Genomic DNA, 54,468 nt, shown 5'->3' on the forward strand with positions numbered 1-54,468 from the left:
ACCACGGTGCCGCCGTTCTCCACCAGCACCTGCGTCTGCACGTGCTTGGTGTCGATGGCGAAGCCGTTGGTGGTCTGGATACCCACGCTGTCCTTGTTCACGTCCACATCCAGCAGCACGTTGCCTTCCGGCGTGATCTGCGGCGTGACCTCGAGCTTCAGGTTGGCCTTGCGGAACTGCACCGAGGTGGCACCGCTCGACGTGGCGGATTGGTACGGCAACTCCGTGCCCTGCTCGATCAGCGCCTTGATGTTGTTGGCAGTGACCACGCGCGGGCTGGAGATGATCTTGCCCTTGCCGTCGGCTTCCAGCGCCGACAGTTCGAGCGCCAGGAAGCGGCCCGCACCGGCGTTGAAGATGCTGAACGCCACCGATGCCGGGTTCGTGCCGTTGATCGCGGCGGCCGGCAGGCTCAGGGCCGGGCCGTTATCCCACGTGGCGTCCTGCGTGATCGGGCTCACCACGTTGGTGTACGAGTTGCCGTAGCCAGCTCCCGACCGCTGCGAGGCAAAGCCCAGCTTCACACCGAGGTTCCGGCTGAAGGTGTCGCTGGCCTCGACGATACGTGCCTCAATGATCACCTGGCGCACCGGGATGTCGATCTTCGTCAGGAAGTTCTGCACTTCCTCGAGCTTGCTCGCCACGTCCGACACGAACAGCTGGTTGGTACGCGGGTCAGCCGTCAGCGAGCCGCGCTTGGACAGCATGCGCGTCGCGCCCATCGTGCCGGCCGCGCCGCCCGCGGCCACGCCGCCCGAGCTGGCACCCGAACCGCCGGTGCTCTGGCCCAGCAGCATGCGGCGCACATCGTCCGCCCGCTGGTAGTTGAGCTGGTAGACCTGGCTGCGGATCGGCTCAAGCTCGGTGATCTGCTGCGCCGCCTCGAGTTCCAGCTTCTCCTTGGTCGCCAGTTCCGCCTTGGGTGCCACCCACAGCACGTTGCCGTTGCGGCGGGAGGCCAGACCCTTCGAATCCATCACGATCTGGAGCGCCTGGTCCCACGGCACATCCTTGAGACGCAGCGTCAGGTTGCCCTGCACCGTGTCGCTCGTGATGATGTTCAGGTTCGTGAAGTCGGCGAACACCTGGAGCAGCGAGCGGATGTCGATGTTCTGGAAGTTCAGCGACAGGCGCTCGCCCCGGTAGCCTTGGCCGGCGATCAGCTTGTTCGGATCATCCTTGACCGGACGCACTTCCACCACGAACTGGTTGTCGGTCTGGTACGAGCTGTACTCCCAGTTACCGCGCGGCTCGATGGTCAGGCGGGCGTTGCCGTTGGCGTCGCTGGCGCGCATGCCCTGTACCGGCGTGCCGAAGTCCGTCACGTCGAAGCGGCGGCGCAGGTCCTGCGGTAGCGCGGTGCCCATGAAGTCCACCACCAGGTTCTGGCCCTGTTGCTGGATATTGATGCCCGAGTCGCGCGAGGACAGGTCCACGACCACCCGCCCTGCACCGTCGGTGCCGCGCCGGAAGTCGATATTGCGCAGCGCCGGGCGGTTGGCCGCCTGGGCCGGCGCCGGGCTGGCCGCGAACGTCGGTGCCGACGTCGTGCTGGTCTGCGCCACGTTGTCCAGCAACACCACGAACTGGTTGCCGCGCACTTCCGTGCGATACGTGGCCGAGCGGCTCAGGTTCAGCACCACGCGGGTGCGGTCGCCGATCTGCATCACATTGGCGCTCTTGAGCACCTTGCCGGCGTACTCGTACTGCGCACGGCCGGCAGGGAAGCCCGTGTCGAAGAAGTCGATCGCGATCTTCGCCGGATTCTGCGTGGTGAAGTCCGCAGGCTTCTGCGTGAGCGGCCCTTGCAGGTCGACCGTGAACACGGTCTGCTCGCCAACGACGTTGGCTTCCACCTGCTTGAGCTGGTTAGTCTGAGCGTGTGCGGCCGGAGAGGCCAGCACCAATGCCATCGCTGCTGCGCCCGCAAGCGCCCGGTACCATCGTGCCGTGATCATGCGGATGCCTCCAGCTTCAGGCTGGTCATTTTCTCTTTCCAATCTGAGACCCCTTCCCGAACCAATTCGCGCAACACGATCTCTTGATCGTTGATGCGGACCACCCGGCCATAACTCTGGCCGAGATACTGACCCACTTTGACGTGGTGGATCTTGTTATCTACGCGTACGACACCGTAGGTCTCGCCGTTTTTTTTCAGCATGCCGAGCATCTTGAAGTTTTCCAGCGGGAATTCCTCAAGCGGCTCGCGTCGCCGTCCGGCCTCCGGCGACTCAGACATCGTCTTGTTCAGCTCACCAATCTTGGTCTGCGCGAACGGTTCCGGCGACGTGCGGCCGCCGTATTCGCGCGGCACGTACGGCTTGACCTCGGGCAGCGGCTCCGGCGGCGGCGCCTTGGCGGCGCGCGTCTGGCTCATCCACTGCTGCAGCCCTTCGTCCTCGCTGGCGCCGCAGGCGGTCAGCGTGGTGGCGGCCAGCATCGCAACAGCGGCGGCTGCCAGCCGGCGCGGCGTGCGGGACGTGCGTGACATCATGGCAATGCGATGCGGGGGGCGATGTGTCAACCGGCTCACTTGGCACCTCCCTTGGCCTTCTTGGCGGCAGCGTCCGCGGCGGCGCGGCGTTGGGCCGCCTGCTCGTCCGGATCCAGGGCGCGGTAGGCCATGGCCTGCGCTTCCATCGACAACGTGCCGTCCTTGGCCACCGCCATGTTCAGGTTGCGCATCGAAACGATCCGGGAGAGCGCCGCCACGTCCGCGTTGAACAGCGCGACGTCGTGGTAGCGGCCGGTGACCTTCAGGTTCACCGGAATTTCGGCGAAATACGACTTGACCACGGCGGCCTGCGGCTTGAACAGCTCGAACTGGAGGCCGCGCGCCACGCCGGCGTGGTTCACGTCAGCCAGCAGCGCATCCATCTCGGTGCTGTTCGGCAACTGGCGCTCGGCCAGCGCCACGCGCTTTTCCACCTCCGTCTTCTGGGCGCGCAGCGCGTCCAGATTGGCCACCTGCGCCACCTTGGTCTTGAACGACTGCTTCAGCGTCTCGTGCTCCGCATGCTTGCGTTCGAGTTCGGTGTTCTTGTCGCTCCAGTAGAACTGCCAGCCGACCACCAGCACGATCACGGCGGCCAGCGCCGAGAACAGCAGGCGCGGCGCGGCCGGCCAGGTCTCGGGTTCGTTCAGGTTCAGGCCGCGGAACTGCGCGGTCAGGTCATTGAGGGAAATATCCGAATTGAGTGCCATGATCAGACCTTCCCCGCTGCAGGTTTGGCCGCGGCATCGGAGGCGGCGCCCTTCTTCTTGTCGCCAGGCACTTCCGGCGCGCGATAGGAGAACCGCATCGAGAAATCAAACAGCCGGCGCTGCTCGCGCAGGTTGTTGGTCATCGTCACGGCCTTCGATTCCACCAGTTCGGCGCGGTCGAGCCACGTCACCTGGTCGATATTGCGCAGCAGTTCGGACACGCGTTCGTTGGACTGCGCCACGCCAGCCATGACAAAGCTGTCGCCGGTCTGCTTCAGGCTGGTCAGGTAGACGCCTTCCGGCACCTGGCGCACCAGCTCTTCGAGCAGCTGCACGGGCAGGTTGCGCTCCGCCTGCAGGCTCTCGATGGCGCGCTGGCGGTCCAGCAGGGCCTCGATATCCTTCTTGAGCGTGTTGACCTCGCGGATCTGGCCATCCATCTGCGTGTTGGCCTGCTGCAGCACGGCGTTGCGCGCCGTCACGGCCTCGATCTGCGAGTCGATATAGAACCCGCCGATCAGCACGATGACCGCCCCGGCGGCGGCCGCGCCGCCCAGGAGCGAATAGACCTTCTTGCGCCGCGCGGCTTTGCGGGCCTCGTGATACGGCAGCAGGTTGACCGACGGGATGGTGTTCGTCGTCGTGGACATGCTTCTCCCCCCGTGGGTTATTGCAGCCCGCGCAATGCCAGTCCCGCACTGACGATGTAGGCCGGCAAGTCGCGCTGGAGATAGCGCTCGTTGACGTTGCCTGCGGTCATCATGTTGGCGAAAGGATTGGCCAGCGTGGTAGTGATCTGCGTCTGCTGCTGGATGGCGGCCTGCACCCCCAGCAGCGAGGCATGTCCGCCCGAGAGCAGGATCTCGTCGACCCGGCCCAGGCTGGAACTGGCTACGAAGTTGCCGATGGCGCCCTGCACTTCCATCGCCAGGGCTTCCAGCGACGGCTTGAGCAATTGCGCGCGCCACGCTTCAGGCAGCGTGTTCTTGCGCTTCTTGATCTCGGCCTTGAGGGCATCCAGCGTGAACATGCGCGCGGCGCTCTGCGTGAGCTGGTCGCCGTAGCTGTTCAGTGGCTGTTCGTAGAGTTCCTTCCAGCCCTGGTAGAAGATCGCCTTGGAGCGACTGCCACCGAGGTGGATGACGGCGACCACGGGGAGATCCTTGGCATCGGTCTCGGTCAGGGAGGACGGCACGCCGAGCATCTGTACGACCGAGCGCTGCACGGCGTACTCCTCGACATCCATCACCTGCGGCTTCAGGCCAGCCATTTCGGCCGCCGTCACCCGCTCCTGCACGCGATCGCTGTTGGCGGCCGTCACGCGCACGCCAATCCCGCCTTCGGTCTCGTTGGGGCCAATCACCGCGAAGTCGAAATTCACCGCCTGGGAAGGCGGATAGAGGCGATGCGCCTCCGATTCGACCTGCGAATAGAGTTCGTCCTCGGACAGGTTGTCCGGAAGACTGACAGTCTGAGATTCCGTCAGCATGGACGGCACGCCAAGGACAACGTCCTTGGTACGAATACCGGCCTTGCCAAGGGCTCGCTTCAGCGCGATGCCCACGGCCTCGATGTTGACGACGTTGCCATCGGCAACGGCGTTGCGGTCCAGCAGTTCGCTGGCGCATTTTTCCAGCCTGAAGTCGTGTTTGCCCGCCCCAACGGACAGCTCCACGACCTTGACGCTGGACGACCCGATATCTACGCCGACCGTAGTCCGGCGCAGAAGACCCGACAAGATGCCCCGTCGCAAGGTGACCCCCTGACATTTGAACTCGCCCACGGCATGACTGCTCTAATGGGGCGAGCCAGATTAGTTTCTTGGATGAAACGTTTGCTCTTTTATGTTCGTGGATTCTCACAAAAAGCAGAGGCGCGCGCAATGTGCCGATCTGACCACGCTTTCTTTTTCAGACGGGCCGCACGAAAGCGTTGCCAAAATCCCACGGTCCACCTCAAGCCCGTTACAGAGCGTCGCGCCACCGCATCGGTCACCCTCGATCCGGTCTCCCGGCCAACACGCCTTCGCGACACCCGCCAACCCGCCCTGCGCCGAAGACCTGCGCGCCGTGACAACCTGATCTCAACAGGATTACATCTTGTAACAGGGCGATAGCGCCTTTTGCGGCACGGCGCACCGGGGACGCCCCATCCCCGACGATATAATCCGGGCACTCTGATTAGGTAAACCCTTATGGCCACAGCACAACAGAAGCCGTCCCTTCCCGTCCGCCGTCCGCTCTGGGCGCGGATCATGTTCGGGCTGATTGGACTGCTTGTCGCCGGGCTGGTCGCCGTGGCGCTGCTGGTGGGCTACGCGCTGGTCGTGGCCGCGCCCAACCTGCCATCGCTGGACACCATCACCGACTACCGGCCGAAGATCCCGCTGCGGATCTACACGGCGGACAACGTGCTGATCGGCGAGTTCGGCGAGGAGCGCCGCAACTTCGTGCCGATCACCGAGATCCCGGACGTCATGAAGAAGGCCGTGCTCGCGATCGAGGACGACCGTTTCTACGAGCACGGCGGCGTCGACTTCGTGGGCGTGCTGCGCGCCGGGCTGGCCAACCTGCGTGGCGGGCTGTCGCAGGGCGCCTCCACCATCACCATGCAGGTGGCGCGCAACTTCTTCCTCTCGAGCGAGAAGACCTACACGCGCAAGATCTACGAGATGCTGCTGGCGTACAAGATCGAGGCGAACCTGACCAAGGACCAGATCCTCGAGCTGTACATGAACCAGATCTACCTGGGGCAGCGCGCCTACGGCTTCGCCAGCGCCGCGCGGGTCTACTTCGGCAAGTCGATCAAGGACGTGACGCCGGCCGAGGCCGCCATGCTGGCTGGCCTGCCGAAGGCGCCGTCGGCCTACAACCCCGTGGTGAACCCGCGCCGCGCCAAGGTGCGCCAGGAATACATCCTCCAGCGCATGCGCGACCTCGGCTACATCACGCCGGCGCAGTACGACCAGGCCGTGCGCGAGGAGCTGAAGGTGCGCGGCGAGGGTAACGAGTTCTCCACCCATGCCGAATACGTCGCGGAAATCGTGCGCCAGCTCATGTACGCACAATATCGCGAGGAGACCTATACACGCGGCCTCAACGTCTACACGACGCTGAACAAGGCCGACCAGGACGCCGCGTACGACGCGGTGCGCGGCGGCATCATGACCTACGAGCGCAAGCACGGCTATCGCGGCCCGGAGGCGTTCGTCGACCTGCCGTCGAATCTGTCCGAACGCGAGCAGGCCATCGACGACGCCCTGGTGGAGCACCCGGGCAGCGACGACCTGCGCTCGGCCGTGGTCACCAGCGTGACGCCGAAGCAGGTACGCGCCACGCTGCTCTCGGGCGAGGTGGCGACGATCGAGGGCGCGGCGCTGCGCTTCATCTCGCCGTCGCTGTCGGCCAATGCCCAGCCCAAGGTCAAGATCCGCCCCGGCGCGATCATCCGCGTCACGCAGGACGCCAAGGACAACACGTGGTCCGTCACCCAGCTGCCTGAGGTGGCGGCCGCCTTCGTCTCGTTGAATCCTGAAGATGGCGAGATCCGCGCGATGGTCGGCGGCTTCGACTTCAACCGCAACAAGTTCAACCACGTGACGCAGGCGTGGCGCCAGCCGGGCTCGAGCTTCAAGCCGTTCATCTACACAGCCGCGCTGGAGAAGGGCTTCTCGCCCGCCACGGTGATCAACGACGCCCCGCTGACGATCGGCCCCGACACCGGCGGCCAGGTCTGGGAGCCGAAGAACTACGACGGCAAGTTCGAAGGCCCGATGACGATGCGCCGCGCGCTGGCCAAGTCGAAGAACCTCGTATCCGTACGAATTCTTCGCGCGATCGGCACGCAGTACGCGCAGGACTACATCACGCGGTTCGGCTTCGAGGCCGACAAGCACCCGGCCTACCTGCCGATGGCGCTGGGCTCCGGCGCGGTGACGCCGCTCCAGATGGCCGGCGCCTACTCGGTGTTCGCCAACGGCGGCTATCGCGTCAATCCGTACCTCATCCAGCGCGTGGTGGATTCGCGCGGCAACGTGATCTCCGAGACCCGTCCGCAGAAGGCTGGCCAGGACGCCGTGCGCGTGCTGGATGCGCGCACCGCGTTCATCGCCGACAGCATGCTGCGCGAGGTGGTACGTAGCGGCACGGCCAACCCGGCCAAGCAGCGCCTGGGCCGCAACGACCTGGCCGGCAAGACCGGTACCACGAACGATGCCGTGGATGCCTGGTTCGCCGGCTACACGCCGAAGCTCGTGGCGATTGCGTGGATGGGCTACGACCAGCCCAAGAGCCTGGGCGTGCGCGAGACCGGTGGCGGCCTGGCGCTGCCGATCTGGGTCAGCTATATGAGCAAGGCGCTCAAGGGCGTGCCCGAGAGCCCGGACCGGCAGGCGCCGGAAGGCGTGGTGATGGTGGCCGGCGACTGGACGCTCGAGGAGAACGCGGCGGGTGCCGGCGTGGCATCGGTGGGACTGGGCGATCCGTGGCCCGGCAAACCCGACGAGAGCGCGCGTCCGGCGCAGGATACGGAAGCCGAGAAGCGCAAGATCCTGGAGATGTTCGGCGGCGCTTGAACGCCTGATCGGCATCCGGACGGTAATTTTCGCCCCAACAAAAAACCGGCCCACTCGGCCGGTTTTTTGTTGGCTGGGGCCGGCGCTGCCTTAGCCGAGCGTCACCGTGACGCCCGCTTGCTGGCTCATATAGGTGGAGAGCGCCGCGTACAGTTCGGCGCCGCTGCGCGTATCCATCCACTTGGCGCCGTCGTGGCGGAAGTGGAAACCGCCGGCCTTCGCTGCCACCCACAGCTCCTGCATCGGCGCCTGGCTATTGACGATGATCTTCGAGCCATCCTCGAATTCCAGCTCCATGACATTGCCGGTGCGGTTGATCTCGACATCAGCGTCGGCCGCGTCGGCGGCGGTTTCGATGTCGGCTTCCAGCCGGTCCAGGGCCTTGCCGGCCAGTACCAGGAACTCGCTTTCGGTGAGGGGGGGCATGCTACACTCCAAGGCCGCCGGCAGCGCGCCCGGACAGACGTCCCGGGTCGCGATCCGGCTGGCGGAAAAATGGAAAATTGTCGGGACTTGCCGCGGATTCCTGCGCATTCCGGGCCGTTTCGCCAGCCATCCAGAAAGTCACCCCAAGCCATCCAAGGCATTCAGACAATGAAGGACTCCCCGAAGCTGCGTCGTGGTGCGATTGTATCGGCGTTTGCCGCCGTACTCGCGATGACCCTGACCGGATGCGGCGTTCGCGGCCCGCTGACCATGCCCCGGGTACCGCCCGCCCCGACCCCGCCCACGGTGCCCGATCCGGGCCTGGGCCAGGCGGGCGCGGTGGCACCGGCACGGCCGATGGGCGAACCCGCCACCAGCGCGCCGGTTCCTGCCGAGCCGGCCACGAACACGAATTCGACGAAGTAACCTGGGCGCCTCGCCCCTCCGCACGCAGAACATGACTGATTTCTTTACCCGCCGCGACGGCGTCCTGGCCGTCGAACAAGTGTCGCTGGCCCGTATCGCGGCCGAGTTCGGCACGCCGACCTACGTCTACTCGCGCGCCGCGCTGACCACGGCCTACCAGGCCTACGCCGCCGCCTGCAAGGGCCGCAACGCGCATGTGCAGTTCGCCGTGAAGGCGAATTCGAACCTGGCCGTGCTGCAGGTGTTCGCCCAGCTGGGCGCCGGTTTCGACATTGTGTCCGGTGGCGAACTGCTCCGCGTGCTGGCCGCCGGCGGCGATCCGCGCAAGGTGGTGTTCTCGGGCGTGGCCAAGAGCGAGGCCGACATGGCGCTGGCGCTGGCGCACGACGTACGCGGCTTCAACGTCGAATCGATCCCCGAACTGGACCGGCTGAACGCCGTGGCCGGCCGGCTGGGCAAGCGCGCGCGCGTGTCGCTGCGGATCAATCCGGACGTGGATGCCAAGACGCACCCCTATATCTCAACCGGTCTCAAGGGCAACAAGTTCGGCGTGGCGTTCGAGGACGTACTGCCGACCTACCGTGCCGCCGCCGCGCTGCCGCACCTCGAAGTGGTCGGCATCGACTGCCATATCGGCTCGCAGATCACGGAAGTGGCGCCCTATCTGGAGGCGCTCGACAAGGTGCTCGACGTGGTGGAAGCGCTTGAGCGCGAAGGTATCCGTCTGGACCACATCGACGTTGGCGGCGGCCTGGGCATCACCTATGCCGATGAAACCCCGCCCGACATCACCGGCTTCGCCACCACCCTGCTGGACCGCGTAGCAGCACGTGGCCATGGCCACCGCGAGGTGCTGTTCGAGCCGGGCCGCTCGCTGGTAGGCAACGCCGGCGCGCTGCTGACGCAGGTGGAATTCCTGAAGCCCGGCGCGGCCAAGAACTTCTGCATCGTCGATGCGGCGATGAACGATCTGGCGCGCCCGGCGATGTACGAGGCCTACCACCGGATCGAGCCCGTGGCGCCGCGCGCCGACGCGCCCGTGACCTATGACGTAGTGGGCCCGGTGTGTGAATCGGGCGACTGGCTCGGCCGCGACCGCGCGCTGGCCGTGCAGCCGGGCGACCTGCTGGCGGTGATGTCCGCCGGCGCTTATGGTTTCGTGATGAGTTCCAACTACAACACCCGCGGCCGCGCCGCCGAGGTGATGGTCGATGGCGACACCGTGCACCTGGTGCGCGAGCGCGAACTGCCGGCCGACCTGTTCAAGGGCGAGCACCTGCTCAAGGGCTGACCCGGCGGCGCCCCTCTCCCCACGGCGGGGGGCGCGCCATCCTCGCTACGCGGCGCGCTTGCGCGCCCACCACCACATCCGCAGGCCCAGCAGCACGAACACCACGGCGGCGTAGATCGACACTTCGCTGAAGTCGTTCTTGCCCGCCTTGTGCCACCAGAAATGCAGGATGCCGAGCACGGCGATCGCATAGATCGCCTTGTGCAGCGCCTGCCACCGCTTGCCGCCCAGCCGCTTGACCATGCCATTGGTCGACGTAGCCGCCAACGGCACCAACAGCACGAACGCAGCAAACCCCACCGTGATAAATGGACGTTTTGCGATGTCCTTGATCATGTACGCGACGTCGAACCCGCGGTCCACGCCCAGCCACAACAGGAAGTGCTGCACGGCGTAGAAGAACGCAAACAACCCGAGCATGCGCCGCAGCTTGATCAGCCAGTTCCACCCGGTGAAGCGGCGCAGCGGCGTGATGGCCAGCGTGACGCAGAGCATGACCAGCGTCCAGGTTCCGGTGGATCGCGTGACGAATTCAAGCGGATTGGCGCCGAACTGCGCCGTGGCGCCGAGATAGAGCAATCGGGCGAACGGCAGCAGCGCCAGGATCCACACCAGTACCTTGACGGCGCGCACGCCCGACGGCGACAGCGTCGCCAACCCGCCAGCGCGCGGGGCGGGCGCGGCGGCGGCCGACGCACGCGGCGCCGTGGCTTGATTCGCGATCATGTCCGGCTCCGCCATCAGAAGTTCTTCTTCAGATCCATGCCCTGATACAGCGACGCCACCTGCGCGCCGTAGCCGTTGAACGGCAGCGTCTTGCGCTTGGGCGCGAACAGCGCGGAGAACCCGCCGCCGCCCTTCTCTTCGCCGATGCGCCGCTCGGTAGCCTGGCTCCAGCGCGGGTGATCGACGTCTGGATTCACATTCGAATAGAAGCCATATTCATTCGAGGCGGCCAGGTTCCAGCTGGTGGGCGGCTGCTTGTCCACGAAGCGGATCTTGACGATCGACTTGGCGCTCTTGAAGCCGTATTTCCACGGCAGCACCATGCGCACCGGCGCGCCGTTCTGGTTCGGCAGCACCTCGCCATACAGGCCGAAGGTGAGCAACGCCAGCGGGTGCATCGCCTCATCCATGCGCAGCCCTTCGCTATACGGCCAGTCGAGCACGGAACTGCTGATGCCAGGCATCTGCTTCTTGTCGGCCAGCGTGATGAACTGGACGAACTTCGCGCCGGGGAGCGGTTCCACGCGGCGGATCAGCTCGGCGAGCGGGTAGCCGATCCACGGAATCACCATCGACCAGCCCTCCACGCAGCGCAACCTGTAGACGCGCTCCTCCTGCGGGGCGAGCTTCACGAGTTCGTCGATGTCGTAGACCTTCGGCTGCTTGACCAGTCCTTCCACCGACACCTGCCACGGCCGGGGCCGCAGCGTGCCGGCGTTGCGGGCCGGGTCCGACTTGTCCGTGCCGAACTCGTAGAAATTGTTATACGTGGTCACGTCCTCGTAAGGCGTGCGCTTCTCGGTGATCACGTAGGTGTTGTTCGGCGTGGCCGCCAGGCGCTGGCCCTTGCCCGGGTTGCCCTGTGCAAACGCCTCACGGGCGAACCACGGCGTCAGCACACTGCCCGCGGCGCCGGCGGCGGCCATCGCGAGCAGCTGGCGGCGCGACTCGAAAATATGGCGCGGGGTGATTTCGGACGTGGCGATCTCGTCACCACGAAGCCATTTGGGGGAAGGGATCAACATGATGGGAGCGTTCCTGATGGCCGCATGTTCTGTTGGACATGGGGCTTGGTCGGATGGTGCGGGGAAACCTGACAACTATTTCCCCGCCGTTTGCCGTCCGACATCTCCCCGGACGTGGCCCGGGGAGCAATGCGCAGACGGTCAGGGCTTGGCAACGTGCCAGACGTTATTGAGGTTGTCGCCGGCGCGGTCGCCAGCCTTGGCATCCTTGGCGAAGCGATACAGCGGCATGCCCTTGTAGGCCCACTGGCGAGTGCCGTCGTCACGCGTGATGATGGTGTAGCTGCCCGTGCCGCTGGTGCCCGGTTCCGCCAGCAGTGGCGGCCAGTTGGTCGCGCAAGTGGCGTTACAGACACTCTTGCCGCCATTCGCCGGGTCGCGGTCGAACGTGTACAGCGTCAGGCCCTGCGGATCGGTCAGCGCGCCGTTCGTCACCTTGACGGTCGGAGGCATGTTGCCGCCGCCCATGCCCATGCTGGAACACGCGCCCAGCAGCACGACGGACGCGGAAGCCACGGCCAGCAGGGCGGGACGCAGCAGCGATGCAGCGGTGTGACGATGAGTGGTCATCATTGGGTCTCCTTTTCTCCAGGGCGGCGCCGCCAGTCGACGCCGTACTTCCTCAGTAAACACCTGATGTGATCCGTTTATTCCCGAAAAGTTAAAAAAATGTGGTGCAGGCGCCAATAAACGCCCAATGCAGCACTTTCTACCGGGTAGCCACAAAGAAAAAGGCCCGCTTGAGCAAAGCGGGCCTTCGTCGATCAAGCGGGAGACCTCAGCGTCAGAGTTCGCCGTAGCTATGCAGCCCCGACAGGAACATGTTGACGCCCAGGAACGCGAACGTCGTGACCAGCAGGCCGACCAGCGCCCACCACGCCGCCATCGTGCCGCGCAGGCCCTTCATCAGACGCATGTGCAGCCACGCCGCGTAGTTGAGCCAGACGATCAGCGCCCAGGTTTCCTTCGGGTCCCAGCTCCAGTACCCGCCCCAGGCCTCTGCGGCCCAGAGCGCGCCCAGGATGGTGGCGATGGTGAAGAACGCGAAGCCGACCGCGATGGCCTTGTACATGACGTCGTCGAGCAGCTCCAGCGACGGCAGCCGTTCGGCCAGGATCCCGCGCTCCTTGAGCAGGTACGCCACCGACACCATCGCCGCCAGCGCGAACGTGCCGTAGCCGATGAAGTTCGCCGGTACGTGGATCTTCATCCACCAGCTTTGCAGCGCCGGCACCAGCGGCTGGATCTCCTGCGCGTTGCGGGTGACCGTGTACCAGAGCAGGAAACCCACCGCCGCCGACACCACCAGCAGCACGAACGGCCCCATCGCGCGCGTGGCGTAGCGGCGTTCGTAATAGAGGTAGAACAGCGAGGTGATCAGCGTGAACAGGACGAAGACTTCGTACAGGTTCGAGATGGGAATATGGCCGATGTCCGCGCCGATCAGGTACGACTCGTACCAGCGCACCAGCAGGCCCGTGAAGCCGAGCACCACGGCCGCCCACAGCAGCTTGCTGCCGATGCTCGAGCCGGTATCGGACCGCGCGAGGAAGCCAACCCAGTAGAACAGCGTGGACAGGTAGACCAGCGCGCTCATCCACAGGATGGCCGACTGGCTCGACAGGAAGTACTTGAGGAAGAAGGCCTGCTCGGCGCGAGCGAGGTCGCCCTGGTAGAGCTGGATCGCGAACAGCGCCAGCACGGCCATGCCGACCATCAGCGGCCGCACCGCCTTCCAGTGCCAGCCCAGCAGCGCGAAGGTGGGCACGGCGGCCACCAGCACGGCCTTGTCGTAGACATTCATCCAGGCGCCGTAGCGCGTGAGCGCAAACCCGGCGCCCACCACCAGCAACAGCGCGAAGGCCCAGTCGAGCCAGCCCAGCCGGCGCAGGAACGAGGGTTCGAGGTAGGCCTCCGATGCATCCGCCATCGAGGCGTTGGCGGCATTGGAAGCGTTGGCGCGCGACGGGTTCAGGCCCGGGTTGGCGTGGTTGACATTGGACGACATGACATTCCTGCTCTATTTCCTGCGCTTTTGGGAGTTATGCATATGTACTATATCGATCGCACCCGCATATCACCGGGCATTGATGCCGTGAATCCCGGTGATCGGTGCGCATCAATGTGCCGACGAATCGGCTGAGGGGTGCGACGGGTGCGTCCCCGGCGATGGCCCCGCGCCGGCTGCGCGTCCGATATCGTCGCGCAGTGCCGTGAACTCCTTCTCGAAATCCATCGTCCGGCGCTGCGTCGACATGGCCATCAGCACATGGCTGCCGGCCCGCTGCGCCGCATTGTCCGGCCCCTGCGCGGCACTGTCCTTGATCCAGATCCACACGCGCCGCTCGCGGATGTAGAACATCGAAAAAACGCCAAGAACGAGCAGCAAACAGCCAAGATACACGATGTTTTTGCCCGGCGCACGCGTCATCTGGAACACGCTGGCCTTGATCTGCTGGAAGTCATCGAGCTGCAGGAAAACCGGCGCGCCGTAGAAGAAACTGTCCGACAGCGTGTTGATGGCCTGCTGCAGGAAAGCGCCGCTTTTCGCATCGTTCGCGATGGCCGGCAGGTCGTCGCGCTCACGCGACAGTTGCCACAATTCCCACATCGAGCCATTGAGAATCCTCAGCAGCACATCGGCCGCCTTCTGTTGCTCGGCGGGCGGCACGGACTTTTCGAGGAACGCGGCGATGGCGGTGAAGCCGCCCGGCGGCGCATCGGGCGCGCTGCGCGTGGCGCCGGCGAACAGGTCCATCGCGCGCTGGGCGCTCTCGGCGAGTTGCTTGCGCAGCGTGTCCTTATCGGCGCCGGGCATCGAGATGGCCGCAAAACGGCGCGCGGCTTCGCCACGCATCGCGCTGTCCTGCAGCGCCGCGCGCAGGCGCATCCAGTCGCCCACGCCGTTCTGGTCGTCGGCCGGAATGCGCAGGTAGCGGAACGCCTCGCTCGGCGACTCCCGCATGCCGGCCAGGAACACCGACTGGCCCTCCAGCTGCACCGGCACCATGTAGTTGTTGTATTCGCGCGCCTGGCCGGTGCGGTCGCGCAGCTTGTATTGCACCGACGGGCCGACGTTGCGCAGCGTCTTCTCCTTGTCCGTGCTGGCCGCCGCGCCCAGGTGCTGCTCGAGCGTCTGGTTCAGCGACTTGCGCGCCACGCCCCGAGCGTCGGGCTTGCCCGAGGCATCGGTGACGTTCTCGATATTCATCAGTCGAAAATCACTGAATTCGACGGTCAAATCCTCCTGATCCGCCCCGGTACCGGTGCCAGCCAGCTTGGCGTTGCCGCCGACCGTGCCAGCCAGCGCGAAGGTGCGGTGCGCCGCGCCCGACATCGGATAGCCCACGAACTTGAGCTTGGAGCCGCCATCCTCGAAGCTCGACTGGTAAATTGCCACGCCATCGACGATCAGCGGCTCATTGACCTTGATCGTTGCCTCGGTCTGCTTGCCCGTGGCGCGGTCCGTCACCACCACATCCGAGGCGAACAGCTTCGGCATGCCCGTGGTGTAGTAATCCACCGAAAATTTCTTGAGCGTGATCGTGAACGGCAAGTCCTGGACCAGCGCGCCATCGGCAATGTTCAGGATGGCCGTGGACACCGTGGCGCCCTCGGGCACGAAGGCATTACCCCGGAACCCGGGGTTGCTGGCCGACAGGCGGTGCTTGGCCGGAATCTCGCTGATGATGGCGTTGCCGTCGATTGGGCTCTTGCCGCCGAACCACATCTGGGCGCGGATCAGCATGTCGCCATCGAGCAGGCCGCCGATGCAGATCACCACGATGGACGTGTGCGCCAGGATATAGCCGAGCTTGTTCGCCGCCCCGGCCTTGGCCGCCAGCAGCGTGGCCCCCTCGTGCGCCACCGGCTTCACGCGGTAGCCACGGTTGCGCAGCAGCGCGGTCAGCCTGCCCACCGCCTCCTCGCGGCCGCGCGGGGCCTCGTACTCGGCACGATGGTGGAACGCGCGCAGGCTGCGTTCGCGCACATGGTCTTTCCACGAGCGCATGTCGGCAATCATCCGCGGACCGTTGCGGGTGATGCACAGGGACGTGGAAATCACGAGGAACGCCAGGATCAGCAGGAACCACCAGGAACTGTAGACCTTCTGGAGCGACAGCGCGTGGAACAGGTCCGCCCAGAACGGCCCGAACTGGTTGACGTAGTTTGGATACGGCTCGTTCTGCTTGAGCACCGTACCGATGATGCTGGCGATGGCGATCACCGTCAGCAGCGTGATGGCGAAGCGCATCGAGGACAGCAGTTCCACGCCGTCGCGCAGCACGCGGTGGGGGGTCTTCAGGTGCAGCCCTGAAGTGGATGGGGTGGACATGGGCGGTGACAGGTTTCTGGGTAATGCCGGTGCAGCATGCGGCTGACGTCGCAAAAACATGAAAAAAGGGTGGTCCCGCTTGCAGGCAGGGCCACCCTCTTCGATTGTTGCCCGCGCGTCCGGTTCACCGCTGGAGGTGCCGTGGCGCGTGGGCCGGTACGACTTTAACGGACGCCAGCGACGTAATCCGCCACGGCCTTGATCTCGGCATCCGACATCCTGGCTGTGATCGTGCTCATGACCGAATTATTCTTACGGGTGCCCTGGCGGAACGCCACCAGTTGCGCTTCGGTGTATTCAGAATACTGGCCGCCGATGCGCGGGTACTGGGCCGGAATGCCGGCGCCGGTCGGGCCATGGCAGGCCGCGCACGCGGGCACGCCCTTGGCCGCGATACCGCCGCGGTAGATCTTCTGCCCGGCCTCGATCGTATCCTTGTTCTTCGCCGTGGCCGGCTTCAGCTGCTGCTTGGCCAGGTACGCACCGACGTCCTTCATTTCCTGATCGCTCAGGGCGGAGGCATACGGCGTCATGATGGCGTTAGTACGCGTCTTGGCCTTGAAATCGGAGAGTTGCTTGTGGGTGTACTCAGCCTGCTGGCCTGCCAGCTTGGGATTGGCGGCCGCGCCGCTATTGCCGGCGGCGCCGTGGCAGGAGAGACATGCGGGAACATTGCGATCGGGCGCGCCCTGGGTGTACAGCGTTTCGCCCTTGGCGGGATCAGCCTTGGCGGCGGCCTGCTCTGCGGCAGATGCCAGCCCTGTCATCGCGGCGGCCGGAACAGCCAGCGCCATGACTCCCAGAAGTTTCGCAATGCGGTTCATTCGCACACACCTTGTCAGAATTGTTATGAACACCGTAATGCATGCCGATCTGCCCCTGCTGGCGGTGAGGACGCGCCTTATTGCAAGGGCCTGAGCATCGTGCATCCGATCAGGATGGAACGGGATACACGAAGGTGCCCCGGACCGGACAGGACACCCTGCACTACAACCCGCAAGGATGCCACACGTCACCCGCTCAGGAGACCGTAAACCGGGTTATTGTACAATAAATCGCTTTCCGGATTGACTTGGCTCAGGTCTTGGTCCTGCCCGTGTGGCACCGGCGCACCAGCCGTCCCGGCTCCCCTTCCCGCGGCGCGAGCATTCCGCCCGCGCGCCCACGGCGCGCGCGCTCGTCCGCCTCAACGCCTCACCGTGCTTCAACGCACCACCCGCATGTCGCTCCTACACCAGGCTCGCTTCTTTATTACCGTCAACCACCTCCGCGACCTGCCCGCCACGGCCGTCCCCGAGGTGGCCTTCGCCGGCCGCTCCAACGCCGGCAAGTCGACGGCCATCAACATCCTGTGCAACCAGAAGCGGCTCGCGTTCTCCTCGCGCACGCCCGGGCGCACGCAGCACATCAACTATTTCTCGGTGGCGCCGGTGAAGGTACCGGACCCGCAGGCCTTCCTCGTCGACCTGCCCGGCTACGGCTACGCCGAGGTGTCCGGTTCGGCCAAGTTCCACTGGCAGGGCCTGCTGTCCGACTACGTCCAGACGCGCCAGCAACTGGCCGGCCTGGTGCTGATGATGGACGCGCGGCGCCCCTTCACGGATCTCGACTGCCAGATGGTGGAGTGGTTCCTGCCCACGCGGCGGCCGATCCATGTGCTGCTGACCAAGGCCGACAAGCTCACGAACAATGAAAACGCCAACGCCCTGCGCGAGACGCGTCGTATCCTGGCCGAGTACTCGACCCAGATGGACAATCCCCCGCCGATGAGCGCCCAGCTGTTCTCGAGCCTCAAGCGTCGCGGCATCGAGGAAGCCCAGCGCGTAGTGGCCGGATGGTTGTCCTTGCCCGAGGCCCAGCCGCCCGTGGCCCCGGAGGCGCCCGCCGCCTGAGCCGGCGGGCCTCCATCGAACCGGCAAAAAAAAGCCCCGTTGCAAGCAACGGGGACGAACTTTCCCACCGGTTCAGGGCGGGTACCCGCTCAGGGAGGAGTAGCGGGGGACACCCGCGCTGCGCGAAGCAACACAAGGTGTCCGCGAGTATGATAGCGGGCAGGCACAAAAGTTTAGTTTTTCTTTCGGCGCGCGATCGAGATGGCTGGCCGCGGGGTTTCGCGGTGACGCGCGCCCCGCATTCGTCCCGCTTCCGTTCAGAAATCTGCCTCGATCCCGACATGTCCACTTTCCCCGAGTACCGCCCCCGCCGCATGCGTCGCGACGACTTTTCGCGCCGTCTGATGCGTGAAAATCGTCTCTCGCCCGACAACCTGATCTACCCGGTCTTCATCCTGGAAGGCCAGAACCAGCGCCAGCAAGTGGCGTCGATGCCCGGCGTGGAGCGCGTGTCGGTGGACTTGCTGCTGCCCATCGCCGAAGACTGCGTGAAGCTCGGCATTCCGGTGATCGCGCTGTTCCCTGTGATCGATCCGTCGATCAAGACGCCTGATGGCATCGAGGCCACGCGCCTCGAAGGCCTGGTGCCGCGTGCGGTGCGCGCGCTGAAGGACCGCTTCCCCGAACTGGGCGTGCTGACCGACGTGGCGCTGGACCCGTACACCAGCCACGGCCAGGACGGCGTGCTCGATGACAACGGGTATGTGATCAACGACATTACGGTCGAGATCCTGGTCAAGCAGGCACTCGTGCAGGCTGAGGCCGGCGTGGATATCGTCGCGCCGTCCGACATGATGGATGGCCGCATCGGCGCCGTGCGCGCGGCGCTGGAAGACGCCGGGCACATCCACACGCGCATCATGGCGTACTCGGCCAAGTATGCGTCGGCGTTCTACGGCCCGTTCCGCGACGCGGTGGGCTCGGCGGCCAATCTGGGCAAGGGCAACAAGATGACCTACCAGATGGACCCCGCCAACACGGACGAGGCGCTGCGCGAAGTGGCCCAGGACATCCTGGAGGGCGCCGACATGGTCATGGTGAAGCCCGGCATGCCCTACCTGGACATCGTGCGGCGCGTGAAGGACGAGTTCCGCTTCCCGACTTACGTCTATCAGGTGAGCGGCGAGTACGCCATGCTCAAGGCGGCGGCGCAGAACGGCTGGCTGGACCACGACAAGGTCATGATGGAGTCGCTGCTGGCGTTCCGTCGGGCCGGCGCCGATGGCATCCTGACCTATTTCGCGCGCGACGCCGCGCGGCTGCTGGCCCCCTGACCCCCACGCATGCAACTGCTTGGCTTCTCGGCCAGCCAGGTCCATCCGCTGACCACGCTGGACGAGGCCCGCGACTTCCTGGCGGGCAACGCCGCCGCGCGCTTTGTCTGGGCCGACTTCCTCTTCGACGAGGTGAGCCCGGCGCCGGCCGCGTGGCGCGACAGCCTGGCGGGCCTGACCGGCTCGCCGATCCACGACCTGCATCTGGTCGACGCCATCAATCCCGCGCATCCGTCGTTCTTCGACACGACCAATGCGTACGACATGGTGATCTTCCGCAAGCTCACATTTGAAACGAGCCGGCTCTTCGCGGAAGCCGACGCTGCGCACGCTGGCGCCGGCGGGGTTGCATTGGGCGCAGCAGTGAGTACGCCCGGAGCCTCGGTTATGCCGGCGGCGGGGATGGCTGCCGTGGCGGGCTCGCCTGCGGCAACCGTGCCAGTGGCGCCTGCTGCGCCACCCGCCGCCGCGCCGCAGAAGCCCGCGCGCAAGTATCCGGCCGGCTTCCTGCCGGCGCTGGCCCGCATCGACACCCAGCCCGTCACCTTCTTCGTCTTCGACAGCGTGCTGGTAACGGTACGCCCGGGGCCCTCCCGCACCGTCGACCAGGTCCGGCAGCGGCTGCTCGAGCTATGCGGCGCGCCCCGCCCCGCCTCCGCGCGCCCCAATGGGCAGACATCGCTCGTGCACGGCGTGCGGCCGCCCACGCGCCCCGAGGACCTGATGCTGCGGCTGCTCAATGCGATGGTGGACCGCTACCTCGACCTGCGCGCGCCACTCACTCGCCAACTGGACCGCTGGCAGCGCGCCCTGCTCAGCACGCAGAAGAATTTCTCGAGTTGGGAAGGTCTGCTCGACGCCCGAATCCAATTGCGGCGGCTCGAGCACCTGAGCGAGGAGCAACGCGATGCGCTCCAGGAATTCCGCGACAGCCTGCTCGACAATCGCTACAGCAGTAACGATCCTGCCGTCGGCGACGGCGGCGAAGGCACGGTGGTGGCGGGCCGCGATGAGGTCCTGCTGGTCCGTATCGCAGACCTGATGGAGCACATCCTGCGCGTACTGGCCCACGCCCGGCGACTGGAGGACTCGATCGAGTCGGCAGTGCAGATCCACTTCTCGGCAGTGGCCCATCGGACCAATCGCACCATGCGCACGCTGACCGTCATCACCGCGCTGTTCATGCCGCTGACCCTGATTACCGGCGTCTTCGGCATGAATTTCGATCGAATGCCGTGGCTGCGGGAGGCGAACGGGTTCTGGTGGTCGATCGGCCTGATGGGCGGCGTGGTGGCCACCATCGGCACGATCTGGGCCATTGGCCGCTGGCTGGACCGCTGACGCTGGTTCAGGTACGCGTCTTGGGGCCGAGCGCGCGCTCGAGGCTGTCCAGGAAGCGCGTAGCCGTCTGATAGCCGATCACGCGGACCGGGCGCTCGCGCCCATCAGGGCCGAACAGGATGATCCCAGGGGGCCCGAATAGCCCGAAACGCTTCAGCAGCGCGCGGTCGTCGGCATTGTTGGCGGTGACGTCCGCCTGCAACAGAACGACGTCGGTAAGCCTGGCGCGCACCTTCGCATCCGGAAAAGTCAGTTTCTCCATTTCCTTGCAACTCACGCACCAGTCGGCATAGAAGTCGAGCAACACCGGCCGACCACTGGCGGCTGCCTGCGCCACGCGGGCGTCGAGTTCTGCCACCGAACGGACGCGCTCGAATCGAATGTGATCCGCACGCGCCTGCGGTGCGGTACCCGAAGTCACCACCCCGAGGTGGGACAGCGGCTGCAACGGATCCCGTCCGCCCGAGGCGAGCCCCACCAGCTGGATCGCACCCGCCAGCGCGGCCAGCAGGCCCAGGCCCTTGCCCAGCCGCATCAGTCCGCGCGGGTCGGGGCCAAGCGCATCGAAAGCTCCCAGATAGACCGCCGCCACGATTAGCAGCGCGGCCCAGGCAACCATCACGGCCCACACCGGCGCCACGGGCGTCACCATCCAGAGCGCGACGCCAAGTAGCAGAAATCCGAAAAAGCGCTTGGTAGCCTCCATCCACTTGCCCGCACGGGGCAGCAGGTTGCCAGCACCCACGCCCACCAGCACGAGGGGCACCCCCATGCCAATGGCCATTGCGAACAGCGCCGCACCGCCGGTGAACGCATCGCCAGTCTGGGCGATATAGGCCAGCGCACCGGCCAGTGGCGCGGTCACGCACGGGCCGACGATCAGTGCCGAAATCGCCCCCATGGCCGCCGCGCCGAAAATCTGGCCGCTCTGGCGCTGGTTTGAGGATGCCGTGAGCCGTGTCTGCCAGCGCTGGGGCAGTTGCAATTCATAGAGGCCGAACATCGACAGCGCGAGCGCCACCATCAGCGCGGCGAATGCGCCTAGCACCCACGGGTTCTGCAGCGCGGCGGAAAGCCCTTCGCCGGCGAGGCCGGCCGCCACGCCCACGGCGGTGTAGACCACCGCCATCCCCAGCACGTAGGCCAGAGAGACTAGCAGCGCCCGACCGCGCGTCACATGCTCGCCCACAACGATCGACGACAGGATAGGCACCATCGGCAACACGCACGGCGTGAAGGTCAGCAGGAGCCCCAGTCCGAAGAACAGCGCGGCGATGAGGCCCAGATTGCGGCTTGCCAGCGCCCCGGCAATGCGATCGTTGTCATCCCGCAATGCGACGGCCCCGGATGTGACCGGCGGCGCCTTAGCGGATGCAGCAGGCTGGTCGGGCGTTGCCGGCGCCTGCGTGGAAGGTGCGGGTGTCGTACGGTCGCCGAACAGGTTGCCGAGCACCGACCCACCCACCTTGTAAATGCTCTCCATCGGCGGATAGCAGAGCCCCTTGTCCGCGCAGCCCTGCGAGGTCACGACCAGCGACCAGCGGCCATCGGCGGGGGCCTGGACCACAGGCACGCGCACCACCACGCTGCCGCGATAGGTCTCCATGTCCTTGCCGAAGGTCTCGTCGAAATGAACCTGGCCCTGCGGCAACACCGGCGGCCCGAGCTTGATCGTGGCCGGCTGGGTGGCGAACGCAAACCGCTCGCGGTACATGTAGTAGCCATCGGCCACATCGAAGCGGACTTCGATGGTCTGCGGGTCCACCTGCTTCGCCGCGAACCGGAATGCCTTCTCGGGCGGCAGGAAATCCTCCTCGGTCGCGGCATGGGCCACGCGCCCGAGCATCAGGCAGGCGCACAGCATCAGCAGCATTGCGACGATTTGCCGCACCCGCCGACCCTGCATTTGCCATTCCGCAACGGCGTTCCACCCCATGCCGATGCCCGTTCCCGTCGATCCCATGTCGCTTTTCCGATTCTTCAAAGTGTTAGCGCGGCGCGTTGGCGTCGCCAGTGGGCATGCCGCTGGCTTCCTCCCGCACCCACGCCAGATACGGCGCAAATCCTGCTCCAACCGGCCACGCGACGAGCTCCGGCACATCATAAGGATGCTCGGCGCGGATCACCGCCTCGAGGGCCGCATACTGGGCGCGCGTGGTCTTGATCAGCAACGGCCATTCCTGCGCCTGCTCCAGCTTGCCCTGCCACCAGTACTCGGACTGGCACGGCGCGAGCCGGTTCACGCAGGCCGCCACGCGGGCCTCCAGCACTGCCCGTGCCAGGCGCGCCGCCGAGGCCTCGTCTGGCAGGTTCGTCATCGCCACGAGCACCGATTCTGCCGCCTCGCCGGCCGGCTGGATATGAGCGGATTCTGAAACGGTCATGTCATTCTCGGAAAACGTCGCCAAAAACAAAAGAGCCAGGCAAAAGCCTGGCTCAATTGTAAAGCGGTGCTCGATTGCCCGTCAGCGAGGACGGGCACGGCTATCACTTATTCCGCAGCTTCTTCAGCCGGGGCTTCGGTGATTTCCGGACGATCCACCAGTTCGACCAGCGCCATCGGCGCGTTGTCGCCCTGACGGAAGCCGAACTTCAGGATACGGGTGTAGCCGCCCGGACGAGCGTTGTAGCGCGGGCCCAGTTCGGTGAACAGCTTGGTGACCATGTCGCGGTCGCGCAGACGGGCGAAAGCCAGACGGCGGTTGGCAACGGTGTCCTTCTTGGCCAGCGTGATGAGCGGCTCGACAACCTTGCGCAGTTCCTTGGCCTTGGGCAGGGTGGTCTTGATCAGCTCGTGCTGGAACAGCGAGTTGGACATGTTGCGCAGCATCGCGAGACGGTGCGACGAGGTGCGGTTCAGTTTCCGCAAACCATGACGGTGACGCATGATGATTCCTTTMGATTTCAGTGTTTGACCAGCTCTTCTATCGCCAATGCAAAGGCACGGGCGCGGGCCGGTAGTGCTTCAATGCCGCAGGCAACATGCCCTTGGCGCGATGACAGGCGGGACCCCGTTGCCGGAATCCCGCGCCGCCAATTACTTCTCCAGACCTGCGGGCGGCCAGTTCTCGAGCTTCATGCCGAGCGTCAGGCCACGGGAGGCGAGGACTTCCTTGATCTCGTTCAGCGACTTGCGACCCAGGTTCGGGGTCTTGAGCAGTTCGTTCTCGGTACGCTGGATCAGATCGCCGATGTAGTAGATGTTTTCGGCCTTCAGGCAGTTGGCCGAACGCACCGTCAGCTCGAGGTCGTCCACCGGACGCAGCAGGATCGGATCGATCTGCGGCGTGCGGCTCGAGGCGGCCTCGGCGGCCGACTCGGTACCTTCCAGCGCGGCGAACACCGACAGCTGGTCAACCAGGATGCGGGCCGACTGACGAATCGCTTCCTCGGGCGAGATCACGCCGTCGGTTTCGATGTTCATCACCAGCTTGTCCAGGTCGGTACGCTGTTCCACACGAGCGGATTCCACGGCGTACGACACGCGGCGGACCGGCGAGAACGACGCGTCCAGCACGATGCGGCCGATGACCTTGCCCGACTCGTCGCCGAACTTGCGCACGTTGCCCGGCACGTAGCCGCGACCTTGCTCGACCTTGATCTGCATGTCCAGCTTGCCGCCGGCAGACAGATGGGCGATCACGTGACCCGGGTTGATGATCTCGACGTCGTGCGGCAGCTCGATATCGGCAGCCGTGACAACGCCTTCGCCATCCTTGCGCAGCGACACCGTGACTTCGTCGCGGTTGTGCAGCTTGAACACCACGCCCTTCAGGTTGAGGAGCAGGTTGACGACGTCTTCTTGCACGCCATCGATGGTGGAATACTCGTGGACCACCCCAGCGATCGTGACTTCGGTCGGGGCATAGCCGACCATCGACGACAGCAGCACGCGACGCAGGGCGTTACCGAGCGTATGGCCGTAGCCGCGCTCGAACGGCTCCATCACGACTTTGGCGTGATGGTCGCCAAGCGGTTCGACGGCGATGATTTTTGGCTTGAGGAGTGCTGTTTGCATTAGGTTGTCCTTTTCAATACCCTCGGCTCGTTACACCGATAAGGCTGACGTTTGGAACCCGAAAATCCCATCGCACGATGGGCAATAAGCCCGGCGCGCCAAACGGCGCGTCGGGCTGAAAGCGAAGCCTTGCGGTAGGGGCAAGCGCTGAATCGTCCGATGATCGGTTCGGCGATTAACGCGAATACAATTCGACGATCAGGCTTTCGTTGATGTCGCCCGAAATATCGGTGCGATCCGGGGCTTGCTTGAAGGTGCCTTCGAACTTCTTCGAATCCACGGCCACCCAGGTCGGGAAACCCGACTGCTCGGCCAGCGACAGTGCTTCAGCGATACGCACTTGCTTCTTCGACTGTTCGCGCACGGTAATGATGTCGCCGGACTTGATCTGGGCCGACGGCACGTTCATGGCAATGCCGTTCACCAGGATCGCCTTGTGCGACACGAGCTGACGCGCTTCAGCGCGGGTCGAGCCGAAGCCCATGCGGTACACGACGTTGTCCAGGCGCGATTCCAGCAGTTGCAGCAGGTTTTCACCCGTGTTGCCCTTGCGGCGGTCGGCTTCGGCGAAGTAGCGGCGGAACTGACGTTCGAGCACGCCGTAGATACGCTTGACCTTCTGCTTTTCACGCAGCTGGTTGCCGTAGTCGGACGTACGGGCACCCGAGGTGCGGCCGTGTTGGCCAGGCTTGCTGTCCAGCTTGCACTTGTCGGCCAGCGAGCGACGGGCGCTCTTCAGGAACAGATCTGTGCCTTCGCGGCGGGAAAGTTTGGCCTTCGGGCCGGTATAACGTGCCACTTTATCTTCCTTTGATCGATCGCGACGCCATTCGGACGCGCCGCGAGTCCGTCATCTGCATGTGACGGACGGTGGGCTTATGGTTCTTCATCCGCAGCGGCCTGGGCCACGCGGAGGCAACGCAAAAGCATGACGATCGCCCACACCGAGTGCGCCGGTTACCTGGCACCCTGCAAAGCGTGAACGCAAAACGAAAACCTGCCGCAATGAATTGCAGCAGGTCAACGCGCGATATTACCACATCTCGGGGACGAGCGAGAAACCCTGCTCGCCTCCGGACCAACCGGGCGCTTAGATACGGCGGCGCTTCGGCGGACGGCAGCCGTTGTGCGGCACCGGCGTCACATCTTCAATCACGGCGATCTTGATGCCCAGCGCGTTCAGTGCGCGGACAGCCGATTCGCGGCCAGGACCGGGGCCCTTGATGCGCACTTCCAGGTTCTTGATACCCTGGTCTTGCGCCACGCGGCCGGCGTTCTCGGCAGCAACCTGGGCAGCGAAGGGGGTCGACTTGCGCGAACCCTTGAAGCCCTGGCCACCGGCGGTCGCCCACGACAGGGCGTTACCCTGACGGTCGGTGATCGTGATGATGGTGTTGTTGAACGAAGCGTGGACGTGCGCAATGCCGTCGGCAACGTTCTTCTTGACCTTCTTACGCGCGCGCTGGGCGGCGTTGTTCGGACCTTTTGCCATTAGTTTCTTCCTATGCCTTCGGCTTTACTTCTTCAGAGCCACGCCGGCCTTACGCGGACCCTTGCGGGTGCGGGCGTTCGTGCGGGTACGCTGGCCGCGCATCGGCAGGCCCCTGCGGTGACGGACGCCACGATAGCAACCAAGGTCCATCAGACGCTTGATGTTCATCGTGGTTTCACGACGCAGGTCACCCTCGACCGTGACCTTGCCCACTTCGTCACGAAGCTTTTCCAGGTCGGCGTCGGTCAGGTCCTTGACCTTCTTGTCAAACGGAACACCGGTGGCCTCGCAAATCTTGCGAGCGCGCGAGCGGCCAACACCGTAAATAGCCGTCAGGCCGATTTCGGTATGCTTATGGTTCGGGATGTTAACCCCTGCGATACGTGCCATTCGTCAATCCTCTTTCCGATTAGCCTTGGCGTTGCTTGTGGCGGGGATCCGACGAGCAGATCACGCGCACGACACCGTTGCGCTTGATAATTTTGCAGTTACGGCAAATGCGCTTCACAGAAGCCAGCACTTTCATGATTTTCCTCTTTCCTTCAATTCCTGTTCGCTTCACTTCGTCCGGAAGACGATGCGTGCGCGTGACAGATCATATGGGGTCAGCTCGACAGTCACCTTGTCACCCGGAAGTATCCGGATGTAGTTCATTCGCATCTTGCCCGAGATATGCCCGAGTACTACGTGGCCGTTCTCCAACTTGACGCGGAACGTCGCGTTGGGGAGATTTTCCAGGACCTCCCCTTGCATCTGGATGACGTCGTCTTTTGCCATACCTAGAGCCTGTTCCGACCCGGCATCAACGCAAGGTCAGATTACCCTTGAAATTCGCCTTCTTCAGCAGCGACTCATACTGTTGCGACATGACATAGGACTGTACCTGGGCCATGAAGTCCATCGTGACGACCACGATGATCAGCAGCGAGGTTCCGCCGAAATAGAACGGAACGTTCCAGCGCAGCACCAGGAATTCCGGCAACAGGCAGACCAGTGTGATGTAAATCGCACCAGCCAGCGTCAGGCGCACCAGGATCTTGTCGATATAGCGCGTCGTTTGCTCGCCCGGACGGATGCCCGGAATGAAGGCACCGCTTTTCTTCAGGTTATCCGCAACTTCCCGGCTGTTGTACACCAGAGCCGTATAGAAGAAGCAGAAGAAAACAATTGCAGCAGCGTACAGCAGGATGTAGACCGGCTGGCCCGGCGACAGCGTAGCGGCCAGGTCCTTGATGAACCGTCCCACCGCGCCCGTCGACTCGGACGTAAACCAGCCCGCGATCGTCGCCGGGAACAGGATGATCGACGATGCGAAGATCGGCGGAATCACCCCTGCCATGTTCAGCTTCAGCGGCAGGTGCGACGACTGACCGCCGTACACCTTGTTGCCGACCTGACGCTTGGCATAGTTCACCAGGATCTTGCGCTGACCCCGCTCGACAAACACCACGGCGAAGGTCACACCGACCACGATCGCTACGATGACAATCGCTGCGAACGCGCTCATGGACCCCGTGCGGACCAGTTCGAACAGTCCGCCGATCGCGTTGGGCAGGCCCGCCGCGATACCGCCGAAGATGATGATCGAGATGCCGTTGCCCAGACCACGCTCGGTGATCTGCTCACCCAGCCACATCAGGAACATCGTACCGGTCACCAGCGTGATCACCGCCGTCGCCCGGAACATCAGGCCCGGATCGATGACCAGACCCGGCTGCGACTCCAACGCGACCGCAATCGACAGCGCCTGGAACGTGGCCAGAACCACCGTGCCGTAACGCGTGTACTGCGTGATCTTGCGTTGCCCTGCCTGCCCTTCCTTCTTCAGCGTCTCCAGCTGCGGCAGCACGATCGTCAGCAATTGCATGATGATCGACGCCGAGATGTACGGCATGATGCCGAGCGCGAAGACGGTAAAGCGCGACAGCGCACCGCCCGAGAACAGGTTGAACATCCCGAGGATGCCACCCGACTGACTCTGGAAAAGCTTCGCGAGCTGTTCCGGATCGATTCCCGGCACCGGAATATGTGCACCGATGCGGTAGACGATCAGGGCCAGCACCAGGAACATCAGCCGGCGCTTCAAATCGCCGTACTTCGCCGTGTTCCTAGCCTGCGCGCTTGCATTGGGTTTCGCCGTGGCCAAACGATGCTCCGACTGTGACTTCGCCTATGCTGCGAATACTGCTGCAGAATTACTCAGCGATCTGGCCGCCAGCGGCTTCGATCGCGGCCTTGGCACCAGCGGTGGCGCCCAGACCCTTGATCGTTACCTTGCGGGTCAGTTCGCCAGCCTTGATGACCTTGGCGTTCTTGACCAGGTCGCCCACCAGGCCAGCTTGCTTCAGGACCAGCAGGTCCACTTCAGCAGCTTCCAGGCGTTCGATGTCACGCAGGGTCACCTCGGCGTTGAACGCCTTGGTCAGCGAGGTAAAACCACGCTTCGGCAGGCGACGATACAGCGGCATCTGGCCGCCTTCGAAACCCACCTTGTGGAAGCCGCCCGAACGCGACTTCTGACCCTTGTGACCACGACCGGCGGTCTTGCCCAGGCCGGAACCGATACCACGGCCGACGCGACGCTTGGCGTGCTTCGAACCGTCGGCCGGCTTCAGGTTATTCAATTGCATGTTGCTCTCCAAGTCCCCGGGATCAGGCCAGAACCTTCACCAGGTACGAGACCTTGTTGATCATGCCGCGCACGGCGGGCGTGTCCTGCAGCTCCGACACCGAGTTGATGCGGCGCAGGCCCAGGCCACGAACGGTGGCGCGGTGATCCTCGCGCGTGCCGATCAGGCTGCGCACGAGTTGCACTTTTACGGTTTGTTGCGACATTTCGTTCACCTTAGCCGAGGATGTCTTCAACCGACTTGCCGCGCTTGGCAGCGATTTCCGCCGGCGTGCTCATCTTTTGCAGACCATCGATGGTGGCGCGAACCATGTTGTACGGGTTCGTCGAACCGTGCGACTTGGTCACCACGTTCGTCACGCCCATCACTTCGAAGATTGCGCGCATCGGGCCGCCGGCGATCACGCCGGTACCTTCCTTGGCGGGCATCATCAGCACCTTGGCAGCGCCGTGCTTGCCGATGACTTCGTGTTGCAGCGTGCCGTTCTTGAGCGAAACCTTCACCATCTTGCGACGGGCTTCGTCCATTGCCTTCTGCACGGCCACCGGAACTTCCTTGGCCTTGCCCTTGCCCATGCCGATGCGGCCATCGCCGTCACCGACCACGGTCAGCGCAGCGAAACCGAGAATCCGGCCACCCTTCACCACCTTGGTGACACGGTTGACCGAGATCATCTTCTCGCGGAGGCCGTCGTCGCGTTCGTCCTGCTGGACTTTTGCTTGCATCTTTGCCATGACGTATCTCTCTTTGTGCGCTTAGAACTTGAGGCCGGCTTCGCGCGCAGCGTCAGCCAGGGCCTTCACGCGGCCGTGGAAGCGGAAGCCACCACGATCGAACGCGACGGTTTCCACGCCGGCTGCACGGGCCTTCTCGGCCACGCGCTTGCCAACCACGGTGGCGGCGGCAACAGTCGCGCCACTGCCGGTCAGTTCCTTGCGCACTTCTGCTTCGGCGGTCGAGGCCGATGCCAGCACTTGCGTGCCGCACGGCGAGTACACCTGAGCGTAAATGTGCGAATTCGTACGGAACACGGTCAGACGATTGACTTTCAGTTCCGCGATTTTGGCGCGGGTCTGACGTGCACGGCGCAAACGAGCGTCTTTCTTGTTCATCATTGCACCCCTTACTTCTTCTTGGTTTCTTTCAGGATGACGCGCTCGTCAGCGTAGCGAACACCCTTGCCCTTGTAGGGCTCAGGCGGACGGTACGCGCGAACTTCAGCGGCAACCTGACCGACTTTCTGCTTGTCCGCACCCTTGATGATGATCTCGGTCTGCGTCGGCGTTTCCGCCTTCACGCCTTCCGGCATCTCATGGATCACGTCATGCGAGAAACCAAGCTGGAGCTTCAGCGCAGCGCCTTGCAGCTGGGCACGATAGCCCACGCCAACGAGGTTCAGCTTACGCTCGAAACCAGTGGTCACGCCCTTGACCATGTTTGCCGCCAGGGCGCGCATGGTGCCTTGCAGGGCGTTTGCTTCACGCGATTCGTCAACCGGCGCGAAAGTCAGCGTGTCATTCTCGACACTGACCTTGACCAGGTTGTGAATCGGCTGGGACAGCGTACCGAGCGGGCCCTTCACGGAGAGCACGCCAGCCGCCACATTCACTTCCGCGCCTTTCGGCAGCGAGATGGGAGCCTTACCTACACGGGACATGTTTGCTCCTTAAGCGACGTAGCAGAGAACTTCGCCGCCCACGCCGGTGGCACGTGCCTTGCGGTCGGTCATCAGACCCTGGGGGGTCGAGATGATCGCAACACCGAGGCCGTTCATCACCTGGGGGATCTCGCTACGGCCCTTGTACACGCGCAGGCCGGGCTTCGAGACGCGCTCAATGCGCTCGATGACCGGACGGCCGGCATAGTACTTCAGACCGATGCTCAGTTGTGCCTTGCCGCCTTCTTCCTGCACTGCGAAGTCGTCGATGTAGCCTTCGTCCTTCAGGACCTTGGCGATCGCCGCTTTCAGCTTCGACGAGGGCATGACCACCGACGCCTTCTGCACGCCTTGGGCGTTGCGGATGCGCGTCAGCATATCGGCGATAGGATCGCTCATGCTCATACTGTTTCTCCTGTAGCCTGTGCGTAATTACCAGCTGGCTTTCGTCAGACCCGGAATTTCGCCCTTGAAGGCGATTTCGCGGATCTTGTTACGCGCCAGGCCAAACTTGCGGAAGGTACCGCGGGGACGACCGGTGATCGCGCAGCGATTACGCTGGCGGGTCGGATTCGCGTTGCGCGGGAGCTGTTGCAGCTCCAGACGCGCCAGATAACGCTCTTCTTCCGACTTTTCTTGGTCGTCAATAATGGCCTTGAGGTTTGCGCGCTTGGCGGCGTACTTCGCCACCAGCTTGGCGCGCTTCTTCTCACGTTCAATCAGAGCCAGTTTAGCCACGGTAACCCCTTAATTGCGGAACGGGAACTTGAACGCGTTCAGGAGAGCCTTGGCTTCCTCGTCGTTCTTTGCCGTCGTCGTGATGCTGATGTTCAGACCACGCAGTGCGTCGATCTTGTCGTACTCGATTTCGGGGAAAATGATCTGCTCTTTCACACCGATGTTGTAGTTGCCACGGCCGTCAAACGAACGACCCGACACACCACGGAAGTCACGCACGCGCGGCAGGGCCACGGTCACGAAACGATCGAGAAATTCGAACATGCGCTCGCCACGCAGGGTCACCATCGCACCGATGGGGTAGCCCTGGCGGATCTTGAAACCGGCGATGGCCTTCTTGGCCTTCGTCACAACCGGCTTCTGACCAGCGATCTTGGTCAGGTCGCCCACGGCCAGTTCAATGACCTTCTTGTCATTGATGGCTTCGCCAAGACCCATGTTCAGGGTGATCTTGGTGATACGCGGCACTTCCATGACCGACTTGTAACCGAACTGCTCCATGAGCGCCGGCACAACCTTCTCTTTGTAAAACTCTTGCAGACGTGCTGCCATGCTCAACTCCTATCTGTGCCCAGAATCAAGCGGCCACGACGGCGCCGGTCGACTTCAGGAAGCGCACGCGCTTACCCTCTTCAACCTTGATGCCGACGCGCGACGGCTTGCCATTGGCATCCACGAGCGCAACGTTGGAAATATGCAGCGGCATGACCTTGTCGACCACACCACCGGTGGTGCCCAGCATCGGGTTCGGGCGAGCGTGCTTCTTGGCAACGTTCACACCTTCCACAACGACCTTGTCGCCGAGCATGGCTTGCACGGTACCGCGCTTGCCCTTGTCTTTGCCGGTCAGGACGATGACTTCGTCGCCTTTACGAATCTTGTTCATGGCGGCTCCTTACAGCACTTCCGGTGCGAGCGACACGATCTTCATGAAGCGCTCGGTACGGAGTTCACGAGTCACCGGCCCGAAAATACGGGTGCCGATCGGCTCGAGCTTGGTGTTCAGCAGGACAGCGGCATTGCTGTCGAACTTGACGAGCGAACCGTCTGCACGGCGCACGCCCTTGGCGGTACGTACAACGACGGCGTTGTAGATATCGCCCTTCTTTACGCGACCGCGCGGCGCTGCGTCCTTGACGGTCACCTTGATGATGTCGCCCACGCTCGCATAGCGGCGCTTGGACCCACCCAGCACTTTGATGCACAGCACTTCGCGCGCACCAGTGTTATCGGCCACTTCGAGCCGGCTTTCTGTCTGAATCATGGTGTTATCTTCCCAACTTAATCCGCCGGATTTCTCAAGATGGAAGTCCGCCGGTCAGTCTTGGTCCCGTCGGCCCCGGCTTTGCGCCAGTACCGCTTGGGTTGATCAACTTGGAAGTCGGTAGTCACCAGGCAGCCCGGACAACTCCAGGACCACCAGGCCTTGGCTCGCTTCGGAGGTACGCCGTGTTGGTGAAGCTTCGACGAACGCTACAAAGCGGAAGTCCAGGATTATAGCAACATAACCCTGGACTTGCAAGTCAGCGAAGAACTGTTGTTCTTAGATGACGCGCGCAGCTTCTACCAGCCGGGAAACCACCCAGGACTTGGTCCGCGACAGCGGACGCGATTCCTGGATCTCGACCTTGTCGCCTTCCTTGTACTGGTTGGCTTCGTCGTGTGCGTGGTACTTCTTCGAACGCAGCACGTACTTGCCGTACAGAGGATGCTTGACGCGGTTTTCGATCAGGACCGTAACGGTCTTGTCCATCTTGTCGCTAACGACACGGCCTACGAGAGTCCGGCGAAGCGACGTTTCAGTCTTTGCAGCTTCAGTCATTTCGCGTCTGCCTTTTCGCTCAGCACGGTTTGCACACGCGCGATGTCCTTGCGCACCTTCTTCAGCTGGCTGGTGTTCTGCAGCTGTTGGGTGGCCTTTTGCATGCGCAGGCTAAATTGGGCCTTCAGAAGCTCGGAGAGCTCCTGGTTCAGCCCTGCGGCGTCCTTGCCGCGAAGTTCGGATGCTTTCATCCCTGCTCTCCTTACGTCCCGACCTGACGCACCACGAAATTCGTGGCGATCGGCAGCTTGGCGGCCGCGAGGCGGAACGCCTCACGTGCCAGCTCTTCGCTCACGCCATCCATTTCGTACAGCATCTTGCCCGGCTGAATTTCAGCCACGTAGTATTCCGGATTGCCCTTACCGTTACCCATACGGACTTCGGCGGGCTTCTTCGAGATCGGCTTATCCGGGAAAATCCGGATCCAGATGCGGCCGCCACGCTTGATGTGACGGGTCATCGCACGACGGGCCGACTCGATCTGGCGCGCGGTCAGACGACCACGGCCCATTGCCTTCAGGCCGAATTCGCCGAAAGACACGGCGTTGCCACGGGTAGCCTTACCCGTGTTGCGGCCTTTCTGCTCCTTGCGATACTTCCTACGCTTCGGTTGCAGCATTCTTATTCTCCACTCTTCGCATCGCCAGGCGCAGCGCGGCGACCAGCGCCAGCGCCAGCACCTGCACCACCGCGGCGGTTGCCACCCGGACGGCCACCTTCGCCTTCACGGCGACGGCCTTCCGGACGACCCGGGCGACGACGACGGTCTTCTTGAGGCTCTTCCACCACAGGCGCGTCATTGCGGCCCAGGTAGTCGCCCTTGTAGACCCACACCTTGACACCGATGATGCCGTAGGTGGTTTCGGCTTCGGAGAAGCCGTAGTCGATGTCGGCGCGCAGGGTGTGCAGGGGCACACGACCTTCACGGTACCATTCGGTACGTGCGATTTCGATACCGTTCAGACGACCCGAGCTCATGATCTTGATACCCTGGGCACCGAGGCGCATCGCGTTCTGCATCGCGCGCTTCATGGCGCGGCGGAACATGATACGGCGCTCGAGCTGCTGGGTGATCGAGTCGGCGATCAGCTGCGCATCGGTTTCCGGCTTGCGGATTTCCTCGATGTTCACGTGCACGGGCACACCCATGCGGCGTTGCAGCTCGGCCTTGAGCAGCTCGATGTCCTCACCCTTCTTGCCAATCACCACGCCCGGACGCGAGCTATAAATGGTGAGACGGGCATTGCGGGCAGGACGCTCGATCACGACGCGGCCAACCGATGCGTTCTTGAGCTTCTTCTTCAGGAACTCGCGAACTTCGATGTCTTCTTTCAGCATGCCGGCGAACTTCGTGTTGTTGGCGTACCAACGCGAAGCCCAGTTACGGCTGACGGCCAGACGGAAGCCAGTCGGATGAATCTTCTGTCCCATCGTGACTCCTTAGTTGCCGAGCGTCACAGTGATGTGACAGGTTTGTTTCTCGATGCGGTTGCCGCGGCCCTTTGCCCGTGCCGTGAAGCGCTTGAGCGAGGTTGCCTTGTCGACGAAGATCGATTTGACCTTCAGCTCGTCGATGTCGGCGCCTTCGTTATGCTCGGCGTTGGCGATGGCCGATTCGACCACCTTCTTCACGATCCCGGCAGCCTTTTTCGGGCTGAACGTCAGGACGTTGAGCGCACGCTCGATCGGCAGACCGCGGATCTGGTCAGCAACCAGACGCGTCTTCTGGGCGGAGATACGGGCACCGCGATGAATCGCTTTCACTTCCATGATGGCACCTTACCTCTTGGCTTTCTTGTCAGCCGCGTGGCCCTTGAACGTGCGCGTGAGCGCAAATTCGCCGAGCTTGTGGCCAACCATGTTTTCCGTAACGTACACCGGCACGTGTTGACGGCCGTTGTGAACGGCGATCGTCAGGCCAATGAACTCCGGCAGAATGGTCGAGCGACGCGACCAAGTCTTGATGGGTTTCTTATCCTTGCCGCCTGCAGCCGTTTCCACCTTCTTCAGCAGGTGGGCGTCACAGAACGGACCCTTTTTTGCGGAACGTGTCATGTTCTAGGCTCCTACCTACCGATTAACGCTTGTGGCGCTTCTGCACGATCATGCTGGCAGTGCGCTTGTTGCTGCGGGTACGGTAACCCTTGGCCGGGGTACCCCACGGCGAAACCGGATCGCGACCAGCGGCGGTCTTGCCTTCACCACCACCGTGCGGGTGATCCACCGGGTTCATCACCACGCCGCGGACGGTCGGGCGAATACCGCGCCAACGCGTCGCACCGGCCTTGCCGATGACGCGCAGGCTGTGCTCTTCGTTACCCACTTCACCAACGGTGGCGCGGCACTCGATGTGCACGCGACGCACTTCGCCGGAGCGCAGACGCACCTGGGCGTACACGCCTTCGCGGGCCAGCAGCACAGCGGAACCACCAGCAGCGCGGGCGATTTGCGCACCCTTGCCAGGCAGCATTTCCACGTTGTTGATCGTGGTACCGACCGGGATGTTGCGGATCGGCAGGTTGTTACCGGCCTTGATCGGCGCTTCCGAGCCGTTCATCAGCGGCTGGCCAGCCACCATGCCCTTCGTGGCAATGATGTACCGGCGCTCGCCGTCGGCGAACAGCACGAGCGCGATGTTGGCGCTACGGTTCGGATCGTATTCCAGGCGCTCGACCTTGGCGGGGATGCCGTCCTTGTCGTTGCGCTTGAAGTCGACCACGCGATAGTGGTGCTTATGACCACCGCCCTTGTGGCGGGTGGTGATATGACCATTGTTGTTACGGCCCGACTTCTGGAATTGCTTTTCCAGCAGCGGAGCGTGCGGGGCGCCCTTGTGCAGGTCGTTGTTCACGACCTTCACCATCGAGCGGCGGCCCGGGGAAGTCGGCTTGGTCTTGACGAGTGCCATGATTACTTGGCCTCCGCTTCAAAATTGATTTCCTGACCCGGCTTCAGCGACACGTAAGCTTTCTTTACGTGGTTGCGACGGCCCATGAAGCGGCCAAAGCGCTTTTGCTTGCCCTTCTGGTTCAGGATCTGAACGGACTGCACCTCGACCTTGAACAGCAGTTCGACGGCTGCGCGCACTTCTGCCTTGTTGGCATCGCGAGCCACTTCGAACACGACCTGTTCATTCTTGTCGGCGACCAGGGTTGCCTTTTCGGAAACCACCGGCGCGAGCAGCACCTGCATCAAACGATGATCGTTCTTGGCTACTTGCGTCATTTCAGCAACTCCTCGATCTGCGCGACGGCGGCCTTGGTCACGAGCACCTTCTTGTAGTGCACGAGCGACAGCGGGTCAGCCTGGCGCGGCTCCACGACTGCCACGTGGGGCAGATTGCGCGAAGCCAGGTAGAGGTTCTCGTCGAGGCTGTCGGTGATGATCAGCACCGAGTCCAGGCCCATGGCCTTGAACTTGTCGGCCAAGAGCTTGGTCTTGGGCGCGTCGACAGTGAAACCGTCCACCACGTTGATACGACCTTCACGTGCGAGCTGCGAGTAAATCGAGCGCATACCGGCACGGAACATCTTCTTGTTGACCTTCTGGGTGAAGTTCTCTTCCGGCGAATTCGGGAAGATACGACCACCCCCGCGCCACAGCGGCGAGGAAGACATACCGGCACGAGCACGGCCCGTACCCTTCTGGCGCCACGGCTTCTTGGTCGTGTGCTTGACCTCTTCACGATCCTTCTGCTTACGGTTACCGCTACGCGCGTTGGCCTGGTAAGCGACGACGATCTGGTGAACGAGGGCTTCGTTGTAGTCACGGCCGAACACTTCAGGCGACGCGGCAACGCCGGCGCCGATCTGGCCGTTGTCCTGGAGGAGCTTGAGTTCCATTACATGCGCTCCTTAAGCTTTGGCTTTGGCCTTGACGGCCGGGGTAACGACGACCTTGCCGCCCTTGGAGCCAGGAATGGCGCCCTTGACCAGCAGCAGCTTGCGCTCTGCGTCGATCTTGGCGATTTCCAGGTTCTGGACGGTGCGGGTGACATCACCCAGGTGACCGGTCATGCGCTTGCCGGGGAACACACGGCCCGGATCCTGCGCCATACCGATGGAACCCGGCACGTTGTGCGAACGCGAGTTACCGTGGGAGGCACGACCCGATGCGAAGTGATAGCGCTTGATGGTACCGGCGTAGCCCTTACCGATGCTCACGCCCTGCACGTCGATCTTCTGGCCAACCTGGAACAGGTCGACGGAGAGCGAGCTGCCAGCTTGCAGCTCGGCAGCCTTGGCTGCATCGATGCGGAATTCTTTGATGACTTCACCGGCTTCCACGCCGGCTTTGGCGAGGTGACCCGCCAGCGGCTTGGTAACGCGGCTTGCGCGGCGGCTGCCGAAGGTGACTTGAACGGCGGTATAACCGTCGGTCTCGTCCGTCTTGATTTGCGTCACGCGGTTGTCGCCGACCTCGACCACGGTAACGGGAATCGAATCACCGTCGTCCGTGAAAATACGGGTCATGCCAACCTTGCGACCTACAAGGCCAAGGCTCATGGTTTGCTCCATTCCCAGCTGCGATTGGCCGGGGCTGATTGATACACGAAAACTGTGCGATGTGCGGGTTGCGCGAAAAGGATTGCGCACGACCAAAACGGCCCCCACTACCCGGATAAACGGGTAGCCTTACACTATATCGCAGTAGTTTGGAAAGGGCAACATGCACGGCGCCTTTTCTTGAGGGTGCTGGCTCTTTTTTGCCGGGAAGGGGGACGATTTCCGCACTTCCCGGTAAATTTCGGCACGTTGCGGGCCGATGCAGGGCGCCATCCGGGCAGAACACGTGTTGCCCGGAAGCAAAAACGGCGAACTTGCGTCCGCCGTTCTGTGCTGCAGCGGGCCGGAGGACCGGCCCGGGTCAGGCAAGCTTACACCTTGATCTCGACGTCCACGCCGGCCGGCAGGTCCAGCTTCATCAGCGCGTCGACGGTCTTGTCCGTCGGGTCGACGATGTCCATCAGGCGCTGGTGGGTGCGGATCTCGAACTGATCGCGGCTGGTCTTGTTGACGTGCGGCGAACGCAGGATGTCAAAACGCTGGATGCGGGTCGGCAGGGGCACCGGGCCCTTGACGATCGCGCCCGTGCGCTTGGCGGTATCCACGATTTCGGCTGCCGACTGGTCGATCAGGCGATAGTCGAAAGCCTTCAGGCGGATACGGATCTTCTGGTTCTGCATGATATTTCCTTGAAAGAGCGATGAGCGCGTGCGCCCAGATAAAAGGGGACATGCCCGAGGACATGTCCCAGGAACAATTGCTTAGTCGAGGATCTTTGCCACGACGCCGGCGCCGACGGTACGGCCGCCTTCACGGATAGCGAAGCGCAGACCTTCTTCCATGGCGATCGGGGCGATCAGCTTGACCGTGATCGACACGTTGTCGCCCGGCATGACCATTTCCTTGTGCAGGCCCACGTTGTCGCCAGCTTGACCTTGGTCCAGCAGCTTGCGGAACATTTCCACGCCCGTGCAGGTCGTCTTCACCGTCGGGCGGATACCCACGATTTCGATTTCCTCACCGACCTTCACCACGCCGCGCTCGATACGACCCGTCACCACGGTACCGCGGCCCGAGATCGAGAACACGTCTTCCACCGGCATCAGGAACGTACCGTCAACCGCACGCTCCGGCGTCGGGATGTACGTGTCCAGGGCGTCGGCCAGGTTCATGATCGCCACTTCGCCCAGCTCGCCCTTGTCGCCTTCCAGCGCCAGCTTGGCCGAACCCTTGATGATCGGGGTGTCGTCGCCCGGGAAGTCGTACTTCGAGAGAAGCTCGCGCACTTCCATTTCCACCAGCTCGAGCAGCTCGGCGTCGTCCACCATGTCGCACTTGTTCAGGAACACGATGATGTAAGGCACGCCAACCTGACGGGCCAGCAGGATGTGCTCGCGCGTCTGCGGCATCGGGCCGTCAGCGGCCGAGCACACCAGGATTGCGCCGTCCATCTGCGCAGCGCCCGTGATCATGTTCTTCACATAGTCAGCGTGGCCCGGGCAGTCAACGTGGGCGTAGTGGCGGTTRGCCGTCTCGTATTCCACGTGTGCGGTGTTGATGGTAATGCCGCGTGCCTTCTCTTCCGGCGCTGCGTCGATTTCGTCGTACTTCTTGGCCGAGCCGCCAAACTTCGCAGCCAGCACCGTGGCGATTGCTGCCGTCAGCGTCGTCTTGCCGTGGTCAACGTGACCAATCGTACCTACGTTCACGTGCGGCTTGGTCCGCTCGAACTTTTCCTTTGCCATTTCCTCGGCGTAATGCTTGAATTCCATGGTGTACGTGGCGCGACCTTGCGTGGCCGAGCGCAGCGACGTGGAATAACCGAACATTTCCGACAGCGGGACTTCGGCCTTGATGATCTTGCCGCCGCCAATCATGTCGTCCATGCCCTGCACGATGCCGCGACGGGACGACAGATCGCCCATCACCGTACCCGTGTAGTCTTCCGGCGTTTCCACTTCCACGGCCATCATCGGCTCGAGCAGAACCGGGCTGGCCTTGCGCATGGCTTCCTTGAAAGCCATCGAGCCGGCCATGCGGAACGCGTTTTCGTTCGAGTCCACATCGTGGTACGAACCGAACGTCAGCGTAACCTTCACGTCCACCACCGGGAAGCCAGCCAGAATACCGGCCGACAGCGTGTCGACGATACCCTTCTCGACTGCCGGGATGTATTCGCGAGGAATCACGCCGCCCTTGATGGCGTCGATGAACTCGAAGCCCTTGCCCGGCTCTTGCGGTTCCAGCGTGATCACGGCGTGACCGTACTGGCCGCGGCCGCCCGACTGCTTGACGAACTTGCCTTCGACGTCTTCGGCCTTCTTGCGAATGGTTTCGCGGTAAGCCACCTGCGGCGCGCCGATGTTGGCTTCCACGCCGAATTCGCGCTTCATGCGGTCGACCAGAATTTCCAGGTGGAGCTCGCCCATGCCCGAAATGATGGTCTGGCCCGATTCTTCATCGGTACGCACGCGGAACGACGGATCTTCAGCGGCCAGGCGGTTCAGGGCGATGCCCATCTTTTCCTGGTCAGCCTTGGTCTTCGGCTCGACAGCCTGCGAGATCACCGGCTCCGGGAAGATCATGCGCTCGAGCACGATCGGGGCAGCCGGATCGCACAGCGTATCGCCCGTGGTGGCGTCCTTCAGGCCCACCGCAGCGGCGATGTCGCCGGCCAGCACTTCCTTGATTTCTTCGCGCTGGTTCGCGTGCATCTGCAGAATACGGCCCAGACGCTCCTTCTTCTGCTTCACCGGGTTGTACACGGTGTCGCCCGAATTGATCTTGCCCGAGTACACGCGGAAGAAGATCAGCTGGCCAACGAACGGGTCGGTCATGATCTTGAACGCCAGCGCCGAGAACTTCTCGCTGTCGTCAGCCTTGCGCTCGAGCTTCTTTTCGTCGTCGCGTTCGTCCACGCCGGTGACCGGCGGAATATCGACCGGCGACGGCAGGAAGTCGATCACGGCGTCCAGCATACGCTGCACACCCTTGTTCTTGAACGCGGTGCCGCACAGCATCGGCTGGATTTCGCAGGCGATGGTACGGTCACGCAGCGCCTTGACGATCTCGGCACGGGTCAGCTCTTCGCCGCCCAGGTACTTTTCCATCAGCTCTTCGCTGGCTTCGGCGGCGGACTCGACCATCTTCTCGCGCCATTCTTCAGCGATAGCTTGCAGCTCGGCCGGGATGTCCTGGTATTCGAACTTCACGCCCTGGCTGGCTTCGTCCCAAATGATCGCCTTCATTTCCAGCAGATCGACGACACCCTGGAAGCCGTCTTCAGCGCCGATCGGCACCACGACGGGCACCGGGTTGGCCTTCAGGCGGTTCTTCAGCTGGTCGTAGACCTTGAAGAAGTTGGCGCCGGTACGGTCCATCTTGTTCACGAAGGCCAGACGCGGCACGCCGTACTTGTTAGCCTGGCGCCACACGGTTTCCGACTGGGGCTGCACGCCACCCACTGCGCAGTAGACCATGCAGGCACCGTCCAGCACGCGCATGGAGCGCTCCACCTCGATGGTGAAGTCCACGTGGCCCGGGGTGTCGATGATGTTGAAGCGGTGCTCGGGATAGTTCCCGGCCATGCCCTTCCAGAAAGCGGTGGTGGCAGCGGAGGTGATCGTGATGCCACGCTCCTGCTCCTGCTCCATCCAGTCCATGGTGGCCGCGCCATCGTGCACTTCACCGATCTTGTGGTTCACACCGGTGTAGAACAGGATCCGCTCGGTCGTGGTGGTTTTACCCGCGTCAATGTGAGCCGAAATACCGATATTGCGGTAGCGCTCAATGGGAGTCTTACGAGCCACTTTAATCCTCTATTCGTCCGTGAGGCGCCGGCATCTCATCGCCCGCGCCCCTAACACAAACGGGCGAGATGTGTAGCAACACAGCCCGCCCGGCAACCAACAACGTGTCTCGCTCGCTTTAGAAGCGGAAGTGCGAGAACGCCTTGTTGGCTTCGGCCATGCGGTGCACTTCATCGCGCTTCTTCATCGCGCCGCCACGGCCTTCCGATGCTTCCAGCAGCTCACCTGCCAGGCGCAGCGCCATCGACTTCTCGCTGCGTTTCTTCGCGGCCTCGCGCAGCCAACGCATCGCCAATGCCAAACGACGCGACGGACGGACTTCGACCGGAACCTGATAGTTGGCGCCGCCCACGCGACGGCTCTTCACTTCCACCACCGGCTTCACGTTGTTGATGGCAACGGAAAACACTTCGATGGGGGCCTTGCCTGCCTTCTTTTCGATCTGGTCGAACGCGCCGTACACAATGCGTTCGGCAACCGACTTCTTGCCGTCCAGCATCAGCACGTTCATGAACTTGGCAACTTCAACGTTACCGAACTTCGGATCAGGCAGAACTTCCCGCTTGGGGACTTCACGACGACGTGGCATCTTCTTTCCTTTAGATTCAGTTGAGAGCGCGTTACTTATCGCGACTCTCCGGCCACCAACTAGCTTGCCTGCATGGCAAATTCGCCGGGTGACCACTTACTCGACGGCACGGCGCATAACTCTCCGTTGTACCGCCGCCTGGTGACAGCACCATGACTCGCGCCACAGGCCATCTTCTTGTTGCTGCTGCGGGCAATCGCTTGCCCAGCTGCCCTGAAAACGATCAGGCAGCCTTCGGACGCTTCGCGCCGTACTTCGAACGAGCTTGCTTGCGGTCCTTCACGCCTTGCAAGTCGAGCGAGCCACGGACGATGTGGTAACGCACACCCGGCAGATCCTTCACACGGCCGCCGCGGATCAGCACGACCGAGTGTTCCTGCAGGTTGTGGCCTTCACCGCCGATGTACGAGATGACCTCGAAACCGTTGGTCAGGCGCACCTTGGCGACCTTACGCAGTGCCGAGTTCGGCTTCTTCGGCGTCGTGGTGTACACACGGGTGCACACGCCGCGACGCTGCGGGCAGTTCTCAAGCGCAGGGCTCTTGCTCTTGACGACTTCAGAGACACGCGGCTTGCGAACCAGTTGGTTGATAGTTGGCATTGTTCAATCCAGCTTGGTTTTACAAAAACACCCCTCCGCCGGCTCCATATCAATGAATTCGGCCTGAGGGGCAACTACGGGTTTCGGACGGGAATGGAGAGCGGGCGCTCGAAAGGAAGGGCTGTGAAGTGACAGACTTGCCAAAGAGCGCGAGCTCGCCCGGATCCCGCTTGGCTATCCTGCCGGCTGCGCCGCAAGGATCACTCCGCGGGCGCGCGTCCGACGGACGAGCGAAATCCAAAGCCAAAAACTCGAATCTGGCATCCTAGCAGGGGTGTTGACAATGGTCAAGCTGTATACCCGCTCTGTATACGCCTTGGGTGGGCGCCCCGGTCAGACTCGGACCGCGCGCAGCGTCTCGAGGATTTCCTCGCCGTAGCGCTCGAGCTTCGATGCACCGATACCGGGCACTTCAGCCAGTTCGCCGAGCGATTCGGGCGCGCTGCGGGCCAGTTCGGCCAGCGTCGCGTCATGGAAGATGACGTAGGCCGGCACGCCGTGCTCGCGCGCCGCCGCCGTGCGCCAACTGCGCAGCGCCTCCCAGTGGGCCAGCGCGTCGGGGTCCATCGTCGCGGTATGGTCGGTACGCGTGCCACGTGCGGCGCGGTCGCCGGACTTGGCCGGTTTGCTGACCTGCCGGCGCAGCGTAATCGGCTGCTCGCCCTTGAGCACGGCCCGGGCCGACTCGCCCAGCAGCAACGCGCCATGGCCGCCATGGTCGATCACCAGCAGCCCGTGGGCAATCAGCTGGCGGAAGATCGCATGCCACTCCGAGACCGACCGGTCCTTGCCGATGCCGAAGGTCGAGACCTTGTCATGGCCCCACTGCCGGATCTTCTCGTTGGCGTTGCCGCGCAGGATATCGATCAGATGGGTCGCGCCGAAGTGGACGCGGCTCGCCTGGGCCGTGCGGTAGACGCAGGACAGGGCCATCTGCGCCTCGCGCGTGCCGTCCCAGGTCGCTGGCGGCTCAAGGCAAGTGTCGCAATTGCCGCACGGCTCAGCGTTTTCGTCGAAATACGCCAGGATGCGCACGCGCCGGCAGCCGGCCGTCTCGCACAAACCCAGCAGGGCGTCGAGCTTGGAGGACGACACGCGCTTGTGGGCATCGTCCGCTTCGGACTCGTCGATCATCCGCTTCTGCTGCACCACGTCGCCCAGGCCGTAGGCCATCCAGGCATTGGCGGGCAGGCCGTCGCGGCCAGCGCGACCGGTTTCCTGGTAATAGCCTTCCATGCTCTTGGGCAGGTCCATATGGGCGACGAACCGGACGTCCGGCTTGTCAATGCCCATGCCGAAGGCAATTGTCGCCACCATCACGATGCCCTCCTCTTCCCGGAAGCGTGCCTGGTGACGCTGCCGCACTTGGGCATCCATGCCGGCGTGATACCCCAGCGCCTGGATGCCGTGGCCGGCCAGCCAGGCGGCGGTATCCTCGACCTTCTTGCGCGACAGGCAATAGATGATGCCGCTGTCGTGCCCGCCGTGGCCATTCATGTGTTCGGCCTTGATAAAGGCGAGCAGCTGGTTGCGCGCATTGTCTTTCTCGACGATGCGGTAGCGGATGTTCGGCCGGTCGAAGCTGGAGATGAACACGCGCGCGTCGTCCAGCGCCAGCCGCTCGACGATCTCTTCGCGCGTCTGCGTGTCCGCCGTGGCCGTGAGTGCAATACGCGGCACCTGCGGGAAGCGCTCGTGCAGCACCGACAGCTGGATGTACTCGGGCCGGAAGTCGTGGCCCCATTGCGACACACAATGCGCCTCGTCGATCGCGAACAGCCCGACGCGGGTACGTTCGAGCAGGTCGAGGAAGCGCGGCGTCATCAGCCGCTCGGGCGCCACATAGAGGATTTCCAGCCGCCCCGCGAGCAGGTCGCGCTCCACGGCGGAGGCTTCACTGCTGGTCAGCGTGGAATTGAGCACCGCGGCGCGCACACCGGCCTCGGTCAGCGCCGCCACCTGGTCCTGCATCAGCGCGATCAGGGGCGAGACGACGATACCGACCCCCTGCCCCGCCTGCTGGCGCAGCAGCGCCGGTATCTGGTAGCAGAGCGACTTCCCGCCGCCCGTGGGCATAAGCACCAGGCAATCGCCGCCCTCGGCCACATGGTCGATGATCTCTGCCTGCCGGCCGCGAAAGGCGTGGTAGCCGAAGACTTCTTTGAGGATCGCCAGTGTGCGCGACATGGACAGCGGAATTCGGGAAAGCCGTAACCTTACCACTAAGGCGCCCGGGCTCGGCGCCGATGCTGCCGAGATCGCTATTTCGGATAACGGCGATTGCGTTCTCGACGGTTGCAGAGTTCCATGGGCATTGCCAGACTCTCAACAAGGGGCGATGCAATGGGCAATTGGCAGGATCGACTCAATCGCATCAGCAAGCCGGCAGCCTCGGAGCGTGAAGTACTCGAGAGCATCGAGACGACCGCCGCGATGCTCGGCTTCGATATGGGGAACCGCAGCATGACATTCTCGGCGAGCCAGCTGTGGAGCGAGGCAAGGCTGCTGGGCCTGTGCCACGGTCTGTCGGAGGAGGACTTCACCCTGGCCATGCGCGGTGGGCCCCTATCCTCCGCCCCGTCGCCAACCCCGCCGGTCAACGGCAAGCTTGGCCGTCGCGAAATTCGCATGCGCTGGTTCGCCTTCGTGGTTCATCTCGTGCTGGACCAGCAACGCATGGCGCGCCCCACCGGGCAAGGACAGTCGCCCCTGACCGAGCGCGAGCTCGAAGTCCTGAAACTGACTGCCCAGGGCAAGACCTCGTCGGAAATCGCCGCATTGCTGATGGTCTCCGGCAACACCGTCAACTTCCACATTCGCAATGCAATGCTCAAGCTGCAGGCCAGGAACAAGACGGCGGCAGCCGTGTGCGCTGCCTTGCAGGGGTGGCTCAACGTGTGAGTTGACTTGGCGCAAACGTAGCCCACGCGCCTATCAGATTTGGTAGTTACTGCACTTCGCCATGTCTGTTGCAATGCGCCATCGACATTGCGAGGAATGGCAGATGACATCGATGGCATCGCCGCAGCGCCCGGTTGCACTGGTCAGCGGCGGCTCACGCGGGATCGGCCGGGCGATATGCCTGGCACTGGCCGACGCTGGCTACGCAATCTCCTACTGCCATCACGCATCAGGCGATGCCGGCCTCGAGACACTCGCCCAGCTGCGCGCCGCAGGCATCCCCTCGCTGGCCCTGCAATGCAACGTTGCCGACGCGGGCGCCTGCGAGCGCTTCTTTGCCGAGACCATCGAACATCTCGGCCAGGTCGACGTGCTGGTGAACAACGCCGGCATCACCCGCGATGCGCCGCTGGCGACAATGCGACCCGATGCATGGGCCGCGGTCATCGACACCAATCTCACCGGCACCTTCCACTTGAGCCGGTCCGCCGCCTTCCACTTCATGAAGCGGCGCACCGGCGTCATCGTCAACGTGGCGTCCATTGCGGGCGTCTACGGTAACGCTACCCAGACCAACTATTCGGCATCGAAGGCCGGCATGATCGGCTTCACCCGGGCGCTGGCCAAGGAGGTTGCGCCCTACGGCGTGCGCGTCAATGCCGTGGCGCCGGGTTTCATCGAATCCGACATGACGGCAGGCCTTTCCGACAGCGTCGCGTCGGCCGCACTGGCCCGCGTGCCGCTGCGCCGCTTTGGCAGGCCCGAGGAAGTCGCGGCGTTGGTCCGCTTCCTGGCCTCCGCCGACGCGGCCTACGTCACGGGCCAGGTCTTTCAGATCGACGGCGGGCTCGTCCTCTAAGGCGCCAGGGCGATATCGTGGACGACATCCTCCCGCCTCTCATCATGGCCCGCAGCGTCCGGGGCTTCTCGGACTGTCGCCGGCCCGGCCTCCGCGAATGGGAATTCGACTGGCGTTTTGCGGACGACGACGACAGCTTTCAGGGCCACTTTCCGACGTACCCCATCCTGCCCGGGGCATTCCTGCTGGAGATGGCGCAGCATGCCGCCAACCATGCGCTCGCGCAGAGCGGCCAGACGGGGCGCCGCGTCACCAGTGTGACGCGCCTGCGCTTCCAGAACCCGGTCCTGCCGGGGGACACCTGCACATTGCAGGTCGCCTGGGATGACCTCGATGCGGTGCAGATCCGCTTTACCAAGCCTGGTAGCGCGGTGGCCCACGGCATCCTCGGCACTGGCCCGGTGCCACGCCATGCAGGCGCCCCGGAAGTATCCGCGGCGGATTTGCCGCGCGATCCGACCGTCGCCCTCAAGGTGCTACCGCATGGTCATCCCATGCGGCTGGTCGATCGTGTGGCGCTGGATGGCACTGCTCGCGCAGTCGCCTACAAGAACATCACGCTCAATGAGCCTTGCTTCAGCGCCGCGCATCGCGGCATGGACGAGGCGCAACTGGCATATCCGTTGGCGCTGCTGGTGGAGTCCTTCGCCCAGGGCGCGGGGCTGCTGCTATCCCGGCGCGGCTTCTTTGCGGACGCTGGCGGCGCCGCCTCGCTGACCGTGTTCGGCGAGTTTCGCGGCATCCATCTGCTTGGCCGGGCCCTGCCGGGGGACCAGCTTCGCCACGACGTCCATCTCCTGGAATGTGGGCGCAACGTGGCCCACCTGGCGGGACAGACCAGCGTCGGGGGACGCACTGTCGCCCTGTTCGACGATCTGATGGCCTTCTCCATTGGCGCGACGACACTCGGCGCCGCTGGAGGCCAGCGATGACACAGCGGCGCGATGTCCTGCTGGCCGGATTCGGCGCCTGCTCCGCCGCAGGTCCGGATGTCGAAGCCTTCTGGCGTGCCCTGCAACGCGCACCCGAGGCGCCGTCACCGAACGCCATCGTCCCGCGGAGTACCGATGGGCGGACGTGGCGCCATGGCCATTGCCTGCCCGCGTCGGCCTCTCATGTGCATGCCGACTTCGACAGCCTGATCGCAGATGTTGCCCTGCAAGCCCTCGATGACGCCGGCAGACGCGGCCATGCACTCGACACCCTGCACACCGGTCTGGTGCTTGGCACGGCGGCCGGGGACAGCCGCCGTGCCGAACGGCACCGCCTAGAAGACGCCGTGGCGCCGTATGCCACGAGCCACCCGTACCGCGCCATAGACACGCTGCCCCACGTGCTGCCCATCCAGGTGTCCGGACCGGCTTTCGTCGCCGCCAACGCCTGCTCGGCCGGCCTTCATGCCCTGGTCCATGCGGTGGACATCATCCGGGCCGGCATGGCCGACGCGATGATCGTGATCGGCGCCGACCTGCTTTCCCACGTCACCCAATCGGGCTTTCAACGCATGACGGCGCTCGATCCGCAGGGGTGCATGCCCTTCGACGTCCGCCGCCTGGGCACCGTGCTGGGCGAAGGCGCCGCCGCGCTGGTACTCGTGGCCGACAGCGAAGCTGCCGCGCACGCCGGATCCGCCGGACGCATCCGAGGCATCGGCGTGAGCTGCGACGCCTTCCACCCGACCGCCCCCGAACCCGGCGGCCGGGACATCTCCCGGGCCTTGCGTGAGGCGCTGCGCGATGCGAATGTCGGCCCCGACGGCATCGACGTCATCGTGCCACACGGCACCGGCACGCCCCCCAACGACCGCATCGAAGGCAACATTCTGGCGGCAGTGCTTGGCCCAAGCGTCGTCATGCCGCCGGTGCTGTCCGTCAAGGCGCATATCGGACACACCGCAGGCGCGTCCGGCATGTTCTCCCTGCTCGCGGCGGCGCTTGCACTGGCACATCGGAAGGTGCCGGCAGGCTACTGCGAGCGCCCTGATCCGGCCACGCGCATCCGGCTGCCCAACCGTGAAACGCCACTGCGGGCAAGACGGCCGCTTCGGGCACTCATCAATGCCTGTGGATTCGGTGGGAACAACGTGTCCCTGGTCTTGCAGGAAGGGACGCCATGAGCGCCGTCAATCTCCTGACCTGCGCGGCCGTGGCGCCCGGCATCGGAGAAGATCTTCTCCCGTGCTCGCCTGGCACGCTTGCGATCGTCGACCCGGACTGGTTCGATCCGGCCCTGTGGCTGCCGGGTACGCGGCACCGCTACCTCAACGACACCACGCGCTACGCGCTGGCCGCGGCGCGCCGGTGTCCCGATCCATGCACGGATGGCCGCGTCGCCCCTGAGCGGCTCGCGCTTTGTTTCGGTACAAGTGTCGCGGATGTCTCAGTCCGGCACCTGTTCGATCAGGCCGTGGCCCACGGCGGACTGGATGCCGTCAGCACCGTCAGCGCACCCAATATCTCGGCCAATATTGCCGCCGCCCACGTCGCCATCGACTGTCAGGCCCGCGCGCTATGCAGCACCGTCACGTCGCCGTTCCTGGCCGGCTTCGAAGCCCTGATGCTGGGCATCCAGGCGATCCAGGCCGGTCGCGCCGACCAATCGCTGGTCATTGCCGCCGAAGAGGCGATCCCCGAGGGTGCCGGCGCAGCCATCCTGCCGGGCGCCGTTGCGCTCCGGCTGGGCAGGCACGCGACGGAGAACGGTCATTGCCTGCGGCCCCTCGGTTGGGGCCGGGTCGAAACGACCGGACAACTGCCGCGGCGGCTGGTCCACGCGCTGACGCGCACCGCCTCCGGGTTTCCCGGACCGACGCGGCTTGTTGTCCCGGCCCGCACGCCGCTCAGCTGGCCCAAAGGCCTTCCGCCCCCAGACATCCTCACGTGCGACGACGCAGGCGCCCTGGCACCCCTGCTGTGCGCCCTGCCGACGCTGCGTGACGACCACCCCTTCATCCTCGTCGCCATACACGAGCACCGCTACATGGCATTTGTTTCCCAATGCTGACCGCTTTCCACCCAAGAAGGAGCACATCCATCATGACTTCCCCCGACCGCATCGTCGCCATCAAGCAGATCGTTTCCGAAATCCTTGAGATCGAGCCGACCGACATGACCATGACCAGCCGCTTCAAGGAAGACCATGACGCGGATTCGCTGCGCGCCATCGAAATTCTCGCCAGCCTGGAGAAGGCTTTCGGCGTGACCATCTCGCAGGACGGGCTGGCTCGCATGGTGAACCTGGAGGGCGTCTGCCAGGTGGTGGATGAAGCCGCCTCGATCAAGTCCTGAGTCACGCATCGGAGCCATCATCATGCGACGTGTCGTCGTGACCGGCATTGGTGCCGTGAGCAGCATAGGTCTTGGCGTGAAGGCGTTCACCGACGCGCTCCGTGCCGGGGCGTGCGGCGTGTCCGAGATTCGCTCCTTCGACACGTCGGGCTTCGCCAGCCATCGCGGATGCGAAGTCCGGAATTTCGACCCCGCCACCTGGATCGCCGGGATCGATCCGAGCACACTGGGCCGCAGTGCACAGTTCGCGGTCGCGGCGGCCGGCATGGCGATACGTGACAGCGGGATCGATACAGCCCAGCTCAAACAGGCCCGCTGCGGCGTGTCCATCGGGACGACCGACGGCGAATCGCAGGTGATCGACCAGCTCACCGAGCAGGCGGTACGCCATGGCTATGCCGGCATTGACCCCGCGCTGCTCCAGCAGGTGCCTTCGCACCACATCTCATTCGCGGTGGCGCGCGCGCTGGGCTTGCGCGGCGGAGCCATCACCCTCCCCACGGCATGCTCGGCCGGCAACTACGCCATCGGCTATGCCTATGACTGCATCGGGCTCGGGGATGCGGACGCCATGCTGTGCGGCGGCGCGGACTCGGTATGCCGCAAGACATTCGCCGGCTTCTACCGGCTGGGCACCATCGCGCCGCAGGTCTGCCAGCCATTCGACAAGGACCGCAAGGGCATCCTGACGGGCGAAGGGGCCGGTCTGCTTCTGCTCGAGTCGCTCGACAGCGCCCTGGCCCGTGGCGCGCGGATCTACGCCGAGGTCCTGGGCTACGGACTGACCTGCGACGCGGACCACATGGTGGCGCCGAATCGGGACAGCATCGTGCGCTGCATCCGGCTCGCACACCGTAACGCGGGCGTCAGCGCGGCGCAGATCCAGTACATCTGCGCCCACGGCACCGGCACCATCGCCAACGACATCACGGAATCCGGTGCCATCGCCGAGGTGTTCGGCGCCACCAAGCCGCCGGTTTCCTCCATCAAGTCGATGATCGGACACACCATGGGCGCCGCCAGCGCACTGGCCAGCATCGCCTGCGCGGTGGCCGTCCGGGACGGATTCCTGCCGCCGACCATCAACCATGGTGAGACGGACCCCCGCTGCCCGCTCGATTGCGTACCCAACCACTCGCGCGCCGCCGACCTGCGCGTGGTGCAGAACAACGGCTTTGCCTTCGGCGGCAACAACGCCATCACCGTGTACGCGAGGTACCCCCAATGAGGAGCAGCGCATGACCGCCCATGGCATCTCGATTGTTGGCTGGCAGGCGATATCGGCCCTGGGGGTGGGGGCGGATGCGTTGCGCACGGCCGACCCAACGGCACCCCCGGTGACTGAACTGCCGCAATCGACCGACCCGTATCCGCAGGACGTCGCCTATCGCCCGGCACACTTCGACGTCTCCGCACTGATTGGCGCCAAGGGAACCCGTTCTATCGACCGCACCACGGCGCTCGCGCTTTGCACGGCGCGCCTGCTGCATGGCGACCAGCCGCCTTATGAAGGGGAGCAAGCCGAACGAACCGGGTTCGTGCTGGGCACCAGTACCGGCAGTATCCGCAGCACCAGCGATTTCACGCGCGACTCGCTGGTCCAGGAGCGGCCATTCCTGGTCAATCCCGCCCACTTCCCGAACACCGTGATGAACTGCGCGGCGGGCCAGTGCGCCATTCGCTTCAAGGCGCGCGCGGTGAACGCAACCATCTCGGGAGGGCGGCTGTCCGGACTGCTCGCGCTGCAGTACGCCTCGCAGATGCTGCGCCGGGGCTATGCGGACCGGCTTCTGACAGGTGCCGTCGAGGAGCTTTGCGTGCAGACGGCCTGGGCACATCGCGGCCTGATCCAGCTGGGCAAGCGGCAAGCCGTGCCCCTGGGCGAAGGCTGCGCGATGTTCTCGCTCGAGCGCACCACGCCGCAGCATGAAGGGGTGGCCATCCTGGCCTTGCGTTACGGGCGCTACAGCGAACCCGTCGACGGCCCGGCCGGGGATCTGGCGCTGGACCACGCGGTGGAGGGCGCACTGGCCTGCATCGGCGAAGCCCTGACGCAAGCCGGCCTCGATGCGTCCGAGGTGGTCGCTTGTTGCCTGTGCGGCGCGGCCGAGCCTCGCATTGCCGACATCGAACGGCGCGCCATCGCGCGGCTGCCCGGCGCCAGCATGACCGTCCACCAGGCGGCGCTCGTCGATCGGTTCGGCGACACCTACAGCGCCACCTTCGTGCTCGCGCTCTGCCATCTGCTTGCCTGTCTCGAACAGGCCCCCGCCGGTGCGGCGGGCATGGTCCTGGCCACCACCGACGACGGGCACGCGGGCTGCCTCATCGTGCGCCGCGCGCCTGCGGCTAAGGAACTTCCATGACATATGCGATCACCGGCTCGGCCATGAAGACCAGCCTCGGCGAAGACAAATGCACGTGTTTCGAGAGCCTGTGCTCAGGGCACTCCGGCCGCAAGCGCCTGCAAGCATTTACCGCCGACCATTTCAACGTGCGCAACGCCTATGAGATTGACGACCGCCCCGGCGGCATCGACCGGGCGCTGCGCGCCACCGAACTGCTCTGCGATGCGGTACAGGCCGCCGTGCGGGAGGCCGCACTGCCGCCGGACGCCCGTTGCGTCGTCGTGGTGGGAACCGGCCTGCGGGAGCTACGCACGCTGGAACTGTTCTGGACGGTCGGCACGCCGATGACGATCGACCAGTTGCATTTCGAGCGCGCGCTGAACCGAAGGCTGCACACCAGCTTTCCGGTCATCACGCTCGCCAATGCCTGCTCCGCCTCCAGCTTCGCACTCGCGGTTGCCGAGGACTTCCTGCGCGACGGCGCCTTCGACTTCGCGATCGTCGGCGGCTGCGACACCATCACGAAGAGCATGTTCGGCTTGCTGGATCGCGTGAATCCCTCGCACCCCGACGCAGTCCGGCCATTCGATCGAGACCGGCGCGGCGTACTGATGGGCGATGGCGCCGCCGCCGTCGTACTGGAATCCCGCGCGAGCGCCAACGCGCGCGGCGCGCCGGTGCTGGCAACGTTGCGGGCCGTCGGCACGAGCTGCGATGCGGCGCACGAGACGGCCCCAGATCCGGCAGGCATCGCCCGTGCCATCGAGGATGCCTACCAACGCGCCGGCCTGGCGCCGGAGGACATCGACATCATCATGGCCCACGGCACCGGTACGCCGCTCAACGACAAGGCCGAGGCCGAGGCCATGCAGCGCGTGATGCGGCAGCACGTCTCGCATCCACGCATCTGTGCGATGAAATCGATGACTGGGCATACCTCGGGGGCGTCGGGGCTGGTTGGCGTGGTCACGGCGATCGAAGCCATCGAGTGCGGCATGCTGCCGCCCACCGTCGGGCTCGAGCACCTGATGCCGGAGGCGCGCGCCATGAATATCGTCAACGAGGCCACCCCGGTCAATGCGCGGCTGGCCCAGGTGAATGCGTTCGGCTTTGGCGGCGTCAATGCCGTGGCCATCCTGGAGTGCGAATCATGAATCCCCGCACGCAGGCCATCCTCATCTCGGGTCATGGCTGGGAGATCCCGGCCTTCTCCGCCCACGACAGCCTCGCGGAGGGGTTGCGGGCCGGTCCCGCCGCGCCGCATTTCACGCCCGAGCGACTGCTGGGCAAGAAGGGGCTTCGCTACAAGGAGCGCTCCACGTTGCTGGCCCTCTGTGCAGCATCCAAGGCGCTGGCCGACGCCGGCTTCGGGAGGGCGGACACCGTGTCCTTGCACGATGACGGGTTCGGTGTGGTGGTCGCTACCAACACGTGCAATCTGGATACGGTCTGCCAGGCAGCGGAGACCATCCATCGCCAGCACGTCAATGCCACCAGCGCAATGGATCTACCCAACGCCTCCAGCAATGTCGTCTCGGCCGCCATCGCCATTCGCTTCGGACTGCGTGCGCTCAACCTCACCGTCTGTACCGGGGCTTCGTCGTCGCTCGATGCCATCGTGCTGGCCGCCAATGCCATCCGCAACGGCCGCGCCCGGCGCATGGTGGTTGTCGCGGTGGAAGTGGATGGCCCGGCGGCGCGCAGCCTGCTGGCCGGCCGCCGGCTTGCCGAAGGCGGCGGGCTGCCCGCCTTGCTGGAAGGCGCAGGCGCCTTGGTGCTCGAGCGGACCGATGATGCCAACGCCCGTGGCGCACGCCACCATGGTGCCCTGGCCGGCTACGCCTATTGCCATGCCGATGCGGCACGTTCGCCCGCCCTAGACGCCCTGCTGACCGATCATGCGAGCAAGCCTTGTTACGTCGCCGGCGACAGCTTTGCCGCCCACGCGGTCACCGCACTCCATCAGCGCGAGGGCGCGCAGCGCGATCTCGGCATATTGTCCGGCCCGGCCTATGGGGCCGGCACGCTGTATGCGCTGATCCATCATTGCGAACAGGCACGCGCCGCGGAGCCGGAGTCGGCTCGCGGGGCGGTCGTCCTCGGCGGTGGCAGCTGGGGGGACCGCCGCGTCGGAGCCATCGTCATTGAAGCGGGCGGCGTCGGGCAATGACGACGCTGCTGGCATCACTGGGCGGCTACACGCTTCAGGCGCGGGTGTGTGGGCCCGTCGGCGCCCCGCTGGCCGTGCTGGTCCACGGGATGATGGAAGCAGGCAGCGTCTGGGAACCGCTGCTGCCGCGCCTCGCCGCCACGCATCGGTGCGTCGTGCTGGACCTGCCCTGGAACGGGTTGCAGTCTGGCCTCTGGGGCCGGGTGCTGCCACCCGAGCGGTGGTTATCCGCTGCGCTTGAGCGCTTTCAACTGTGCCCGGACGTCTGGATTGCCCACTCGTTCGGCGCCAACACCGTGCTGACGCTGCTTGCCCAGCACCCGGCCACACCCGGGGCCACCGCGCCCGCCGCGCTGGTCTCGCCGTTCTACAAGGCGTTACACCGGGAGGTGACCTGGTCCCTGTTCCAGCAGCACGTCAACGCATTCCCGGATTTTGTCCAACAGAGCATCCGCGCCCGCACCGCGCGCCCGCTGGCGCCGGACGTCCTGCAGCGCATGACACGCACTGCCTGCGAGCACTTCGGTT

The 54,468-nt window shown here is 64.3% G+C and carries 64 protein-coding genes and 1 pseudogene (2 of these 65 cut by a window edge); 17 read left to right on the forward strand and 48 right to left on the reverse strand.

What is annotated here, in order from left to right:
- The 5 genes in view from AC1DP9_RS20310 to pilM are tightly spaced (at most 38 nt apart) and all read right to left on the reverse strand, a layout consistent with a single transcriptional unit that may run on beyond the window.
- Positions 1-1,958 carry the 5' portion of a type IV pilus secretin PilQ gene (locus AC1DP9_RS20310; protein ID WP_092299355.1) on the reverse strand. 175 nt of this gene lie to the left of the window's left edge, so only the first 1,958 of its 2,133 coding nucleotides appear in the window; the start codon lies at positions 1,956-1,958; the stop codon falls past the left edge of the window.
- Positions 1,955-2,491: a pilus assembly protein PilP gene (locus AC1DP9_RS20315; protein ID WP_177219992.1), complete on the reverse strand. Its 537-nt coding sequence runs from the start codon at positions 2,489-2,491 to the stop codon at positions 1,955-1,957. Before AC1DP9_RS20315 ends, AC1DP9_RS20310 begins: the two co-directional genes overlap by 4 nt.
- A 38-nt stretch (positions 2,492-2,529) precedes the next feature.
- A complete protein-coding gene (locus tag AC1DP9_RS20320) occupies positions 2,530-3,204 on the reverse strand; it encodes a type IV pilus inner membrane component PilO (protein ID WP_092299358.1) in 675 nt (224 codons plus the stop codon).
- Between the two features lie 2 nt (positions 3,205-3,206).
- Positions 3,207-3,854, reverse strand: a complete 648-nt coding sequence (locus AC1DP9_RS20325) for a PilN domain-containing protein (protein WP_092299361.1) — start codon at positions 3,852-3,854, stop codon at positions 3,207-3,209.
- A 17-nt stretch (positions 3,855-3,871) separates the two neighbouring features.
- Positions 3,872-4,942, reverse strand: a complete 1,071-nt coding sequence (pilM, locus tag AC1DP9_RS20330) for a type IV pilus assembly protein PilM (RefSeq protein WP_177219987.1) — start codon at positions 4,940-4,942, stop codon at positions 3,872-3,874.
- A 456-nt stretch (positions 4,943-5,398) separates the two neighbouring features.
- Between pilM and AC1DP9_RS20335 the strand changes: the two genes are divergently transcribed.
- Complete coding sequence (locus AC1DP9_RS20335) at positions 5,399-7,777, forward strand: penicillin-binding protein 1A (RefSeq protein WP_477108321.1); 2,379 nt, start codon at positions 5,399-5,401, stop codon at positions 7,775-7,777.
- Between the two features lie 90 nt (positions 7,778-7,867).
- On the opposite strand, the gene cyaY is transcribed toward AC1DP9_RS20335, so the two are convergent.
- On the reverse strand, positions 7,868-8,203 hold the full coding sequence (gene cyaY / locus AC1DP9_RS20340) for an iron donor protein CyaY (protein ID WP_477108322.1): 336 nt from the start codon (positions 8,201-8,203) through the stop codon (positions 7,868-7,870).
- Between the two features lie 168 nt (positions 8,204-8,371).
- Between cyaY and lptM the strand changes: the two genes are divergently transcribed.
- Together lptM and lysA are read left to right on the forward strand one after the other, a co-directional pair.
- Complete coding sequence (lptM, locus tag AC1DP9_RS20345) at positions 8,372-8,629, forward strand: LPS translocon maturation chaperone LptM (RefSeq protein WP_092299371.1); 258 nt, start codon at positions 8,372-8,374, stop codon at positions 8,627-8,629.
- A gap of 31 nt (positions 8,630-8,660) precedes the next feature.
- On the forward strand, positions 8,661-9,920 hold the full coding sequence (gene lysA / locus AC1DP9_RS20350; protein ID WP_477108323.1) for a diaminopimelate decarboxylase: 1,260 nt from the start codon (positions 8,661-8,663) through the stop codon (positions 9,918-9,920).
- Between the two features lie 45 nt (positions 9,921-9,965).
- Here the strand turns inward: lysA and msrQ are convergent, their stop codons facing one another.
- From msrQ to AC1DP9_RS20380, 6 genes are all read right to left on the reverse strand, one after another.
- Positions 9,966-10,646, reverse strand: coding sequence for a protein-methionine-sulfoxide reductase heme-binding subunit MsrQ (gene msrQ / locus AC1DP9_RS20355; RefSeq protein ID WP_092299500.1), 681 nt, complete (start codon positions 10,644-10,646; stop codon positions 9,966-9,968).
- A 14-nt stretch (positions 10,647-10,660) separates the two neighbouring features.
- Positions 10,661-11,671: a protein-methionine-sulfoxide reductase catalytic subunit MsrP gene (gene msrP, locus AC1DP9_RS20360; RefSeq protein ID WP_477108324.1), complete on the reverse strand. Its 1,011-nt coding sequence runs from the start codon at positions 11,669-11,671 to the stop codon at positions 10,661-10,663.
- A gap of 141 nt (positions 11,672-11,812) precedes the next feature.
- Positions 11,813-12,241 (reverse strand): COG4315 family predicted lipoprotein, encoded by a 429-nt coding sequence (locus AC1DP9_RS20365; protein WP_092299503.1) that lies wholly within the window; start codon positions 12,239-12,241, stop codon positions 11,813-11,815.
- Between the two features lie 214 nt (positions 12,242-12,455).
- Positions 12,456-13,679, reverse strand: coding sequence for a c-type cytochrome biogenesis protein CcsB (ccsB, locus tag AC1DP9_RS20370; protein ID WP_092299380.1), 1,224 nt, complete (start codon positions 13,677-13,679; stop codon positions 12,456-12,458).
- Between the two features lie 111 nt (positions 13,680-13,790).
- Positions 13,791-16,007 carry a cytochrome c biogenesis protein ResB gene (locus AC1DP9_RS20375; protein WP_477108325.1) on the reverse strand — a complete coding sequence of 739 codons (2,217 nt, stop codon included), beginning with the start codon at positions 16,005-16,007 and terminating at the stop codon, positions 13,791-13,793.
- Between the two features lie 164 nt (positions 16,008-16,171).
- The gene (locus AC1DP9_RS20380) at positions 16,172-16,831 is read right to left on the reverse strand and encodes a c-type cytochrome (protein ID WP_092299387.1); all 660 of its coding nucleotides are present in this window, start codon (positions 16,829-16,831) and stop codon (positions 16,172-16,174) included.
- 396 nt (positions 16,832-17,227) lie between these two features.
- Here AC1DP9_RS20380 and yihA point away from each other — a divergent pair, with 396 nt between their 5' ends.
- The 3 genes from yihA (at position 17,228) to AC1DP9_RS20395 (ending at position 20,514) form a co-directional block, all read left to right on the forward strand.
- Entirely contained in the window at positions 17,228-17,899 is a 672-nt protein-coding gene (gene yihA / locus AC1DP9_RS20385; RefSeq protein WP_092299390.1) for a ribosome biogenesis GTP-binding protein YihA/YsxC, read from the forward strand.
- Between the two features lie 281 nt (positions 17,900-18,180).
- Positions 18,181-19,173, forward strand: a complete 993-nt coding sequence (hemB, locus tag AC1DP9_RS20390; protein WP_477108326.1) for a porphobilinogen synthase — start codon at positions 18,181-18,183, stop codon at positions 19,171-19,173.
- Between the two features lie 9 nt (positions 19,174-19,182).
- Positions 19,183-20,514, forward strand: coding sequence for a magnesium transporter CorA family protein (locus AC1DP9_RS20395; protein ID WP_477108327.1), 1,332 nt, complete (start codon positions 19,183-19,185; stop codon positions 20,512-20,514).
- A 7-nt stretch (positions 20,515-20,521) separates the two neighbouring features.
- Here the strand turns inward: AC1DP9_RS20395 and dsbD are convergent, their stop codons facing one another.
- The 36 genes and pseudogenes from dsbD to recQ form a co-directional block, all read right to left on the reverse strand.
- Positions 20,522-22,450: a protein-disulfide reductase DsbD gene (dsbD, locus tag AC1DP9_RS20400; protein ID WP_477108349.1), complete on the reverse strand. Its 1,929-nt coding sequence runs from the start codon at positions 22,448-22,450 to the stop codon at positions 20,522-20,524.
- 52 nt (positions 22,451-22,502) lie between these two features.
- Positions 22,503-22,898, reverse strand: coding sequence for a divalent-cation tolerance protein CutA (gene cutA, locus AC1DP9_RS20405; RefSeq protein ID WP_477108328.1), 396 nt, complete (start codon positions 22,896-22,898; stop codon positions 22,503-22,505).
- Between the two features lie 107 nt (positions 22,899-23,005).
- Positions 23,006-23,401: a 50S ribosomal protein L17 gene (rplQ, locus tag AC1DP9_RS20410; RefSeq protein WP_011299296.1), complete on the reverse strand. Its 396-nt coding sequence runs from the start codon at positions 23,399-23,401 to the stop codon at positions 23,006-23,008.
- 150 nt (positions 23,402-23,551) lie between these two features.
- Positions 23,552-24,532, reverse strand: coding sequence for a DNA-directed RNA polymerase subunit alpha (locus AC1DP9_RS20415; protein WP_092299399.1), 981 nt, complete (start codon positions 24,530-24,532; stop codon positions 23,552-23,554).
- Positions 24,533-24,707: 175 nt separating this feature from the next.
- On the reverse strand, positions 24,708-25,331 hold the full coding sequence (gene rpsD / locus AC1DP9_RS20420; RefSeq protein WP_092299402.1) for a 30S ribosomal protein S4: 624 nt from the start codon (positions 25,329-25,331) through the stop codon (positions 24,708-24,710).
- Positions 25,332-25,622: 291 nt separating this feature from the next.
- Entirely contained in the window at positions 25,623-26,024 is a 402-nt protein-coding gene (rpsK, locus tag AC1DP9_RS20425; protein WP_008642963.1) for a 30S ribosomal protein S11, read from the reverse strand.
- Positions 26,025-26,048: 24 nt separating this feature from the next.
- A complete protein-coding gene (gene rpsM, locus AC1DP9_RS20430) occupies positions 26,049-26,414 on the reverse strand; it encodes a 30S ribosomal protein S13 (protein ID WP_092299405.1) in 366 nt (121 codons plus the stop codon).
- A 19-nt stretch (positions 26,415-26,433) separates the two neighbouring features.
- Positions 26,434-26,550, reverse strand: coding sequence for a 50S ribosomal protein L36 (gene rpmJ / locus AC1DP9_RS20435; RefSeq protein WP_008642959.1), 117 nt, complete (start codon positions 26,548-26,550; stop codon positions 26,434-26,436).
- A 32-nt stretch (positions 26,551-26,582) separates the two neighbouring features.
- Positions 26,583-26,801: a translation initiation factor IF-1 gene (gene infA / locus AC1DP9_RS20440; RefSeq protein WP_010812378.1), complete on the reverse strand. Its 219-nt coding sequence runs from the start codon at positions 26,799-26,801 to the stop codon at positions 26,583-26,585.
- A 25-nt stretch (positions 26,802-26,826) separates the two neighbouring features.
- Entirely contained in the window at positions 26,827-28,170 is a 1,344-nt protein-coding gene (gene secY / locus AC1DP9_RS20445) for a preprotein translocase subunit SecY (RefSeq protein ID WP_092299408.1), read from the reverse strand.
- A 49-nt stretch (positions 28,171-28,219) separates the two neighbouring features.
- On the reverse strand, positions 28,220-28,654 hold the full coding sequence (rplO, locus tag AC1DP9_RS20450) for a 50S ribosomal protein L15 (protein ID WP_092299411.1): 435 nt from the start codon (positions 28,652-28,654) through the stop codon (positions 28,220-28,222).
- 22 nt (positions 28,655-28,676) lie between these two features.
- Positions 28,677-28,859 (reverse strand): 50S ribosomal protein L30, encoded by a 183-nt coding sequence (gene rpmD, locus AC1DP9_RS20455; protein WP_006160440.1) that lies wholly within the window; start codon positions 28,857-28,859, stop codon positions 28,677-28,679.
- Between the two features lie 10 nt (positions 28,860-28,869).
- Entirely contained in the window at positions 28,870-29,388 is a 519-nt protein-coding gene (gene rpsE, locus AC1DP9_RS20460; protein ID WP_092299417.1) for a 30S ribosomal protein S5, read from the reverse strand.
- A 21-nt stretch (positions 29,389-29,409) separates the two neighbouring features.
- Complete coding sequence (gene rplR / locus AC1DP9_RS20465; protein ID WP_092299512.1) at positions 29,410-29,766, reverse strand: 50S ribosomal protein L18; 357 nt, start codon at positions 29,764-29,766, stop codon at positions 29,410-29,412.
- Between the two features lie 11 nt (positions 29,767-29,777).
- On the reverse strand, positions 29,778-30,311 hold the full coding sequence (gene rplF / locus AC1DP9_RS20470; RefSeq protein ID WP_092299420.1) for a 50S ribosomal protein L6: 534 nt from the start codon (positions 30,309-30,311) through the stop codon (positions 29,778-29,780).
- A 9-nt stretch (positions 30,312-30,320) separates the two neighbouring features.
- Positions 30,321-30,716, reverse strand: coding sequence for a 30S ribosomal protein S8 (rpsH, locus tag AC1DP9_RS20475; protein WP_092141231.1), 396 nt, complete (start codon positions 30,714-30,716; stop codon positions 30,321-30,323).
- Between the two features lie 27 nt (positions 30,717-30,743).
- Positions 30,744-31,049 carry a 30S ribosomal protein S14 gene (rpsN, locus tag AC1DP9_RS20480; protein WP_092141234.1) on the reverse strand — a complete coding sequence of 102 codons (306 nt, stop codon included), beginning with the start codon at positions 31,047-31,049 and terminating at the stop codon, positions 30,744-30,746.
- A 9-nt stretch (positions 31,050-31,058) separates the two neighbouring features.
- Positions 31,059-31,601, reverse strand: a complete 543-nt coding sequence (gene rplE / locus AC1DP9_RS20485; RefSeq protein WP_092299425.1) for a 50S ribosomal protein L5 — start codon at positions 31,599-31,601, stop codon at positions 31,059-31,061.
- A gap of 25 nt (positions 31,602-31,626) precedes the next feature.
- Positions 31,627-31,935, reverse strand: coding sequence for a 50S ribosomal protein L24 (rplX, locus tag AC1DP9_RS20490; RefSeq protein WP_092299428.1), 309 nt, complete (start codon positions 31,933-31,935; stop codon positions 31,627-31,629).
- Positions 31,936-31,944: 9 nt separating this feature from the next.
- A complete protein-coding gene (gene rplN, locus AC1DP9_RS20495) occupies positions 31,945-32,313 on the reverse strand; it encodes a 50S ribosomal protein L14 (protein ID WP_017225233.1) in 369 nt (122 codons plus the stop codon).
- A 279-nt stretch (positions 32,314-32,592) separates the two neighbouring features.
- On the reverse strand, positions 32,593-32,871 hold the full coding sequence (rpsQ, locus tag AC1DP9_RS20500) for a 30S ribosomal protein S17 (protein WP_092299431.1): 279 nt from the start codon (positions 32,869-32,871) through the stop codon (positions 32,593-32,595).
- Positions 32,868-33,062 carry a 50S ribosomal protein L29 gene (rpmC, locus tag AC1DP9_RS20505; RefSeq protein ID WP_092299434.1) on the reverse strand — a complete coding sequence of 65 codons (195 nt, stop codon included), beginning with the start codon at positions 33,060-33,062 and terminating at the stop codon, positions 32,868-32,870. The genes rpsQ and rpmC overlap by 4 nt, the downstream gene beginning before the upstream one ends.
- 11 nt (positions 33,063-33,073) lie before the next feature.
- Complete coding sequence (gene rplP / locus AC1DP9_RS20510; RefSeq protein WP_006576240.1) at positions 33,074-33,490, reverse strand: 50S ribosomal protein L16; 417 nt, start codon at positions 33,488-33,490, stop codon at positions 33,074-33,076.
- Between the two features lie 2 nt (positions 33,491-33,492).
- Complete coding sequence (gene rpsC, locus AC1DP9_RS20515; protein WP_441593427.1) at positions 33,493-34,302, reverse strand: 30S ribosomal protein S3; 810 nt, start codon at positions 34,300-34,302, stop codon at positions 33,493-33,495.
- Positions 34,303-34,311: 9 nt separating this feature from the next.
- On the reverse strand, positions 34,312-34,641 hold the full coding sequence (gene rplV / locus AC1DP9_RS20520; protein WP_010812393.1) for a 50S ribosomal protein L22: 330 nt from the start codon (positions 34,639-34,641) through the stop codon (positions 34,312-34,314).
- A gap of 9 nt (positions 34,642-34,650) precedes the next feature.
- Positions 34,651-34,926 (reverse strand): 30S ribosomal protein S19, encoded by a 276-nt coding sequence (gene rpsS, locus AC1DP9_RS20525; RefSeq protein WP_092299440.1) that lies wholly within the window; start codon positions 34,924-34,926, stop codon positions 34,651-34,653.
- 22 nt (positions 34,927-34,948) lie between these two features.
- On the reverse strand, positions 34,949-35,779 hold the full coding sequence (gene rplB, locus AC1DP9_RS20530) for a 50S ribosomal protein L2 (protein ID WP_092299443.1): 831 nt from the start codon (positions 35,777-35,779) through the stop codon (positions 34,949-34,951).
- A 2-nt stretch (positions 35,780-35,781) separates the two neighbouring features.
- The gene (rplW, locus tag AC1DP9_RS20535; protein ID WP_092299446.1) at positions 35,782-36,096 is read right to left on the reverse strand and encodes a 50S ribosomal protein L23; all 315 of its coding nucleotides are present in this window, start codon (positions 36,094-36,096) and stop codon (positions 35,782-35,784) included.
- Positions 36,093-36,713 carry a 50S ribosomal protein L4 gene (gene rplD, locus AC1DP9_RS20540; RefSeq protein WP_092299449.1) on the reverse strand — a complete coding sequence of 207 codons (621 nt, stop codon included), beginning with the start codon at positions 36,711-36,713 and terminating at the stop codon, positions 36,093-36,095. The genes rplW and rplD overlap by 4 nt, the downstream gene beginning before the upstream one ends.
- 12 nt (positions 36,714-36,725) lie before the next feature.
- The gene (gene rplC / locus AC1DP9_RS20545) at positions 36,726-37,376 is read right to left on the reverse strand and encodes a 50S ribosomal protein L3 (RefSeq protein ID WP_092299452.1); all 651 of its coding nucleotides are present in this window, start codon (positions 37,374-37,376) and stop codon (positions 36,726-36,728) included.
- Positions 37,377-37,747: 371 nt separating this feature from the next.
- Positions 37,748-38,056 (reverse strand): 30S ribosomal protein S10, encoded by a 309-nt coding sequence (gene rpsJ / locus AC1DP9_RS20550; RefSeq protein ID WP_006160488.1) that lies wholly within the window; start codon positions 38,054-38,056, stop codon positions 37,748-37,750.
- Between the two features lie 81 nt (positions 38,057-38,137).
- The gene (tuf, locus tag AC1DP9_RS20555; protein WP_477108350.1) at positions 38,138-39,148 is read right to left on the reverse strand and encodes an elongation factor Tu; all 1,011 of its coding nucleotides are present in this window, start codon (positions 39,146-39,148) and stop codon (positions 38,138-38,140) included.
- Positions 39,125-41,185: pseudogene (gene fusA / locus AC1DP9_RS20560) on the reverse strand (elongation factor G); the annotation flags it as partial. The pseudogene fusA and the gene tuf, both read right to left, overlap by 24 nt.
- Before the next feature lie 118 nt (positions 41,186-41,303).
- Positions 41,304-41,774 carry a 30S ribosomal protein S7 gene (gene rpsG, locus AC1DP9_RS20565; RefSeq protein ID WP_092301786.1) on the reverse strand — a complete coding sequence of 157 codons (471 nt, stop codon included), beginning with the start codon at positions 41,772-41,774 and terminating at the stop codon, positions 41,304-41,306.
- 223 nt (positions 41,775-41,997) lie between these two features.
- The gene (gene rpsL / locus AC1DP9_RS20570) at positions 41,998-42,375 is read right to left on the reverse strand and encodes a 30S ribosomal protein S12 (protein WP_010810460.1); all 378 of its coding nucleotides are present in this window, start codon (positions 42,373-42,375) and stop codon (positions 41,998-42,000) included.
- Positions 42,376-42,708: 333 nt separating this feature from the next.
- On the reverse strand, positions 42,709-44,562 hold the full coding sequence (gene recQ / locus AC1DP9_RS20575; RefSeq protein WP_477108329.1) for a DNA helicase RecQ: 1,854 nt from the start codon (positions 44,560-44,562) through the stop codon (positions 42,709-42,711).
- Positions 44,563-44,682: 120 nt separating this feature from the next.
- On the opposite strand from recQ, the gene AC1DP9_RS20580 reads away from it, so the two are divergent.
- The 11 genes from AC1DP9_RS20580 to AC1DP9_RS20630 form a co-directional block, all read left to right on the forward strand.
- Entirely contained in the window at positions 44,683-45,276 is a 594-nt protein-coding gene (locus AC1DP9_RS20580) for a helix-turn-helix transcriptional regulator (protein ID WP_477108330.1), read from the forward strand.
- Positions 45,277-45,379: 103 nt separating this feature from the next.
- Positions 45,380-46,135 (forward strand): 3-oxoacyl-[acyl-carrier-protein] reductase, encoded by a 756-nt coding sequence (gene fabG / locus AC1DP9_RS20585; RefSeq protein ID WP_218158060.1) that lies wholly within the window; start codon positions 45,380-45,382, stop codon positions 46,133-46,135.
- A gap of 17 nt (positions 46,136-46,152) precedes the next feature.
- Positions 46,153-47,067: an ApeI family dehydratase gene (locus AC1DP9_RS20590; protein WP_477108331.1), complete on the forward strand. Its 915-nt coding sequence runs from the start codon at positions 46,153-46,155 to the stop codon at positions 47,065-47,067.
- Complete coding sequence (locus AC1DP9_RS20595) at positions 47,064-48,251, forward strand: beta-ketoacyl synthase N-terminal-like domain-containing protein (protein ID WP_477108332.1); 1,188 nt, start codon at positions 47,064-47,066, stop codon at positions 48,249-48,251. The genes AC1DP9_RS20590 and AC1DP9_RS20595 overlap by 4 nt, the downstream gene beginning before the upstream one ends.
- Complete coding sequence (locus AC1DP9_RS20600; protein WP_477108333.1) at positions 48,248-49,138, forward strand: beta-ketoacyl synthase N-terminal-like domain-containing protein; 891 nt, start codon at positions 48,248-48,250, stop codon at positions 49,136-49,138. Before AC1DP9_RS20595 ends, AC1DP9_RS20600 begins: the two co-directional genes overlap by 4 nt.
- Before the next feature lie 32 nt (positions 49,139-49,170).
- Positions 49,171-49,422: an acyl carrier protein gene (locus AC1DP9_RS20605; RefSeq protein WP_477108334.1), complete on the forward strand. Its 252-nt coding sequence runs from the start codon at positions 49,171-49,173 to the stop codon at positions 49,420-49,422.
- Positions 49,423-49,444: 22 nt separating this feature from the next.
- Complete coding sequence (locus AC1DP9_RS20610) at positions 49,445-50,650, forward strand: beta-ketoacyl-[acyl-carrier-protein] synthase family protein (RefSeq protein WP_454757379.1); 1,206 nt, start codon at positions 49,445-49,447, stop codon at positions 50,648-50,650.
- Between the two features lie 10 nt (positions 50,651-50,660).
- Entirely contained in the window at positions 50,661-51,788 is a 1,128-nt protein-coding gene (locus tag AC1DP9_RS20615) for a beta-ketoacyl synthase N-terminal-like domain-containing protein (protein WP_454757380.1), read from the forward strand.
- Entirely contained in the window at positions 51,785-52,924 is a 1,140-nt protein-coding gene (locus tag AC1DP9_RS20620; protein WP_092301760.1) for a beta-ketoacyl-[acyl-carrier-protein] synthase family protein, read from the forward strand. Before AC1DP9_RS20615 ends, AC1DP9_RS20620 begins: the two co-directional genes overlap by 4 nt.
- A complete protein-coding gene (locus AC1DP9_RS20625; protein ID WP_477108335.1) occupies positions 52,921-53,940 on the forward strand; it encodes a beta-ketoacyl synthase N-terminal-like domain-containing protein in 1,020 nt (339 codons plus the stop codon). The genes AC1DP9_RS20620 and AC1DP9_RS20625 overlap by 4 nt, the downstream gene beginning before the upstream one ends.
- Positions 53,937-54,468, forward strand: the 5' portion of a protein-coding gene (locus AC1DP9_RS20630) for an alpha/beta fold hydrolase (RefSeq protein WP_092301754.1). It continues 329 nt past the right edge of the window; only the first 532 of its 861 coding nucleotides appear in the window; its start codon is at positions 53,937-53,939; the stop codon falls past the right edge of the window. Before AC1DP9_RS20625 ends, AC1DP9_RS20630 begins: the two co-directional genes overlap by 4 nt.

The organism is Cupriavidus sp. 01L43 (assembly GCF_056399925.1).

Coding starts and splice junctions, on each gene's coding strand:
- rpsK (WP_008642963.1), bottom strand. CDS start 26,024: ATGGCAAAAGGTCCGAACAACGCCGCCCAGCGCGCGCGTAAGAAGGTC.
- rplW (WP_092299446.1), bottom strand. CDS start 36,096: ATGACGCAAGTAGCCAAGAACGATCATCGTTTGATGCAGGTGCTGCTC.
- rplC (WP_092299452.1), bottom strand. CDS start 37,376: ATGAGCCTTGGCCTTGTAGGTCGCAAGGTTGGCATGACCCGTATTTTC.
- rpsE (WP_092299417.1), bottom strand. CDS start 29,388: ATGGCAAAGATGCAAGCAAAAGTCCAGCAGGACGAACGCGACGACGGC.
- rpsQ (WP_092299431.1), bottom strand. CDS start 32,871: ATGACTGAAGCTGCAAAGACTGAAACGTCGCTTCGCCGGACTCTCGTA.
- dsbD (WP_477108349.1), bottom strand. CDS start 22,450: ATGGGGTGGAACGCCGTTGCGGAATGGCAAATGCAGGGTCGGCGGGTG.
- rplN (WP_017225233.1), bottom strand. CDS start 32,313: ATGATTCAGACAGAAAGCCGGCTCGAAGTGGCCGATAACACTGGTGCG.
- AC1DP9_RS20395 (WP_477108327.1), top strand. CDS start 19,183: ATGCAACTGCTTGGCTTCTCGGCCAGCCAGGTCCATCCGCTGACCACG.
- AC1DP9_RS20605 (WP_477108334.1), top strand. CDS start 49,171: ATGACTTCCCCCGACCGCATCGTCGCCATCAAGCAGATCGTTTCCGAA.
- lptM (WP_092299371.1), top strand. CDS start 8,372: ATGAAGGACTCCCCGAAGCTGCGTCGTGGTGCGATTGTATCGGCGTTT.
- AC1DP9_RS20380 (WP_092299387.1), bottom strand. CDS start 16,831: ATGAACCGCATTGCGAAACTTCTGGGAGTCATGGCGCTGGCTGTTCCG.
- rpmC (WP_092299434.1), bottom strand. CDS start 33,062: ATGAAAGCATCCGAACTTCGCGGCAAGGACGCCGCAGGGCTGAACCAG.
- rpmD (WP_006160440.1), bottom strand. CDS start 28,859: ATGTCGCAACAAACCGTAAAAGTGCAACTCGTGCGCAGCCTGATCGGC.
- cutA (WP_477108328.1), bottom strand. CDS start 22,898: ATGACCGTTTCAGAATCCGCTCATATCCAGCCGGCCGGCGAGGCGGCA.
- rplR (WP_092299512.1), bottom strand. CDS start 29,766: ATGAACAAGAAAGACGCTCGTTTGCGCCGTGCACGTCAGACCCGCGCC.
- AC1DP9_RS20365 (WP_092299503.1), bottom strand. CDS start 12,241: ATGACCACTCATCGTCACACCGCTGCATCGCTGCTGCGTCCCGCCCTG.
- msrP (WP_477108324.1), bottom strand. CDS start 11,671: ATGTTGATCCCTTCCCCCAAATGGCTTCGTGGTGACGAGATCGCCACG.
- yihA (WP_092299390.1), top strand. CDS start 17,228: ATGTCGCTCCTACACCAGGCTCGCTTCTTTATTACCGTCAACCACCTC.
- hemB (WP_477108326.1), top strand. CDS start 18,181: ATGTCCACTTTCCCCGAGTACCGCCCCCGCCGCATGCGTCGCGACGAC.
- rplD (WP_092299449.1), bottom strand. CDS start 36,713: ATGGAACTCAAGCTCCTCCAGGACAACGGCCAGATCGGCGCCGGCGTT.
- fabG (WP_218158060.1), top strand. CDS start 45,380: ATGACATCGATGGCATCGCCGCAGCGCCCGGTTGCACTGGTCAGCGGC.
- AC1DP9_RS20325 (WP_092299361.1), bottom strand. CDS start 3,854: ATGTCCACGACGACGAACACCATCCCGTCGGTCAACCTGCTGCCGTAT.
- rplE (WP_092299425.1), bottom strand. CDS start 31,601: ATGGCAGCACGTCTGCAAGAGTTTTACAAAGAGAAGGTTGTGCCGGCG.
- AC1DP9_RS20375 (WP_477108325.1), bottom strand. CDS start 16,007: ATGTCCACCCCATCCACTTCAGGGCTGCACCTGAAGACCCCCCACCGC.
- rplV (WP_010812393.1), bottom strand. CDS start 34,641: ATGGAAGTGAAAGCGATTCATCGCGGTGCCCGTATCTCCGCCCAGAAG.
- AC1DP9_RS20595 (WP_477108332.1), top strand. CDS start 47,064: ATGACACAGCGGCGCGATGTCCTGCTGGCCGGATTCGGCGCCTGCTCC.
- msrQ (WP_092299500.1), bottom strand. CDS start 10,646: ATGATCGCGAATCAAGCCACGGCGCCGCGTGCGTCGGCCGCCGCCGCG.
- AC1DP9_RS20620 (WP_092301760.1), top strand. CDS start 51,785: ATGACATATGCGATCACCGGCTCGGCCATGAAGACCAGCCTCGGCGAA.
- AC1DP9_RS20580 (WP_477108330.1), top strand. CDS start 44,683: ATGGGCATTGCCAGACTCTCAACAAGGGGCGATGCAATGGGCAATTGG.
- rplF (WP_092299420.1), bottom strand. CDS start 30,311: ATGTCCCGTGTAGGTAAGGCTCCCATCTCGCTGCCGAAAGGCGCGGAA.
- AC1DP9_RS20600 (WP_477108333.1), top strand. CDS start 48,248: ATGAGCGCCGTCAATCTCCTGACCTGCGCGGCCGTGGCGCCCGGCATC.
- cyaY (WP_477108322.1), bottom strand. CDS start 8,203: ATGCCCCCCCTCACCGAAAGCGAGTTCCTGGTACTGGCCGGCAAGGCC.
- rpsJ (WP_006160488.1), bottom strand. CDS start 38,056: ATGCAGAACCAGAAGATCCGTATCCGCCTGAAGGCTTTCGACTATCGC.
- infA (WP_010812378.1), bottom strand. CDS start 26,801: ATGGCAAAAGACGACGTCATCCAGATGCAAGGGGAGGTCCTGGAAAAT.
- rpsM (WP_092299405.1), bottom strand. CDS start 26,414: ATGGCACGTATCGCAGGGGTTAACATCCCGAACCATAAGCATACCGAA.
- AC1DP9_RS20335 (WP_477108321.1), top strand. CDS start 5,399: ATGGCCACAGCACAACAGAAGCCGTCCCTTCCCGTCCGCCGTCCGCTC.
- AC1DP9_RS20415 (WP_092299399.1), bottom strand. CDS start 24,532: ATGCAAACAGCACTCCTCAAGCCAAAAATCATCGCCGTCGAACCGCTT.
- rpsL (WP_010810460.1), bottom strand. CDS start 42,375: ATGCCAACTATCAACCAACTGGTTCGCAAGCCGCGTGTCTCTGAAGTC.
- AC1DP9_RS20610 (WP_454757379.1), top strand. CDS start 49,445: ATGCGACGTGTCGTCGTGACCGGCATTGGTGCCGTGAGCAGCATAGGT.
- ccsB (WP_092299380.1), bottom strand. CDS start 13,679: ATGTCGTCCAATGTCAACCACGCCAACCCGGGCCTGAACCCGTCGCGC.
- rplO (WP_092299411.1), bottom strand. CDS start 28,654: ATGCAATTGAATAACCTGAAGCCGGCCGACGGTTCGAAGCACGCCAAG.
- AC1DP9_RS20320 (WP_092299358.1), bottom strand. CDS start 3,204: ATGGCACTCAATTCGGATATTTCCCTCAATGACCTGACCGCGCAGTTC.
- AC1DP9_RS20315 (WP_177219992.1), bottom strand. CDS start 2,491: ATGTCACGCACGTCCCGCACGCCGCGCCGGCTGGCAGCCGCCGCTGTT.
- rpsH (WP_092141231.1), bottom strand. CDS start 30,716: ATGAGCATGAGCGATCCTATCGCCGATATGCTGACGCGCATCCGCAAC.
- AC1DP9_RS20615 (WP_454757380.1), top strand. CDS start 50,661: ATGACCGCCCATGGCATCTCGATTGTTGGCTGGCAGGCGATATCGGCC.
- recQ (WP_477108329.1), bottom strand. CDS start 44,562: ATGTCGCGCACACTGGCGATCCTCAAAGAAGTCTTCGGCTACCACGCC.
- rpmJ (WP_008642959.1), bottom strand. CDS start 26,550: ATGAAAGTGCTGGCTTCTGTGAAGCGCATTTGCCGTAACTGCAAAATT.
- rpsS (WP_092299440.1), bottom strand. CDS start 34,926: ATGACACGTTCCGCAAAAAAGGGTCCGTTCTGTGACGCCCACCTGCTG.
- lysA (WP_477108323.1), top strand. CDS start 8,661: ATGACTGATTTCTTTACCCGCCGCGACGGCGTCCTGGCCGTCGAACAA.
- rplP (WP_006576240.1), bottom strand. CDS start 33,490: ATGCTGCAACCGAAGCGTAGGAAGTATCGCAAGGAGCAGAAAGGCCGC.
- rplQ (WP_011299296.1), bottom strand. CDS start 23,401: ATGCGTCACCGTCATGGTTTGCGGAAACTGAACCGCACCTCGTCGCAC.
- rpsG (WP_092301786.1), bottom strand. CDS start 41,774: ATGCCACGTCGTCGTGAAGTCCCCAAGCGGGAAGTTCTGCCTGATCCG.
- rplB (WP_092299443.1), bottom strand. CDS start 35,779: ATGGCACTCGTCAAGACCAAGCCGACTTCCCCGGGCCGCCGCTCGATG.
- AC1DP9_RS20625 (WP_477108335.1), top strand. CDS start 52,921: ATGAATCCCCGCACGCAGGCCATCCTCATCTCGGGTCATGGCTGGGAG.
- rplX (WP_092299428.1), bottom strand. CDS start 31,935: ATGAACAAGATTCGTAAAGGCGACGAAGTCATCGTCCTGACCGGCAAA.
- rpsC (WP_441593427.1), bottom strand. CDS start 34,302: ATGGGACAGAAGATTCATCCGACTGGCTTCCGTCTGGCCGTCAGCCGT.